This is a genomic window from Achromobacter veterisilvae, assembly GCF_900496975.1.
Taxonomy (GTDB): domain Bacteria; phylum Pseudomonadota; class Gammaproteobacteria; order Burkholderiales; family Burkholderiaceae_B; genus Achromobacter; species Achromobacter veterisilvae.
In genome coordinates this window covers 1-42,632 of record NZ_UFQC01000049.1, presented here as the reverse complement: position 1 = coordinate 42,632, position 42,632 = coordinate 1, and the positions used below count along the sequence as shown (strand labels likewise).

General features: G+C 68.3%; 39 protein-coding genes, 5 tRNA genes and 1 pseudogene. 31 read left to right on the top strand and 14 right to left on the bottom strand.

Annotation, left to right across the window (positions count from 1 at the left end):
- Together AVE30378_RS28830 and AVE30378_RS28825 are read right to left on the bottom strand one after the other, a co-directional pair.
- Positions 1 to 312, bottom strand: a pseudogene (locus AVE30378_RS28830) (NADP-dependent malic enzyme); the annotation flags it as partial.
- A 142-nt stretch (positions 313 to 454) separates the two neighbouring features.
- Positions 455 to 1,339: an FAD-binding protein gene (locus AVE30378_RS28825; protein WP_129246093.1), complete on the bottom strand. Its 885-nt coding sequence runs from the start codon at positions 1,337 to 1,339 to the stop codon at positions 455 to 457.
- Between the two features lie 43 nt (positions 1,340 to 1,382).
- On the opposite strand from AVE30378_RS28825, the gene AVE30378_RS28820 reads away from it, so the two are divergent.
- The gene (locus AVE30378_RS28820; protein WP_129246091.1) at positions 1,383 to 2,543 is read left to right on the top strand and encodes a pyridoxal phosphate-dependent aminotransferase; all 1,161 of its coding nucleotides are present in this window, start codon (positions 1,383 to 1,385) and stop codon (positions 2,541 to 2,543) included.
- A 58-nt stretch (positions 2,544 to 2,601) separates the two neighbouring features.
- Here AVE30378_RS28820 and AVE30378_RS28815 read toward each other — a convergent pair whose 3' ends face one another.
- Positions 2,602 to 3,420, bottom strand: a complete 819-nt coding sequence (locus tag AVE30378_RS28815; RefSeq protein WP_129246089.1) for a lytic transglycosylase domain-containing protein — start codon at positions 3,418 to 3,420, stop codon at positions 2,602 to 2,604.
- Positions 3,421 to 3,501: 81 nt separating this feature from the next.
- Between AVE30378_RS28815 and ubiD the strand changes: the two genes are divergently transcribed.
- Positions 3,502 to 5,046: a 4-hydroxy-3-polyprenylbenzoate decarboxylase gene (gene ubiD / locus AVE30378_RS28810; RefSeq protein WP_129246087.1), complete on the top strand. Its 1,545-nt coding sequence runs from the start codon at positions 3,502 to 3,504 to the stop codon at positions 5,044 to 5,046.
- Positions 5,047 to 5,133: 87 nt separating this feature from the next.
- On the opposite strand, the gene AVE30378_RS28805 is transcribed toward ubiD, so the two are convergent.
- The 4 genes from AVE30378_RS28805 to AVE30378_RS28790 form a co-directional block, all read right to left on the bottom strand.
- Complete coding sequence (locus tag AVE30378_RS28805; RefSeq protein ID WP_129246085.1) at positions 5,134 to 5,502, bottom strand: hypothetical protein; 369 nt, start codon at positions 5,500 to 5,502, stop codon at positions 5,134 to 5,136.
- 3 nt (positions 5,503 to 5,505) lie between these two features.
- Positions 5,506 to 5,922: a phage holin family protein gene (locus tag AVE30378_RS28800; RefSeq protein WP_129246083.1), complete on the bottom strand. Its 417-nt coding sequence runs from the start codon at positions 5,920 to 5,922 to the stop codon at positions 5,506 to 5,508.
- Positions 5,923 to 5,981: 59 nt separating this feature from the next.
- Positions 5,982 to 6,299, bottom strand: a complete 318-nt coding sequence (locus tag AVE30378_RS28795) for an ElaB/YgaM/YqjD family protein (protein WP_088148496.1) — start codon at positions 6,297 to 6,299, stop codon at positions 5,982 to 5,984.
- Between the two features lie 83 nt (positions 6,300 to 6,382).
- Positions 6,383 to 7,108 carry a hypothetical protein gene (locus AVE30378_RS28790; RefSeq protein ID WP_425265802.1) on the bottom strand — a complete coding sequence of 242 codons (726 nt, stop codon included), beginning with the start codon at positions 7,106 to 7,108 and terminating at the stop codon, positions 6,383 to 6,385.
- 258 nt (positions 7,109 to 7,366) lie between these two features.
- On the opposite strand from AVE30378_RS28790, the gene cysG reads away from it, so the two are divergent.
- Entirely contained in the window at positions 7,367 to 8,782 is a 1,416-nt protein-coding gene (gene cysG, locus AVE30378_RS28785) for a siroheme synthase CysG (protein WP_129246079.1), read from the top strand.
- A 15-nt stretch (positions 8,783 to 8,797) separates the two neighbouring features.
- Here the strand turns inward: cysG and upp are convergent, their stop codons facing one another.
- The 4 genes from upp to AVE30378_RS28765 all read right to left on the bottom strand — a co-directional run bounded on the left by upp (position 8,798) and on the right by AVE30378_RS28765 (position 13,397).
- Positions 8,798 to 9,436, bottom strand: a complete 639-nt coding sequence (gene upp / locus AVE30378_RS28780; protein ID WP_129246077.1) for a uracil phosphoribosyltransferase — start codon at positions 9,434 to 9,436, stop codon at positions 8,798 to 8,800.
- A 138-nt stretch (positions 9,437 to 9,574) separates the two neighbouring features.
- A complete protein-coding gene (gene dacB / locus AVE30378_RS28775; RefSeq protein ID WP_129246075.1) occupies positions 9,575 to 11,023 on the bottom strand; it encodes a D-alanyl-D-alanine carboxypeptidase/D-alanyl-D-alanine endopeptidase in 1,449 nt (482 codons plus the stop codon).
- A 123-nt stretch (positions 11,024 to 11,146) separates the two neighbouring features.
- Positions 11,147 to 12,304, bottom strand: coding sequence for an ABC transporter substrate-binding protein (locus AVE30378_RS28770; RefSeq protein ID WP_129246073.1), 1,158 nt, complete (start codon positions 12,302 to 12,304; stop codon positions 11,147 to 11,149).
- A 79-nt stretch (positions 12,305 to 12,383) separates the two neighbouring features.
- On the bottom strand, positions 12,384 to 13,397 hold the full coding sequence (locus AVE30378_RS28765) for an LLM class flavin-dependent oxidoreductase (protein ID WP_129246071.1): 1,014 nt from the start codon (positions 13,395 to 13,397) through the stop codon (positions 12,384 to 12,386).
- Between the two features lie 79 nt (positions 13,398 to 13,476).
- On the opposite strand from AVE30378_RS28765, the gene AVE30378_RS28760 reads away from it, so the two are divergent.
- From AVE30378_RS28760 to tgt, 3 genes are all read left to right on the top strand, one after another.
- Entirely contained in the window at positions 13,477 to 14,310 is an 834-nt protein-coding gene (locus tag AVE30378_RS28760; protein ID WP_129246069.1) for an IclR family transcriptional regulator, read from the top strand.
- Positions 14,311 to 14,412: 102 nt separating this feature from the next.
- A complete protein-coding gene (gene queA, locus AVE30378_RS28755) occupies positions 14,413 to 15,471 on the top strand; it encodes a tRNA preQ1(34) S-adenosylmethionine ribosyltransferase-isomerase QueA (RefSeq protein WP_129246067.1) in 1,059 nt (352 codons plus the stop codon).
- The gene (gene tgt, locus AVE30378_RS28750) at positions 15,468 to 16,604 is read left to right on the top strand and encodes a tRNA guanosine(34) transglycosylase Tgt (protein WP_129246065.1); all 1,137 of its coding nucleotides are present in this window, start codon (positions 15,468 to 15,470) and stop codon (positions 16,602 to 16,604) included. Before queA ends, tgt begins: the two co-directional genes overlap by 4 nt.
- Before the next feature lie 12 nt (positions 16,605 to 16,616).
- Here tgt and AVE30378_RS28745 read toward each other — a convergent pair whose 3' ends face one another.
- Entirely contained in the window at positions 16,617 to 17,357 is a 741-nt protein-coding gene (locus tag AVE30378_RS28745; RefSeq protein WP_244235175.1) for an IclR family transcriptional regulator, read from the bottom strand.
- Positions 17,358 to 17,583: 226 nt separating this feature from the next.
- Between AVE30378_RS28745 and AVE30378_RS28740 the strand changes: the two genes are divergently transcribed.
- From AVE30378_RS28740 to AVE30378_RS28670, 15 genes are all read left to right on the top strand, one after another.
- Positions 17,584 to 19,197: an acyl-CoA carboxylase subunit beta gene (locus tag AVE30378_RS28740; RefSeq protein ID WP_129246063.1), complete on the top strand. Its 1,614-nt coding sequence runs from the start codon at positions 17,584 to 17,586 to the stop codon at positions 19,195 to 19,197.
- Positions 19,198 to 19,238: 41 nt separating this feature from the next.
- Complete coding sequence (locus AVE30378_RS28735; protein ID WP_129246061.1) at positions 19,239 to 20,402, top strand: acyl-CoA dehydrogenase family protein; 1,164 nt, start codon at positions 19,239 to 19,241, stop codon at positions 20,400 to 20,402.
- An 8-nt stretch (positions 20,403 to 20,410) separates the two neighbouring features.
- Positions 20,411 to 21,262: an enoyl-CoA hydratase/isomerase family protein gene (locus tag AVE30378_RS28730; protein ID WP_129246058.1), complete on the top strand. Its 852-nt coding sequence runs from the start codon at positions 20,411 to 20,413 to the stop codon at positions 21,260 to 21,262.
- 8 nt (positions 21,263 to 21,270) lie between these two features.
- Complete coding sequence (locus AVE30378_RS28725; protein WP_129246056.1) at positions 21,271 to 23,307, top strand: acetyl/propionyl/methylcrotonyl-CoA carboxylase subunit alpha; 2,037 nt, start codon at positions 21,271 to 21,273, stop codon at positions 23,305 to 23,307.
- Positions 23,304 to 25,097 (top strand): acyclic terpene utilization AtuA family protein, encoded by a 1,794-nt coding sequence (locus AVE30378_RS28720; protein ID WP_129246054.1) that lies wholly within the window; start codon positions 23,304 to 23,306, stop codon positions 25,095 to 25,097. Before AVE30378_RS28725 ends, AVE30378_RS28720 begins: the two co-directional genes overlap by 4 nt.
- A gap of 101 nt (positions 25,098 to 25,198) precedes the next feature.
- The gene (locus AVE30378_RS28715; RefSeq protein WP_129246052.1) at positions 25,199 to 26,173 is read left to right on the top strand and encodes a Bug family tripartite tricarboxylate transporter substrate binding protein; all 975 of its coding nucleotides are present in this window, start codon (positions 25,199 to 25,201) and stop codon (positions 26,171 to 26,173) included.
- A gap of 3 nt (positions 26,174 to 26,176) precedes the next feature.
- Positions 26,177 to 27,397 (top strand): CaiB/BaiF CoA transferase family protein, encoded by a 1,221-nt coding sequence (locus AVE30378_RS28710; protein ID WP_129246050.1) that lies wholly within the window; start codon positions 26,177 to 26,179, stop codon positions 27,395 to 27,397.
- A gap of 246 nt (positions 27,398 to 27,643) precedes the next feature.
- The gene (gene yajC / locus AVE30378_RS28705) at positions 27,644 to 27,985 is read left to right on the top strand and encodes a preprotein translocase subunit YajC (RefSeq protein WP_013395762.1); all 342 of its coding nucleotides are present in this window, start codon (positions 27,644 to 27,646) and stop codon (positions 27,983 to 27,985) included.
- A 127-nt stretch (positions 27,986 to 28,112) separates the two neighbouring features.
- Positions 28,113 to 29,993, top strand: a complete 1,881-nt coding sequence (secD, locus tag AVE30378_RS28700) for a protein translocase subunit SecD (protein WP_129246048.1) — start codon at positions 28,113 to 28,115, stop codon at positions 29,991 to 29,993.
- A gap of 53 nt (positions 29,994 to 30,046) precedes the next feature.
- Positions 30,047 to 30,982: a protein translocase subunit SecF gene (gene secF / locus AVE30378_RS28695; RefSeq protein ID WP_129246046.1), complete on the top strand. Its 936-nt coding sequence runs from the start codon at positions 30,047 to 30,049 to the stop codon at positions 30,980 to 30,982.
- A 114-nt stretch (positions 30,983 to 31,096) separates the two neighbouring features.
- Complete coding sequence (locus AVE30378_RS28690; protein WP_129246043.1) at positions 31,097 to 31,411, top strand: ArsR/SmtB family transcription factor; 315 nt, start codon at positions 31,097 to 31,099, stop codon at positions 31,409 to 31,411.
- A complete protein-coding gene (locus AVE30378_RS28685; RefSeq protein WP_129246041.1) occupies positions 31,408 to 31,767 on the top strand; it encodes an SRPBCC family protein in 360 nt (119 codons plus the stop codon). Before AVE30378_RS28690 ends, AVE30378_RS28685 begins: the two co-directional genes overlap by 4 nt.
- Before the next feature lie 43 nt (positions 31,768 to 31,810).
- Positions 31,811 to 32,416, top strand: a complete 606-nt coding sequence (locus AVE30378_RS28680; protein ID WP_129246040.1) for an ATP-dependent Clp protease proteolytic subunit — start codon at positions 31,811 to 31,813, stop codon at positions 32,414 to 32,416.
- A gap of 30 nt (positions 32,417 to 32,446) precedes the next feature.
- Positions 32,447 to 33,124: a VOC family protein gene (locus tag AVE30378_RS28675; protein ID WP_129246038.1), complete on the top strand. Its 678-nt coding sequence runs from the start codon at positions 32,447 to 32,449 to the stop codon at positions 33,122 to 33,124.
- A 33-nt stretch (positions 33,125 to 33,157) separates the two neighbouring features.
- Complete coding sequence (locus AVE30378_RS28670; protein WP_129246036.1) at positions 33,158 to 33,847, top strand: alanyl-tRNA editing protein; 690 nt, start codon at positions 33,158 to 33,160, stop codon at positions 33,845 to 33,847.
- Between the two features lie 98 nt (positions 33,848 to 33,945).
- On the opposite strand, the gene AVE30378_RS28665 is transcribed toward AVE30378_RS28670, so the two are convergent.
- On the bottom strand, positions 33,946 to 34,737 hold the full coding sequence (locus AVE30378_RS28665; protein WP_129246034.1) for a phosphatase PAP2 family protein: 792 nt from the start codon (positions 34,735 to 34,737) through the stop codon (positions 33,946 to 33,948).
- A 170-nt stretch (positions 34,738 to 34,907) separates the two neighbouring features.
- Here AVE30378_RS28665 and miaB point away from each other — a divergent pair, with 170 nt between their 5' ends.
- The 5 genes from miaB to lnt all read left to right on the top strand — a co-directional run bounded on the left by miaB (position 34,908) and on the right by lnt (position 40,520).
- Positions 34,908 to 36,344, top strand: coding sequence for a tRNA (N6-isopentenyl adenosine(37)-C2)-methylthiotransferase MiaB (gene miaB, locus AVE30378_RS28660; RefSeq protein ID WP_129246032.1), 1,437 nt, complete (start codon positions 34,908 to 34,910; stop codon positions 36,342 to 36,344).
- Complete coding sequence (locus AVE30378_RS28655; RefSeq protein ID WP_129246030.1) at positions 36,341 to 37,360, top strand: PhoH family protein; 1,020 nt, start codon at positions 36,341 to 36,343, stop codon at positions 37,358 to 37,360. Before miaB ends, AVE30378_RS28655 begins: the two co-directional genes overlap by 4 nt.
- Positions 37,357 to 37,830: an rRNA maturation RNase YbeY gene (gene ybeY / locus AVE30378_RS28650; protein WP_129246028.1), complete on the top strand. Its 474-nt coding sequence runs from the start codon at positions 37,357 to 37,359 to the stop codon at positions 37,828 to 37,830. Before AVE30378_RS28655 ends, ybeY begins: the two co-directional genes overlap by 4 nt.
- A gap of 174 nt (positions 37,831 to 38,004) precedes the next feature.
- Complete coding sequence (locus AVE30378_RS28645) at positions 38,005 to 38,895, top strand: HlyC/CorC family transporter (RefSeq protein ID WP_129246026.1); 891 nt, start codon at positions 38,005 to 38,007, stop codon at positions 38,893 to 38,895.
- On the top strand, positions 38,892 to 40,520 hold the full coding sequence (gene lnt, locus AVE30378_RS28640; protein WP_129246024.1) for an apolipoprotein N-acyltransferase: 1,629 nt from the start codon (positions 38,892 to 38,894) through the stop codon (positions 40,518 to 40,520). Before AVE30378_RS28645 ends, lnt begins: the two co-directional genes overlap by 4 nt.
- 5 nt (positions 40,521 to 40,525) lie before the next feature.
- Here the strand turns inward: lnt and AVE30378_RS28635 are convergent, their stop codons facing one another.
- Entirely contained in the window at positions 40,526 to 41,581 is a 1,056-nt protein-coding gene (locus AVE30378_RS28635) for an aldo/keto reductase (RefSeq protein ID WP_129246022.1), read from the bottom strand.
- 400 nt (positions 41,582 to 41,981) lie between these two features.
- Between AVE30378_RS28635 and AVE30378_RS28630 the strand changes: the two genes are divergently transcribed.
- From AVE30378_RS28630 to AVE30378_RS28610, 5 genes are all read left to right on the top strand, one after another.
- Positions 41,982 to 42,057, top strand: a tRNA-Ala gene (locus AVE30378_RS28630).
- Positions 42,058 to 42,097: 40 nt separating this feature from the next.
- Positions 42,098 to 42,173: transfer RNA gene (locus AVE30378_RS28625), tRNA-Glu, on the top strand.
- Between the two features lie 82 nt (positions 42,174 to 42,255).
- Positions 42,256 to 42,332 (top strand) — tRNA-Asp (locus AVE30378_RS28620).
- Between the two features lie 105 nt (positions 42,333 to 42,437).
- Positions 42,438 to 42,513 (top strand) — tRNA-Ala (locus tag AVE30378_RS28615).
- Between the two features lie 33 nt (positions 42,514 to 42,546).
- Positions 42,547 to 42,622: transfer RNA gene (locus AVE30378_RS28610), tRNA-Glu, on the top strand.
- Positions 42,623 to 42,632 lie beyond the last annotated feature (10 nt).

The window sequence follows — 42,632 nt, the reverse complement described above, 5'->3', positions numbered from 1 at the left end:
CAGCCCGGCGAACTTCTTGAACAGCACCGCCTTGCCTTCCATCACCGGCTTGGAGGCCAGCGCGCCGATGTTGCCCAACCCCAGCACCGCCGTGCCGTTGGTGATCACCCCCACCAGATTGCCGCGCGCCGTGTAGCGGTACACATTGGACGGGTCGGCCACGATCTCTTCACAGGCCGCCGCCACGCCGGGGGAATACGCCAGCGCAAGGTCGCGCTGGGTGGTGAGCTGTTTGGTCGGCATGACCGAGATTTTGCCGGGGCGGCCGTGCTCGTGGTATTCAAGGGCGGCTTTGCGAAGATTGGCATCCATATGGGCGGCTACTTGCTAGAGAGTGGGACACGGAAAGGGGGGAATTCTATTCCGATGGCGGACGCCGCGATACCTCCGCGATGCGCCCCGCCCCCCTGGCCGGCATGTACTCGCCATCTTAGCGCTTGCTTACAAATTGTCGCTATTGTGCGGTGCGCAATGACGGAAACCGGCCGTCCGGATCGAACAGCGCCTTCACGCGCGAATCCAGCCTCGTCGTGGCCAGCCCCGGCGGCTCGGCCGCGGGCGCCGGCCGCGCCGCGGGGGGAACGTCGGCCAGGGTGACGCCCTGCACCCAGGCCAGCGTGCCGCCATGGCCCAGCAGCAGGTGCGCCAGGTTCACCGTGGCGGGCGCTTCGGGTTTCAGGGCGTCCAGCCGGTAGCGCCCCAGCCAGCGCTCCCCGTCCCGGGTGGCGAAGGCGTCGCCGCCCGATGCCAACTGGAACAGCGCCGGCACCAGGCGCTGCACGGTGACGGAACGCAGGGGCTGGACGTCCGCTTCGCCGAAGGGGCCCAGCGTTTCCTCCACGCCGTCCGCCAGCATCGCGTCCACCGTCAGCACGCCCGAGTCCGCGCACCGCCCGGCCGCCCAGCGGGCGGGAGCGGCCAGCCATTCGGCCAGCGTCATGGCGCCGGGCAGGCCGGCGAACTGCCGCAGGCCGGCCTGGGCCAGCGCCGCCAGCGGCACCCCCGGCTGGGCGCGCCAGCGCGGCGCGGCGCCAGACAGGCGGGCCAGGCCCGCCATCGCGGACGGATCCACCCGCAGGACGGGTCCGTGGGCGGTATCGAACGGCCCCTCGGCCCCGTCCAGCGCCAACACCACGCGATGCTCGGCGCATAGGGCCCGCGCGTGCGCCACGTCCGCGTCGCGCGCCGGGACCAGCAGGGCCCGGGGCCCCGCCCCGGCGCCCTCGCCCAGGTCGCGGACGGACCCCTGGCAGAGCAGGCCCAGGCGCTGCAGGAACGCCGCCCAGGGACTCTGGGCCGGCCGACGGCCGAGGAGGAAAGCGCGCCGGGATGGCTGCATGACTACAATTCCTTTTTCGCTACAAGACGCCTTCGAGAATCCAATGCCCCGCCTTGCCACTCGCACCAACGATTTCCTGACCTTCCAGGTAATGGAGCTTTTCAAGCAGGCGCAAGCGCTGCAGGCGGCGGGCAAGGACATTATCAGCCTGGGCATCGGCGAACCGGACTTTACCGCGCCGCCCCAGGTCGTGGAAGCGCTCGAGCGCGCCGCCCGCGCCGGATTGAGCGGCTACAGCCCGTCGGCCGGCCTGACGGCGCTGCGCGAGGCCATCGCCCGCTTCTACCACGAACAGTTCGGCGCCGACATCGATCCGTCCCGCGTCATCGTCACCGCGGGCGCCTCCGGCGCCCTGACGCTGGCCTGCGCGGCGCTGGTCAACAGCGGCGGCGAGGTGCTGATGCCCGACCCCTCCTACCCCGCCAACAGCAACTTCGTGCTGGCGGCGGGCGGCGTGCCCCGGCTGATCCCGAGCACGGCGGAAAAGCGCTTCCAACTGTCCGCCCAGGACGTGGCCCGGCACTGGACGCCCGCCACCCAGGGCGTGCTGGTGGCCTCGCCCAGCAATCCCACCGGCACCTCCATCGCCCATGGCGAACTGGCCGAACTGCTGGCGCAGGTCCGCGCCCGCGACGGCTTCGCCATCGTCGACGAAATCTACCTGGGCCTCTCCTACGAAGGCCAGCCGCGCTCGGCGCTGACCCTGGACGACGACGTCATCGTCATCAACAGCTTCTCGAAGTACTTCCACATGACGGGCTGGCGCCTGGGATGGATGATCGTTCCCCAGGACATGGTGGCCCCGGTGGAGAAGATCGCCGCCAGCCTGGCGATCTGCGCGCCGACGCTGGCCCAGCATGCCGCGCTGGCCTGCTTCACGCCCGCCGCGATGAAAACCTTCGAGCACCGCCGCGAAGCGTTCAAGCAGCGCCGCGACTACCTGCTGCCGGAATTCGAACGCCTGGGGATCCAGGTGCCGGTCAAGCCGGACGGCGCGTTCTATATCTATGCCGACATCGCCAGCCTGGGCATGGACAGCGCCGCGTTCTCGCAGCGCCTGCTGCTGGAGGCCGGCGTGGCCGCCGTGCCGGGCCTGGACTTTGGCCCGGCCCACGGCCGGCACACCATGCGCTTTTCCTACGCGACGGGGCTGGACCGGCTGGAAGAAGCCGTGGCCCGCATGGGGCGGCTGCTGCAAGGCTGAAGCCCGGGAAAGCAAAAGGCGCGCCCCGGGGCGCGCCTTTCGTCGGGGCCGCGGGGGATCAGTCGCGGGCCAGCGCGATCCCCGAGGCCAGCGCCAGGCGGCGGCGTTCCGCCTGCACCTTGGCGCCGTAGCCGTTGTCGTCCGGCCCGGTGGAACCGACGTAACAGGCCAGGCCGCCCTCCACGGAACCGCGGCGGTTGATGCAGTCGCGCAGGATCGTGGTGCCGACCCCGATATTGGTGGCGGGATCCAGCGCGGTCTTGCCGACCGCGTCGAACTTGTCCTGGTGCACGCTGGTCATCACCTGCATCAGGCCCTGCGCGCCCACGTGGCTTTCCGCCAGGGGGTTGTAGCGGGATTCGATGGCGATCACGGCCAGCACCAGCAGCGGATCCAGTTGCTTGTCGCGGCTGACCTTGTATACCGTGTTCAAGAGCGGGCCGGTCGCGTCATAGGCGACCTTGTACTTGCGCGAGATATAGTTGCGCAAGGCTTCCGCCTGGGGGCCGGTCGCCAAGGCGGCGACGGGTTTCCTGGGCGGCGGCGCGACGCGGGCGGGCCCCAGCATGCCGGTGGCGTTGCTGGCTGGAGCTTCGGGAATGGCCATAGCAATGGCCGACGACATGTCGGCACCCAGATCGGAACCCGTATCGAAATCGGTACCGGCTTGCATGGACGAAGGCGCGAGGGCGGTCAACAAGGCTTTGTGCACTTGCAATGCCTGGTCGCGCAAACCAGGCAGGGCGAATCCCATGCTTACCGTCACAATGACCGCAATGCCCAGATAGACGGAGCAGATGCGCAGGGACTCGGCAAGATATTGGTGCACTCCTTGGGCCATGCTTCTGAATAGGCTGGCCACTGACGCATCGGGCATAAAACCTCCTGCGTAAAAAAGAGGGAGTCAATGTTAACCTCTCTTTCTCCCCAAAATGTAACCAAATCGCCGGGATCTGTAGTGAAATACCGCGACCTTAGAGACTTCCTCGCCCAACTCGAACGCATGGGCGACCTCAAACGCATCGCCGTGCCGGTGTCCACCCGGCTGGAAATGACCGAGATCTCCGACCGCGTGCTGCGGGCGGAAGGCCCCGCGCTGCTGTTCGAAAACGCCCGGCACGACGGCCAGCCGGCGCAGATGCCGGTGCTGACCAACCTGTTCGGCACCCCCGCCCGCGTGGCCCGCGGCATGGGCGCCGACAACGTCAGCGCGCTGCGCGACATCGGCGAATTGCTCGCCTCGCTGCGCGAACCCGAGGCCCCCCGCGGCCTGCGCGACGCGCTGGCCAAGGTGTCGATGCTGAAGGCGGCGCTGTGGGACATGAGCCCGAAGAACGTCAAGAGCCCCGCCTGCCAGGAGATCGTCTGGGAGGGCAAGGACGTGGACCTGACGCGCCTGCCGATCCAGACCTGCTGGCCGGGCGACGTGGCGCCGCTCCTGACCTGGGGCCTGGTGATCACGCGCGGCCCCAACGCCCGCCGCCAGAACCTGGGCATCTACCGCCAACAACTGCTGGGACCCAACAAGCTGATCATGCGCTGGCTGTCGCACCGCGGCGGCGCGCTGGATTTCCGCGACCACGCGCTGGCCCATCCCGGCACGCCCTTCCCCGTCGCCGTCGCCCTGGGCGCGGACCCGGCCACCACGCTGGGCGCGGTCACGCCCGTGCCGGACAGCCTGTCCGAATACCAGTTCGCCGGCCTGCTGCGCGGTTCGCGCACCGAGGTCGCGCAGGCGCTGGGCAGCAACCTGTCCGTGCCCGCCTGGGCCGAAATCGTGCTGGAAGGCCACCTGCTGCCGTCCTCTGACCCGCGCGCCGTCGCGCCCGTCGTGCCCGAGGGCGTCAACCCGCCGCCCGACTCCGGCTACGAGATGGCGCTGGAAGGCCCCTACGGCGACCATACCGGCTACTACAACGAACAGGACTGGTTCCCCGTCTTTACGGTGGAGCGGATCACGATGCGGCGCAATCCCATCTACCACTCCACCTACACGGGCAAGCCGCCCGACGAACCGGCCGTGCTCGGCGTGGCGTTGAACGAGGTCTTCGTTCCCCTGCTGCGCCGCCAGCTACCCGAGATCGTGGACTTCTACCTGCCGCCCGAAGGCTGCAGCTACCGCCTGGCCGTCGTGTCCATCCGCAAGCAGTACGCCGGACACGCCAAGCGCGTCATGTTCGGCCTGTGGAGCATCCTGCGGCAGTTCATGTACACCAAGTTCATCGTGGTGGTGGACGAGGACATCGACCCGCGCGACTGGAAGGAAGTGGTGTGGGCGATGACCACCCGCATGGACCCGGTGCGCGACACCCTGCTGGTGGAGAACACCCCCATCGACTACCTGGACTTCGCCTCGCCGGTGTCCGGCCTGGGCGGCAAGATGGGCATGGACGCCACCAACAAATGGCCGGGCGAAACGAACCGCGAATGGGGCACCCCCATCGCGATGGACGCCGACGTCAAGCAGCGCGTGGACGCGCTGTGGGGGCAACTGGGCCTGTAGCGGCACGGGCGAACAGCCGGTGCGGCACCCGGGAAAGCCTGCCGCGGGCCGGGCCGGCACCCCGAGGGTGCCGGACACCTCGGCTTTTCAGCGGTCGCCGGCGTCCGGGGCGCTGTCCTGGCGGGCGCCCTGCCAGACCTTGAACAACTGCCAGCCGACGAACGCGCCGCCGGCGATCTTCAAGAGCTTGGACCGTTTGCCGCCGCGCATGAGCATGGCGGACAGGGACGAGCTGACGATGGGGTAGCGCCGCGCCAGGCTGATCGCCTGCAAGGCCCAGCGGGATGCGTTGCCCGACGCGAAGCCGGGCAGCAGGCCCTTGATGAGCGATGCCGGCTCCAGCCTGCGTCCCGCGGACGCGATGCCTTGCGCCAGCGATTCGCGCTCGATGGCGGCGCGGGCGCGCAGCAGTTCGATGCGCACGGCCCGGTCGACGGTGGGAGACCTTTTCGCCATGCTTCAGCCCTCCTCGCGCCGGCGCGCCGGCACCTCGTCTTCGCTTTGCGCGTCGCGGACCCGGTCCAGCAGTTCCGCGTCGCGCGCCAGTTCCTCGAGGGTGGCGGAAAACGGCGGCGCGCCGTAGACCAGGCCATGCCGGACCACCAGCAGCAATGCCACGCCGACGATGCCGTAGAAGGCCGCCAGCAGGCTCAGCGCCAGATAGCGGTCTTCGGTGGGCCAGAAGGCCACCGCCACGGTGATGGTGAAGACCAGCACGGCCAGCGTCAGGAAGAGCAAGGCGGCAAACGCCATGCCCAGGAGTTTGAGCAAGCGCGCCTTTTCATCCGCGGCTTCGAGGGCCAGGAGTTCCAGGCGCGTGCGCAGCAGCCCGACCAGGCTGGACGCGACGCCGAATACAGATTTGCGTAGACCCATGGCGCAATGGACGCCGGGCGGAAGACGGCTTGCGTCGTCCGCCCGCCTGTCCTGCCCAGTCAGCGGCGGCTGATCAGCAAGCCGAGCAGCAGGCCGGTCACGCCTGCAATACCGATGGCTTGCCAGGGATTGTCATGCACGTAGTCGTCGGTCGCGCGGGCGGCCTTGCGGCCGCGCTCCAGCACGGCATCCTGCGCTTCGTACAGGGCCTCGCGCGTGCGCTTCAGGGAAGTCAGGGCGCGGTCGCGCAGTTCGTTGGCCTTGTCGCCGGTGCTGCTGGCGGCTTCGCGCAGCAGGCTTTCGGCGTCGTTCAGGCTGGTCTTGACACTGTCGATGAGTTTTTCTTTTGCGACGTCTTCGGATTTTCTCGTGGCCATTTCTTGAGCTCCTGTTGTGTGTCCATGACGGAATCATCATACCAGCCGCCATTCTCGCGGCGCGGCGCGCTTGCTACCGGGTGCTACTTGATTTGCGTAATCTCAACGGCGGACTTGACGCCGCCCTGGTCGATGTCCTGCTTCATCACCAGATTGACCCCCGGACAGTACCAGTCGGTCACGGTGGTGTTCATGCCGGGAATGGGAAGGGTCAGGCCCTGGAACGTGGCCATGGTGGGATCGGAATTGCGCGTGTAGGTGATCGGATGGCAGGACTGCTTGCCCAGGGCGGTGTCCAGCGAGGCCTTCTGCCCCACCGTCTTTTCGCCGATGCGCACCGTCGTGCTCGGCTGTCCGCCCACCGGCGCCTCTTTGCCGATCTTCAGGCGGAACGACGAACCGGGCAGTTTCTGCCCGCTATTGAGTTTGCCGTCGTAGGCGAAGAGGCCCAGCATGCGCAGGTCGAACTGGCCCTCGGACGGCTGCGGCGCCTCGCCCGCGCTGGCGTAGCGCAGGAAGGAGGCCTGGCCGCTCTTGACGGTCATCAGGTAATCGAGTTTGGACTTGCCCGGCGGAAGGCCCGCGTAGCTGAACTTGGCGACGCCCTGGACGCGCGCGCGGCAATTGTCACCATTCGTCTTGGTCACCTCGGCGAAGGTCAGGTCCGCGCCCAGCGCCAGGTTGCCGGAGCCGGTCAGTTGCACCGCGCCGCCGTCGTGCATGAACTGGGCGTCGCACACGCCGGCCTGCGCCGCCGAGGCCGCGCCCAGCGCGCCCGCCGCCAAAACAAAAGATGCCATTTTTCGCATCGTCACTAGCCACTCCATGAATCCAGAAAAAACCGCCCGCTCCTGGCGGACGGCGGATGGTGGCTTGATACTACACCGGTTGGCGCCCCCGGCGTATGTCGGAACGTGTCGGCCGCGGCCCTGCCGGCGGACCCGCAAGACAGGGCCGGTTTAATAATTTCTGGATATATGGAATAAAGAAATCAAAAGTTGTGGGGATGAAAGCCCGTCCCTATGATCGAACGACACTTTGCCGGGTACGCCCGAGGCTGGCACTCAATGAAGCTTTTCCCGATTTTTGCCGATCTGAAAGACCGGCTCGTCCTGGTGGTGGGCGGCGGCGCGGTCGCCGAGCGCAAGACGCTGGCACTGCTGGAAGCCTCCGCCGACGTGGTCGTGGGCGCGCCGGAACTCACGCCGGCCCTGGCCGCCCTGGCCGCCGAAGGCCGCATCCGCCACCGCCCGGGCCGGTTCGATCCCGCCTGGCTGGACGAGGCCTGGCTGGCCGTGGCGGCCACCGACGACCGCGGCACCAACGCCGCGGTGTCCGAGGCCGCCCGCGCCCGTCGCATTTTCAGCAACGTGGTGGACGATCCCGAACTCTCGTCCTTCCAGGTGCCGTCCATCGTCGACCGCTCGCCGGTCATCGTCGCCATTTCGTCCTCGGGCGTCGCCCCCGTGCTGGCGCGGCGCGTCCGGGAGCGCATCGAATCCCTGTTCGACCACACCCTGGGCCAGTTGGCGGGGCTGGCCGCCCGCTATCGCAAGCCCATCCGGGCCAGCCACCCCGACCTGGGCGCGCGCCGCCGCTTCTACGACTGGCTGCTGGACGGGCCGGTGGCCGGTTTCCTGCGCCAGCAGCGGCCGGCCCAGGCCGAAGCGGCGCTGGCCGCCGCCCTGGCGGATCCGCTCGCGCCGGCCGCGGGAAGCGTGGTGCTGGTGGGCGCGGGCCCCGGCGACCCCGGGCTGCTGACGCTGAAGGCATTGCGCGCGCTGAACGAGGCCGACGTCATCCTGCATGACCGCCTGGTGAGCGACGAGGTCATGTCGCTGGCGCGCCGCGACGCCGAGCGCGTGCCGGTCGGCAAGCTGCCCGGCGAAAACCACCACGCCACCCAGGCGCGCATCCACGCGCTGCTGGTGGAGCACGCGCGCGCCGGCCGCCGAGTGGTGCGGCTAAAAGGCGGCGACGCCTTCATTTTCGGCCGGGGCGGCGAAGAACTGGAATACCTGCGCGAGCACGGCGTGCGCTATGAGGTGATCCCCGGCATTACCGCCGCGCTGGCCTGTGCGGCCTACGCCGGCGTCCCGCTGACGCACCGGGAACACGCCCAGTCCGTGCGCCTGATCACCGCGCACTGCCGCGAGGACGAAGACAATCTGGACTGGCCCGCCCTGGCGCGCGAAAAACAGACCCTGGCGTTCTATATGGGCGTGGGGCAGCTAGACCTGCTGACCCAGCGCCTGCTGCGCCACGGCCGCTCGCCGGGCACGCCTTTCGCGCTGGTCGAAAACGGCAGCCGGCCCGAACAGCGCGTGCTGTCCGGCACGCTGGAACGACTGCCGGCCCTGGCCGCCGGGCACGCCATCCGCTCCCCCGCCCTGCTGATCGTGGGCGAGGTCGCCGGGCTGGCGCCGCAACTGCGGTGGTTCGGCCAGCACATCGACGGGCTGGCGGAAAAAGTGGCGGCTTGACCGGCCGGGCCGGCGTTACTCGGTCTTCTGCGTCGTGCCGAAGATGCGGTCGCCGGCGTCGCCCAGGCCGGGCATGATGTAGCCGTGTTCGTTCAGGCCGTCGTCGATGGACGCGGTATAGATATGCACGTCCGGATGCTTGGCCAGCACGGCGTCGATGCCGACCGGGGCGGCCACCAGCACCAGCGCCCGGACTTCCTTGCAGCCGGCCCGCTTGAGCAGGTCGATCGCGGCCACCATCGAACCGCCGGTGGCCAGCATGGGGTCGACGATCAGCGCCAGGCGCTGGTCCAGTTCGCCCACCAGGCGCTCCAGGTAGGTGTGCGCCTCCAGCGTCTCTTCGTTGCGGGCCACGCCCACCACGCTGACCTTGGCGCCGGGAATCAGGCTGAGCACGCCGTCCAGCATGCCGATGCCCGCGCGCAGGATCGGCACCACGGTGACTTTCTTGCCGGCGATCTTCTCGACCTCCACGGGGCCGCACCAGCCTTCGACGGTGGCGGGCGCCAGCGGCAGGTCCTTGGACGCCTCATAGGTAAGCAGCGCGCCGACTTCCTGCGACAGTTCGCGGAAGCTCTTGGTGCTGAGGTCGGCGCGGCGCATGATCCCGAGCTTGTGGCGGATCAGCGGATGGCGGATTTCGTGCACGGGCATGTGCGTAACACTCCAGAATAGTGATGGACAGGGTTTTCGCCTCTGGCGGAACCGCAACGGCGCGGCGCATCCGCGCCGCCCGCCGTCGAGCCGTACCTGAGGATCGTAAACGGGTTTAAAGGGGAATGGGCGTTTCTTCTATTGTTCGGCGAGCCAGGCGATGAGCGCGTCGTCGAAGGCCCGGACGGCGCCGGCCTGTTCGTGGTTCACGATGCTGACCACCACGTAGCGCTTGCCGCTGGCGCCCAGCACGTATCCGGCGATCGAGCGCACGTCGCGCAGCGATCCGGTCTTCAGGTGGGCCATGCCCACGGTGCCGTTGCCCTTGAGGCGGCGGCGCACCGTGCCGTCCACCCCGGCGATCGCGAAGGACGAAATGTACTCCGGCATGACCGGAGAATTCCAGGCCAGGGTCAGCATCGAAGCCAGACTGTCGGCGGAGACCCGGGCGTCGCGCGACAGGCCGGCGCCGTTGTCGATGACCAGCTCGGGCATGTCCAGGCCTTGCTTGGCCAGCAGATCCTTGGCGACGGCCTCGCTGCTGGAAACCGTGGCCGGCCGCCGGCCGCGTTCGGCGCCCAGGGTCAAGAGCAGGGTCCGGGCCATGACGTTGTTGCTGCGCTTGTTGATCTGGCGGATCGCCTCGGCCAGGGTGGGCGAGTCGTGGGAAGCCAGCGCCACCGCGTCGGGCGGCACCATGCCGGACCGGACCTGCCCCTTGAACGTGCCGCCCAGTTCCTTCCAGAGCATGCGGAACACTTCGGTGGCGTAGTCGGGCTGCGACAGCGCCAGGCGGTACAGGCTGAACTCGCCGCAGGATCCGGCCACCTTGCCGTTCACGCGGATGGTCACGCCCTGCTGGGTGATCACGGGGTCGGTCGTCACCACCGGCGGGCCGGGGCAACGGACGTCGCTCCATTCGACCTGGCCTTCGATCTTCAGGCCCGGCAGCGGCGGATCGATCAGCGGCACCCATTTATTGGCGACGGGATCCGGCGTGAACAGCAGGCGAAGGGCGCCGAAACCCACCATCAGGGCGTCCGGGCTGGCGTTGTACGCGCGGTCCGGCGCGCCGTCGAAGGCGCCGGGGTCGGTCGCCACCTGGCCGAAGATACTGCGGTCGATGATCAGGTCGTTGATCTGCTTGACGCCCTTCAGGCGCAGTTCGCGCAGCAGCGCCCAGAGGTCCTGCAACAGGAACTGGGGGTCGCCGCCGGCCCTCAGGTACAGCGGGCCGGCCAGCACGCCCCTGGCGTCGGGCCGAGCGCCCGGCGCCGTCATGAATTCGGTGCGCCAGACGTAATTGGGCCCCAGCTCGGAAAGCGCGGCCCAGGTCGTCACCAGCTTCATGACCGAGGCGGGGTTGCGGGATTCCTTGGCGTTCAGCGCCGCCAGGCGCGGCCCGCCCACTTCCTGCACCACGAGGGACAAGGCGCTGTCGGGCAGTTTGGTGGCCTTCCAGGCGTTCACCACGCCGGGCGGCAGGCCGGGCACCTGGGCGCAGGCGGCCCCCGCGGCCAGGGCCAGCAGCCCGCCCGCCAGCCACCGCTTCAGCCCGCCCCTACGCTTGTTCGCTTGTCCCGTCATGCCACGCCCACCCGGTTGCTCGTCCAACAAAACCGAGAGCATACAAAACCTGGAACATTTGCGGGCGCGGCGCGGGGGCCTGCCCCACCGCCGTGCCGCCCCGCCAGGAGGTTCAGCCCCTACTTATTGTTGAAGTTTCCATTTGCCGGACGCCACGGTCGCCATCACCAGCGCGCGTTCGTCCAGCCCGTTGTGGTCGGTGGGGCTCATCGTGACCACGCCGGTCGCCGTGGGCAGGTTCTTGACGCTTTCCAGCGCGTCGCGCAGCGCCGCCCTGAATTCGGGCGTCCCGGGCTTGGCCTTCTTCAGCGCGGCCGGAATCGCCTGCTGCAACAGCAGCCCGACGTCCCAGGTATAGGCCGCGAACAGGGACACGCTGCCGGGACCGTTGGCGGCCTCGTACTTCTTGGCGAAGGCCTGGGCCGTGGCCTTGACGGGGTTGTCGTCGGGCAGCAGGTCCGCCACCATCACCGGCCCCACCGGCACCCAGGCGCCGTCGCAGGCGGCGCCGCAGACGCGCAGGAAGTCGTTGTTGGCCACGCCGTGGTTGAAGTAGATCCTGCCCTGGTAGCCGCGCTCGCGCAGCGCCCGGGCCGGCATGGCGGCGGGCGTGCCCGAGGCCCCGACCACCACCGCGTCCGGCGACGCGCCCACGAGTTTCAGGGTCTGGGCCACGGCCGAGGTATCCGTGGGCGCGAAGCTCTCCTTGCCCACCACCTCGATGCCGTGCTTCTTGGCCGCCTTCTCGATTTCCACCCAGAAAGTTTCGCCCAGCGCGTTGTTGAAGCCGATGAAGGCCAGTTTCTTCACGCCGTTGGCCGCCGCGTGGCGCGCGATGCCCTCGGCCATCAGCGAATCGGAGTGCGGGGTCTTGAAGACCCAGCGCCGCTTGTCGTCCACCGGATCGATCAGCCGGGCCGACGAGGCCAGCGTGATCACCGGCGTGGCGCCCGTGGCCACCGTATCCAGCATGGCCATGGTGTTGGGCGTGGTGGTGGACCCGACGATCAGGTCCACCTGGTTCTCCGAGATCAGCTTGTGGGAATTGCTGACGGCCCGGGTGGTGTCGGACGCGTCGTCCAGCACCACGTATTCGACCTTGACGCCCCCGATCTCGGTGGGCAGCAGGCTGATGGTGTTGCGTTCGGGAATGCCCAGGGACGCCTGGGGGCCGGTCGTGGACAGGGTGGCGCCTATCTTCACTTGGGCCAGCGCGGGCGAGGCGCCCGCGGCCAGCAAAGCCGCCAGCGCGGCGGCGGTCAGGGTGCGGCGAGGGGTCATGCGCGGTCTCCTTTGGTGGGCGGATATCGTTATGCGTTGCGCCGATCCGCCACGGCGTGGAACTCCGGTACTCAGTTATTTATACGGCGGGAACGCCTCCGCGGGCCACGCCCGACAGCGGCACCGCCTGCTCCATCAGGCGCCGCATGGAATCCAGCACCAGGTCCTGCGGCATGAGCCCGAAGTTGTGCAGGCTCATGACGTGGTCCAGGCCCATGGCGGCCAGCCGCTCCAGCTTGCCGGCCACCGTGCGGGGCGATCCGAACAGCGACAGGCCGCTGGCGATGATGTCGTCGTACACCTGCTTGCGGGCGTACAGGCGGGTGTCCACGTACAGGTCGAAGGCATGCGCCGCGCGCTCGCGGGCTGCTTCGTCGGTGGGGGCCACGTGCGTGTGCAGGGCCACCGCGGCCATGCCGGCGGCGTCCTCGATGCCCGCCTCGGCCAGCCCGCGGCGGTAGTCCTGCATCATCTGCCCGATTTCCTCGAAATCGTCCACCGCCGCATAGGGCACGAACAGCATGCGGCGGCCCTGGCGGCCGACGTGGTAGGCGGCCTCGCGGCGCAGGATGGCGACGTACAGGGGCACCGGATCCTGCACCGGCTGCACGTTCAGGCGCACTCCGCGGATCGTGTTGAACCTGCCCTCGTGCGTGACCCGTTCGCCTCGCAGCAGGCGTTCGACCAGCATCAGGTTTTCATCGAAGCGCTCGCGCTTGGCGGCGGGATCCACGCCATAGCCGTCGAATTCGTGCTTCAGGTAGCCGGACCCGACGCCCAGCGCCAGCCTGCCTTGTGAAAGCTGGTCCACCAGGGCATAGTTTTCCGCCACCGTCAGGGGATTGTGGAAAGTCAGGATGGAGATGGCGGTGCCCAGCCGCAGCCGGCTCGTCTGCTGCGACAGCGCCGCCAGGAAGACCGCCGGATTGGGCACCGCGCCGTATTCGTGGAAATGGTGCTCGGCCACCCAGAAGGTGTCGTAGCCCAGTTGCTCGGCCCGGCGCGCCTGCTCCAGCACTTGGCTGTAAAGCTGACCCAGCGTGCGCGGCTGGGACGGGTAGTGGTCCTGGACCGAGAAGATGGACATCTTCATGGCTTGTCTCCGGATTTGTCCGCGGCCCGCGGCTGATGTATTTTTTAGTGATACACGTATTCTAATAAGAGACGAATCGATGTCAACAAACAGCAGCACCGGAATCCAGTCCGCCGAAATCGCCCTGGACGTGCTGACGCGGCTGGCCGAGCTGGGCGGCGCCCTGTCCGTGTCCGAACTGGGGCGCAGCCTGGACATGCCGCGCGCCAAGGTGCACCGCTATCTGGTGTCGCTGGAGCGGCGCGGCTATGTCGAGCAGGATGCCGCCAGCGCCCGCTACCGGCTGGGCCCGCAGGCGCTCCACACCGGGCTGGCGGCCCTGGCCGACGTGGATTTCGTGAAGCTGGCGGCGGGCTGCCTGGACGGCCTGAGCGCCGCCATCGGCCAGACGGTGTTCATCTCGGTCTGGGGCCAGCACGGCCCCACCATCGTGCAGTGGCGCGACGCGCGGCTGCCGGTGACCGTCAACGTGCGGGTGGGTTCGGTGCTGCCGCTGCTCAACAGCGCCACCGGCCGGGTCTACGCCGCCTGGCTGCCCGAGGCCGTGGCCCTGCCGCGGGCGCTGTCCGAATGGGGCGCGCTGCTGGGCCAGGACCCCGACGCGGCCCGGCGCCAGGACGCGGCGCGCGCGCTGGACGTGGCCGAACCGCCCGGCGACCCGGCCGCCGCGCTGCGCCGGCAATGGCAGGCCACCCGCCAGCGCGGCTACGCCAGCGTCAGCGGCCATCTGCTGCACGGCATCGATTCGGCCGCGGTGCCCGTGCTGGACGCCCAGGGCCAGTTGGCGGGCGCCATCACCGGCCTGGGGCTGCACGGGGGTTTCGACCTGGCGCCCGAGGGCGAACCGGTGCGGTCGCTGATCGCGGCGGCGGCCGGCTGCTCCCGCCGCCTGGGGTGGAATCCAGCGGCTTGAACGGAAGGCGGCGGGCCGGCCGTTCTACAATAATGGGTTGTCCCGGGTCCGCCCGGCTCGCCTGTGCCTTCTTTTGCCGCCCTTTTCCGGACGGATATCCGCGTGACCCCATCCCTCACCGTTGCCGATTTCAACTACGACCTGCCGCCCGAGCTCATCGCCCAGGCGCCCGCCGCCGAACGCACGGGCAGCCGCCTGCTGCACCTGGACCGGGCCGGCCAACTGCATGACCGGCAGTTCGCCGACCTGGCCGCGCTGCTGCGTCCGCACGACCTGCTGGTCTTCAACGACACCCGCGTCATCAAGGCGCGCCTGAACGGCCACAAGATCACCGGCGGCAAGGTCGAGGTGCTGGTCGAACGCATCACCGAACCCGACCGCGTCCTGGCCCACGTGCGCGCCAGCAAGTCGCCCGGTCCAGGCATGGTGCTGCGCCTGGCCGACGCGTTCGAGGCCACGGTGCTGGGCCGCGAAGGCGAACTCTTCGACATCCGCTTTCCCGGCCCGGTGCTGGATCTGCTGGACGCCCATGGCGCGACGCCGCTGCCGCCCTACATCACGCACCAGGCCGACGCCGGCGACGATGAGCGCTACCAGACGGTCTACGCCCGCGAGCCCGGCGCCGTGGCGGCCCCCACCGCGGGCCTGCACTTCGACCAGCCCACCCTGGACCGCCTGGACGCGCTCGGCGTGGCGCGCGCCTTCGTCACGCTGCACGTGGGCGCGGGCACCTTCCAGCCCGTGCGCGTGGACAACCTGGCCGACCACGTCATGCACGCCGAATGGTTCACCGTGCCCCAGGCCGCGGTGGACGCGATCGCCGCCGCCCGCGGCCGCGGCGGCCGGGTCGTCGCCGTCGGCACGACCAGCGTGCGCGCCCTGGAATCCGCCGCCGCCCAGACCGAAGGGCTCGCCGCCCCCGGCCTGCCGCTGGCGGCCGCCCAGGGCGACACCCGCTTGTTCATCACCCCCGGCTACCGCTACCGCGTCATCGACGCCCTGGTAACCAACTTCCACCTGCCCCAGTCGACCCTGCTGATGCTGGTGTCGGCGCTGGCCGGCGTCGAACCGATACGCCGCGCCTACGCCCACGCCGTCGCCGAGCGCTACCGCTTCTTCAGCTATGGCGACGCCATGTTTATCGAGTCCCCCGCCCCATGACCGGACTGAACTTCGAACTGCTCGCCACCGACGGCGGCGCCCGCCGCGGCCGCATCACGCTGAACCACGGCGTGGTCGAGACGCCCATCTTCATGCCCGTGGGCACCTACGGCAGCGTGAAGGCCATGCTGCCGCACGAACTGAAGGAAATCGGCTCGCAGATCGTGCTGGGCAACACCTTCCACCTGTGGCTGCGCCCGGGCACTGAAATCATGGAAAAGCATGGCGGCCTGCACGGCTTCATGCAATGGGACAAGCCCATCCTGACCGACTCCGGCGGCTTCCAGGTGTTCAGCCTGCAAGGCATGCGCAAGATCACCGAGGAAGGCGTGAAGTTCGCCTCCCCGATCGACGGCGCGCGCCTGTTCCTGACGCCGGAAGAATCCATGCGCATCCAGCGTTCGCTGAATTCCGACATCGTCATGGTGTTCGACGAATGCACGCCCTATGAAATCGACGGGCGGCCCGCCACCGTCGAGGAAGCCGCCCGCTCGATGCGCATGTCGCTGCGCTGGGCGCGCCGCTCGCGCGAGGAATTCGACCGCCTGGGCAACCCGAACGCCCTCTTCGGCATCGTCCAGGGCGGCATGTACGAATCGCTGCGCGACGAATCCCTGGCCGGGCTGCAGGACATCGGCTTCCACGGCTACGCCATCGGCGGCCTGTCGGTCGGCGAACCCAAGGAAGACATGATGCGCATCCTGGCGCACGTGACGCCCAAGCTCCCGGCCCAGGCCCCCCGCTACCTGATGGGCGTGGGCACGCCGGAAGACCTGGTCGAGGGCGTCGCCCGCGGCGTGGACATGTTCGACTGCGTCATGCCGACCCGCAACGCCCGCAACGGCTGGCTGTTCACCCGGTTTGGCGACGTGAAGATCCGCAACGCCAAGTACCGCGACGACACCCGCCCGCTGGACCCGGGCTGCGGCTGCCACACCTGCGCGAATTTCTCGCGGGCGTACCTGCACCATTTGCAGCGCGCCAACGAAATCACCGGCGCGCGCCTGAACACCCTGCACAACCTGCATTTCTACCTGACCATCATGAAGGAAATGCGGGAAGCCATCGCCGAAGGCCGCTTCGACGCCTGGCGCGCGCAGTTCGCGGCCGACCGCAAGCGAGGGGTGGATTAGGCTGGCTCCGCGCTAACGGGGCGGACCGATCTCGAAACGCCGCAGTTCCTCTTCCATGGCCCGCGCCAATTCCGCCCCACGGCTGCGCGGCATACGATGGGCCGGGGCCACTATCCCCAGGGCCGCGGTGCCGATGGTGCCCACCGCGAACGCCAGTCCTACTCCCCCGGCGCCCTGGCCGCTCACCTGCGCATAGCCCTGCGCGCGCGCCTGCCGGATCCAGCGCAGGAGCTTCGGCAAGGAAAGGCCGCGCGCCTCGTACTGGCGCTGGTGCCGTGCGAAGTGACCGCCGATCCGCTCGTCGTCCCACTGCGCCAGCAACGCGAAACTGGGAATTCCCAGCCCCAGCAAGCGGGTGCCGCCCACATGGTCCGCGTAGGATCGTATCGGGCGCGGCCCCTCCTCCAGATGCAGGCAATGGCTGTAGTCGCCGCAGCGCGCCACCAGGAATACATGCTCGTCCGAGCGGCGCGCCAGCGCCTTCATGAGGGGCACGCAGACTTGCGTCAGCGGCGACTGGGCGAGCGCCGCCAGCCCCAGTCCCATCGCCTCCAATCCCAACCGGTAAGTCCCGCTGGCCAGATCGCGGTGGGCGAATCCCTCGGACACCAGCGTCGCGAGCATCCGGTACGCGGTCGTGCGGTCCAACCCGGATTGCGCCACCAGTTCGCGCAATTCCACGCCGGATTCCCGCTCCACGCCCAATAGGCGCAACAGGCCCAGCGCCCGGCCGATGCTCTGCCCTCCGCGCACGGGCCGTCGCGCGGAAACAGGCGAAGAAGGTCGTGGCACAGCGACGCGCAGCGGCATGGTCGGCACTCCTCGATCAACCGGGAAGGCCCGGTCGTAGTCCGATTGGCGGAAGGTTTGTGTACATGGTGCACAGCCGGGCAGATAGTCGTTGCGACGGAAGTGTCCCTGGCCTGGAATGTGCCTGCAACCGCCAGCGGCCGCAAGAACCCATGACAACATTCCAGCCATGACCCCCTACGAATCCCGCATCGCCACCGGCTCGGCCGGCTTCATCGAGCAACGCGCCGGCATGCTGGCCCTGATTGCCGAAATGCGTAGCCTGGAAGAGCGCGCCGCGCAAGCTTCGGCCGGCGCGGCCGCGACATTCGCGAGCCGCGGCGCCTTGTTGCCGCGCGAACGCGTCGACCGCCTGCTCGATCCGGGCCAGCCCTTCCTGCCCTTGGCCACGCTGGCCGGCTATGGCCTGGACGACTCCAATCTGGACACCTGCATCCCCGGGGGCTCGCAGATCGCCGGCATCGGCCATGTCAGCGGCGTCCGGTGCATGGTGGTGGCTACCGATTCCGCCATCGAGGCCGGCGCGCTCACCGAAGCCGGCAACCTGAAGCTGATGCGGTGCCAGGAAATCGCCCTGGAGAACAGGCTGCCGTTCGTGCACCTCGTGGAATCCGCCGGCGCCAACCTGCGCAAGTATCGGGTCGACAAGTTCATCCGGGGCGGCGGCATGTTCTACAACCTGGCCCGGCTTTCCGCCGCCGGGGTGCCCGTCATCACCATCGTCCATGGCTCGTCGACCGCGGGAGGCGCGTACATGCCCGGCCTGTCCGACTACGTCATCATGGTGCGCGGGCAAGCCAGGGCCTTTCTTGCCGGCCCGCCGCTGCTCAAGGCCGCGACGGGCGAAATCGCCACTGCCGAAGAACTGGGCGGCACGGACATGCACGCCCGAATCAGCGGCCTGGCCGAATACGTGGCCGATGACGACGCCCACGCGATCGCCATCGCCCGCGCCGTGGTCGGCGCCCTGCCCTGGCCGAGGGCGGAAGCCCCCGCGCGCGCCGCGCCGCCGCGATCGGACCCCGACGAACTGGCCGGCGCGATGGTGCTGGAACACCGCCGCCCCGTCGACATGCGCGAAATCATCGCCAGGATCGTGGACGGCTCGCTGTGGCTGGACTTCAAGCCCGACTACGGCGAGCACACGGTTTGCGGCCACGCCAGGATCGACGGACACGCCGTGGGGGTCATCACCAACAACGGGCCGATCGATCCCGCGGGAGCCACCAAGGCCGCCCAGTTCATTCATCTGTGCAACCAGTCGGGCACGCCCATCCTGTTCCTGCAGAACACCACCGGATTCATCGTCGGCCGCGCCTCCGAAGAGGCCGGAATGATCAAGCACGGGTCCAAGATGATCCAGGCCCTGTCCAACTCCCAGGTGCCCCAGATCACGATCCACTGCGGCGCTTCGTTCGGCGCGGGCAACTACGGCATGTGCGGCCGCGCCTTCCGGCCGCGCTTCTGCTTCTCGTGGCCCAATGCGCGCACCGCGGTCATGGGCGGCGAACAGGCCGCGGCCACCCTGGAGATCGTCGCGCGCCAACAGGCCGAGCGCACCGGCCGCCCTCTGGACGAAGCCCGGCTGGCGGCGCAAAAGGCCGACATCATCGCGAGCTTCGACCGTCAGGCCGGCGCGTTCTACACCAGCGGCCATTTGCTCGACGACGGCGTCATCGACCCGCGCGACACGCGCCCGGTGCTGGCCTTCGTGCTGGCCATCATCGCGCAGGCGCAATCGCATCCGTCGCGCCCCATACAGTTCGGGGTGCCCCGCTTCTGAATCCCCAGTGCCGGCCAAGCCCCTGCAAACAAGGAGAAGACATGCTTTACACGCAGCAGCACCGCGATCTGATGGACAGCCTGAGACGCTTCATCTCCGCCGAAATCGATCCCCACGTGGACGAATGGGAGGCTGCCGAGATCTTTCCCGCGCACGAACTGTTCAAGAAAATGGGCGCGCTGGGATTTCTGGGCATCACCAAACCCGAAGCCTATGGCGGCCTGGGGCTGGACTTTTCCTACGCCATGGCGGCATCCGAAGCCCTAGGATACGTCCGCGCGCAAGGCGTGGGAATGGGTATCGGCGTGCAGACCAACATGGCCACCCCCGCCTTGGCCGCTTTCGGCTCCGATGCGCTGCGCCGTGAATTTCTGGCCCCGGCCATCGCCGGCGACATGGTCGCGTCCATCGGCGTATCCGAACAAGGCGCCGGATCGGACGTCGCGTCCCTCAAGACCCGGGCCAGGCGCGACGGCGACGACTACGTCATCAGCGGCTCCAAGATGTGGATCACCAATGGCACCCAGGCGGACTGGATCTGCCTTCTGTGCAACACGTCCGATGGCAATCCGCACAAGAACAAATCGCTCATCGTGGTGCCGTTGCGCGAAAACGGCAAACGCGTCCGGGGCGTGGAAATCCAGAAAATCCGCAAGTTCGGCATGTGGAGTTCAGACACCGCCCAAATATTCCTGGACGAGGTGCGCGTACCGGCGCGCAACCGCATCGGGGAGGAAGGCATGGGCTTCATCTACCAGATGAAGCAATTCCAGGAAGAACGCCTGGACGGCGCCGCGCGCCGCCTTGCCGCCATCATGTGGATCCAGGAAACGGCGGACTATCTCGGGCAGCGCCAGGCCTTCGGCCGGCCGTTGCTGGACAATCAATACATACAGTTCAAGCTGGCCGAACTGAAAACCGAATTGGAGGCCTTGCGCGGGCTGATCTACCTCGCCACGCAAACCTATATCGAAGGCGGCGACGTGGTTGAACTGGCATCCATGGCCAAGCTGAAAGCGGGCCGGCTGTCTCGCGAAATCGCAGAATGGTGCATGCAGTTCCAGGGCGGCATGGGCTACACCTGGGACAACCCCGTGTCCCGCGCCTACCGCGACTACCGGCTGTGCTCCATCGGCGGCGGCGCCGACGAGGTCATGCTGATGGTGATCGCCCGCCATATGGGCCTGATGGCCAGGCGCGGCTGAGGCAGGCCATGGACAACGCCTACCGGCACCTCATCGTCGCCGATCGCCGCGGCCTGCGCTTCATCACGCTCAACCGCCCCGAAACCCGCAATGCGCTCGGCGCGGAGATGGTCGCCGAACTGGACCGCGCCATTACCGTCGAACCCGGCGAACCGCCGCCGCGGGCGCTGATCGTGCGCGGCAGTAACGGCTTTTTCTGTGCCGGCGGCAATGTCGGCGGCTTTGCCGCCAATCTGGCCGGCTCCGGGCGCCAGGACGAAGCCGCCGCGGCGCGCAATCTCGGATTCGGCAGTTTCATGGCGCGCCTGGCAACCCTGCCCATGCCCGTGCTCGCGGCGGTGGAAGGGGCGGCGATGGGCGGCGGCATGGGGCTGGCCTGCGCGGCCGACATCGTGCTGGCCACGGACGACGCTCGATTCGCCCTGAGCGAGACCAGGCTGGGACTGGTCCCCGCGCAGATCGCCCCATTCGTCGTTGCGCGCCTGGGGCTGCGCTTGGCGCGCCGGCTCGGCATCAGCGGCGAACACGTACGCGGCGCCGAGGCCGTGCGGCTGGGCATCGCGGACCAGCTTGCGCCGGACCGCAGCTCGCTCGACGGGCTGCTGGCGCACTGGCTGACGCTCATCTGCGCCTGCGCACCGCGGGCCAACGCCCTGATCAAGCCTTTGCTGGCCGAATGCGCCGCCGCGCCGCAGCCCGCGGGCGCCGAACCGGACCGCGCGGCCGCGCTGTTCGCGCGCTGCCTGCGCGATGAAGGCGTGGAAGGCATCGCCGCATTCCGCGAGCGCCGTCCCCCCAACTGGACCGAGACCATCACCGCCGACGACGTACGCCTGGCTTGCGGCGCCGCCTCTGCCTGAGACCTTCCATGACCGACAGAAAACTCGTCCGACCCTTCCACACCTTGTTGATCGCCAATCGCGGCGAGATCGCGCGCCGCATCGCGCGCAGCGCCCGGCGCCTGGGCTACCGCAGCGTCGCGGTGTACTCCGATGCGGACGCCGACGGCCTGCACGTGCGCGAGGCGGACCTCGCCGTGCGCATCGGCGGGCCGGCCGCCGGAGACTCGTATCTGAACATCGCGGCCATCCTGGAGGCCGCGCGCAGCGCCGGCGCGGACGCGGTGCATCCCGGCTATGGGTTCCTGGCGGAAAATGCGGAATTTGCCGCCGCAGTCGAACAAGCCGGCCTGGTCTTCGTCGGCCCGCCGGAGGCGGCTATCCGGATGATGGGCAACAAGGCCCGGGCCAAGGTGGCGATGGCCGAGGCGGACGTGCCTTGCATCCCCGGCTACCAGGACGGCGATCAGAGCGTCGAGGCCTATGCCCAGGCGGCGCGGCGCATCGGTTACCCGGTCATGATCAAGGCCGCGGCAGGAGGTGGCGGACGAGGCATGAGACAAGTCCGGAACCCGGAAGAACTGCCGCCGGCGCTGGCGTCCGCAGCGTCCGAAGCCGCGGCCGCATTCGGTTCGAACGAACTGATCCTCGAGAAGGCCATCGAGCGCGCGCGCCACATCGAAATCCAGGTGCTGGCGGATAGCCATGGCAATGTCATTCACCTGGGAGAGCGCGACTGCTCCATCCAGCGGCGCCACCAGAAGATCATCGAGGAAGCGCCGTCGCCGGCCGTGGACGATACGCTGCGCGCGCGCATGGGCCAGGCCGCGCTGCGCAGCGCGCGCGCCATCGGCTACCAGGGCGTGGGCACCATGGAGTTCCTGCTCGCCCCCGACGGCAATTTCTACTTCATGGAGATGAATACCCGTCTGCAGGTCGAACATGCGGTGACTGAAGCAATTACCGGGCTGGATCTGGTCGAATGGCAGTTGCGCGTCGCCGCGGGCGAACCGCTGGACTTGGAGCAGGACGCGCTGCAATTCCGGGGACACGCCATCGAGGTGCGCTTGACGGCCGAGGACGTGCCGGCGGGCTTCCTTCCGCAGACGGGAACGCTGCGGCGCTGGCGGCCGCCGCAGGAAACGCGCGCCCTGCGCATCGACCACGGACTCGCCGAAGGCGGTGCGATCTCGCCCTATTACGATTCCATGATCGCCAAGCTGATCGCCCATGGCCGCACCCGCGAAGAGGCGCGCCGCAAGCTGCGGCAAGCCCTGGAGCAATGCGTCGTGCTGGGCGTGCCCACCAACCAGTGGTTTCTGGCCGCCTGCCTGGAGGATCCCGTGTTCGCCGCGGGATCCGGCGTACACACGGGTTTCGTCGAGGAACGTTTCGGCGCACGCCTGAAAGCCCGCCCGGCCGCGTCCCCGCTGACAGTGGCGTGGGCCGCCTTCGCGGCCTATGCCTGCGCCATGGATGCGCCGGGTCCGGACATCTCGCCGCCGCGTCCCGCCGCCCGCCCGTGGCGCGCCAATCTGATGCAGGAAAACACCGCCTGGGACATCTGCGTGACGCCCGATGGGCAAGGCTGGCGCATCGAGGCGAATCTGGCCGAATCCACGATCGACACCGGGCCGCATCGGTTCGAACTGCGCAATGCCCGATGGCAGTCGCCCGATCGCAGCATTCTGGAGGCCGAGTTCGATGGCGCCCGCGAAAGCGTCTGCCTTGCTGCCGGCGAAGCCGGGCTGAGCCTGTTCCATCGGGGCCGCGCCTGGGAATTCCTGCAAGTCCCGGCTCACAAGCCGCGTAATGCCGCCATGGCGGACGGCACGGTCACGGCTCCTTTCACCGGCCGCATCCTGCTAGTTGCCGTGCAAGCCGACGATCAGGTCGGCGCTGGGGATCCCTTGCTCATCATGGAGGCGATGAAGATGGAGCACACTCTGTATGCCCCTGTCGCGGGCCGTATCGTGGAACTCGCGGCCCAGGCCGGCGGCCAGGCCTCCAAGGACAGGCTCTTGCTGCGCATCGAGCCGCCGGCATCCCGGGAGGCCGCATCATGAGCCCCGTCCGGATCGGCGGCGCCAGCGGCTTCTGGGGAGATTCCGCCACGGCCACCCCGCAACTGCTGGCGGTGCCGGGCCTGCAATACCTGGTTTACGACTACCTGGCCGAGACCACCATGTCGATACTGGCTCGCGCCCGCAGCAAGGACCCGTCGCTGGGATACGCCACGGACTTCATCCATGCCGCGATGGAGCCGCAACTGCGCCAGATCGTCGAGCGCGGCATACGCGTAGTGGCGAATGCCGGCGGGCTGAATCCCCAGGCCTGCCGCGACGCCCTCGCGCAGGCCGCGGCGCGCCAGGGCGTCGCGCCGCGCATCGCGATCGTCGTCGGCGACGACGTCCTGCCCCTGCTCCCCCGCTTGCGCGCGAAGGGTGTCGAAGGCCTGCCGGAAGCGCCCTATTCGGCCAATGCCTATACAGGCGCGCGCGGCATCGCGCTGGCGCTCGACCAGGGCGCGCAGATCGTCATTACGGGCCGCTGCGTCGACAGCGCCGCCGTGCTGGGGATCCTGGCGCATGAGCATGGGTGGCGCTGGGACGACTGGGACCGGCTGGCCGCCGGCACCCTGGCCGGGCACCTCATCGAATGCGGCGCGCAAGCGACCGGCGGCCTGTATACCGATTGGCAATCGGTGCCCGGCTGGGACAACATGGGCTATCCCGTCCTCGATTGTGCCGAGGATGGCAGCCTCGTGCTGTCCAAGCCCGCCGGCACCGGCGGCCTGATCGCAGCGGGCTGCGTCGCCGAGCAGGTGCTGTATGAGATCGGCGACCCGGCAAGCTATCTGATGCCGGACGTCATCTGCGATTTCCGCCATGTCGGCGTGACGCAGTTGGACGCGGACCGCGTCGCGGTGCGCGGCGCCCGAGGACGTCCGCCCACCGACAGTTACAAGGCCAACGCAACCTGGCGGGACGGCTACCAACTGGCAACGCTGTTGGCCATCCGCGGGCCGCAGGCGCAAGCCAAGGCCGAAAAGACCGCCGCCGCGCTGCTGGACCGCAGCCGCCGCATGATGCGCGAGCATGGCCTTGCGGATTACCGCGACACGCTGGTCGAAATGCTGGGCTGCGAGGCGCTGTACGGTCCGCAGGCTCGGCACTTCCCCACCCGCGAGGTCATCCTCCGCATCGCGGTCCGCCATGACCAGCCCCAGGCGCTGGGCTTCCTGCAACGCGAATGCGCCTCGGCAGGCACGTCCATGGGGCCGGGCACCCGCTCGTCCTTCTATGGCAGGGCCGACATCCAGCCCGTGATACGCGTCCAATCCTTCCTGCTGCCGAAGTCATGGGTAACGGAATACGTGCTGATCGACGAATCCCGCCACGCCGTTCCAGCGCCCGCCGCCGGCCCCGACACCGTTCCGCCGGCACCGGCGGACAGCGAGCCCGCCGCCGTCCGGCCAGGGGACAGCCCCGAGCGACTGCTCATCGTCCCCTTGCAGGCCGTGGCCTGGGCCCGCAGCGGCGACAAGGGCGACATCGAAAACATCGGCGTCATCGCGCGCCGCCCCGAATTCCTTCCCTGGATACGCGGCCAACTGGGCCCGGACCAGGTGCGCGCGTATTTCTCGCACCTGGTCAAGGGCCGGGTCGAGCGATACGACGTGCCGGGACTGCATGCCATGAACTTCCTGCTGCACGAAGCCCTGGGCGGCGGCGGCATGGCCAGCATGCGTTCGGACCCGCTGGGCAAATCCTACGCCCAGATGCTGTTGGACCACCCCCTGCAGGTGCCCGCCAGTTGGCTGGCGCAGGGCTGGATCGCCTTGCCGGAGACCTGACCCCGCCATCGACCCAGCCCGACCGCCATCCGCTGCGCGAATTTGCCGCTCCCGAGGAACGCCGTTTCCTGGGGTTGCCAAGACTAAAAGGAGACGACGACATGATGCGAACCATCACCAAAGGCATTGCCGCCCTGGCCGTTGCGGGCGTTCTTTCTTGCGCGGGCGCCGCCCGCGCCGAGTATCCGGAAAAACCGCTGCGCATCGTCGTGCCCTACACCACGGGCGGCGTTTCCGACGCCGTGACGCGGCTGATCGCCCGCAGGCTCAGCGACGAAGTCGGCCAGCCGATCGTGATCGAAAACCAGGGCGGAGCCAACGGCCAGATCGGCTCTTCGACGGTGGCGCGATCGGCCCCCGACGGCTATACCTTCGTCGTCGTGGTGATGGCGCACGCAATCAATCCCAGCCTGTACAAGCGCATGGCCTACGATCCCCTGCGCGACCTGCGGGGGATCAGCCTGTTCGGCCGCATTCCCATGCTGCTGGTGTCCAGCGGCAAACTGCCGCCGCGCAGCCTGGCCGAGTTCATCGCCTGGGCCAGGGCCAATCCCGACCGCGCCACCTTTGCTTCGAGCGGCGCGGGGTCGGGAGCGCAGCTCACGGCAGAGAAGTTCGCCCAGGAAAACGGGCTGCGCATCACGCACGTGCCGTACAAGGGCGTGGCGCCCGCCATGGGGGATCTCCTGTCCGGGCAGGTCGCCGCGATCTTCGATTCGGTGCAGACCATGATGCCCCAGGTCAAGGCGGGCAAGCTGCGCGCCCTGGCCATTACCAGTGCTGAACGCTGGCCGGCCGCTCCCGAGGTGCCGACCATGGAAGAAGCGGGCGTGCCGGGTTTCGCCCTGGGCAGTTGGATAGGGATGCTCGCGCCCTCGGGAGTGCCCGATGCCCTCGCTGCCCGCATGTCCACGGCCGTCCAGCGGGTCCTGGACCAGCCCGACCTGCGGGCGCAACTGATCGAGTACGGCGTGGATCCGGTCGGCGGCAAACCGGAGGAATTCGACCGCTTCATCGCCAGCGAGGCGCAGCGCTGGGCCAAGGTCATCGCCGAAGCCGGCATCCGCCTGGAGTAAACCATGTCTCCCCGCATCCTCGAAGGGGTCAAGGTCCTGGACCTGACCCGCGTGATCGCCGGTCCGCTGTGCACGCAGATCCTGGCCGACATGGGCGCCATCGTCTACAAGATAGAACGACCCGGCGAAGGCGACGACACCCGGCGCATGGGGCCTTTCCTGCCCGACGCCCATGGAGACGACAGCAACGACTCCGCCCTCTACCTGGCCTACAACCGAGGCAAGCGTTCCGTCACCATAGACATCTCCACGCCCGAAGGAGCCGCGTTGGCGCGCGACCTGGCCATGCGCTGCGACATCGTCATGGAAAACTACAAAGTCGGCACCCTGGCCAAGTATGGGCTGGACTACGCCACGTTGGCCGAACGCAAGCCCGGCCTGGTCTATTGCTCGCTGACCGGCTTCGGCCAGAACGGCCCCTACGCGCAGCGCGCGGCCTACGACTTCATCCTGCAAGGGCTGGCGGGGGTCATGAGCACCTGCGGCCACGCGGACGACGCCCCCGGCGGCGGTCCCATGCGCACGGCGATCCCCATCACGGATGTCGTCACCGGCCTGTATGCGGCCATCGCCATCCTGGGCGCCCTGCTGCACCAGCGCCGCACCGGCACGGGCCAGTACGTGGATACCTCCATGCTGGACGCCTCGGTCGCGCTGAGCGGCCATCTGGCGGTGGGCTATCTCATGACCGGACGGCTGCCGGCCAGGCAGGGCAACACCAATCCCATCGCGGCGCCGTCCGAAGTCTTCGCCTGTGTCGACGGCCGCATGATCCTGGCTGCCGGAAACAACGCGCAGTTCCACGCCCTGTGCGAAGTGCTGGACCGGCAGGATCTGGCAGCCGACCCGCGCTTCGCCAGCAATGCCTCTCGGGTCGCCCACCGCACCGAACTGCGCGACCTGCTGGCGCCGCTTCTGGCCGCGCGCCGGCGCGCCGATCTGTTTCCCCTGTTCGACCGGGCCGGCGTGCCCGCGGGGCCGATCAACGACCTGGCCCAGGTGTTCGAGGACCCACAGGCGCGGCATCGGCGGCTCGCCCTGTCCGTGCCCCACGGCCGCGGCTGCGGCACCCCCACCCTGCGCAGCCCCCTGGACTTTTCGGCCACCCCGGTGCGCTACGGCCCGGCCCCCATGCTGAGCCAGCACAGCACCGAAGTCCTCCGTGACGAACTGGGCCTGGAGCCGGCCCGCCTGGAGGAATTGCGCGCCCGCGCTATCATTTGAGCACTGAAGCCGAAAGCCGGGGCCCATCCCCGGTAGCGGCCCCCGGCGCCGCCATGCAACAATCCACCGGTTTCCCTCCCCGCCGCCCCAGGCGGCGCGAGCGTTGGCCGGCGCGCTTCCGGGGTTTCTTGCGTCGAGCATAACCTCGCTACAATAGTCGGCTTGCCCTATCCATGGCTCGCGCGGGGATGGGCGCATAAAAACATAGACATAAACACCCAAACAGACTAACCGCAGGAGAATTCAATGTCCGTTATCGATACCGCCAGCCTCGTCGTGGCCCAGGCCGCCCCTGAAGGCAACGCGCTGATGGGCATGCTGCCCATCATCCTGATGTTCGTGATCCTCTATTTCCTGATGATCCGTCCCCAGATGAAGCGCCAGAAGGAACACCGCAATCTGATCGCCGCCCTGGCCAAGGGCGACGAAGTGGTCACCGCCGGCGGCATGCTCGGCAAGGTCACCAAGGTCAACGACAGCTACGTCACCGTCGAAGTCTCCGAACTGGCCGACAAGCCCGTCGAAGTGATCATGCAGAAGTCCTCGGTCTCGACCGTGCTGCCCAAGGGAACCATCAAGGCCCTGTAAGCGTCCCACAGGAGCCCTATCGGGCTCTTCGTTCCTTTAGCGGGAACAGGCCCCAGGCACCTCCCGCCGCCCGCCGCGCTTGCCGCCCGGGCGGCCCTTTCATCACTCTCACATGAAGTAGCCGGCAATGAACCGCTATCCTCTCTGGAAGTACATTACGGTCCTGATCGCGGTCATCATTGGCCTGCTGTACACGCTTCCCAATTTCTACGGCGAATCCCCCGCCGTCCAGGTTTCCAGCGCCAAGGCCACCGTCAAGGTCGACAACGCCATGCTGGGCCGGGTCGACCAGGTCCTGGCGGACGCCAAGATCCCCAACGAGGGGGTCTATTACGAACAGAACGGCACGCTCGGCACCGTCCGCGTGCGCTTCGCGTCGACCGACCTGCAATTGCAGGCCCGCGACCTCATCGACAAATCCCTCAACACCGTCGCCGGCGACCCGCACTACACGGTCGCGCTGAACCTGCTGCCCGCTTCGCCCGCCTGGATGCGCGCGCTGGGCTGGTTCGCGCCCAAGCCCATGTACCTGGGCCTGGACCTGCGCGGCGGCGTGCACTTCCTGCTGCAGGTGGACATGCAGGGCGCCCTGACCGCCCGCTACGACTCCCTGGCCGCCGACGTGCGCTCGGTGCTGCGCGACCAGAAGATCAACGTGGCCGGCGTCGAACGCTCGGGCCTGGGCGTCGCCGCCACCTTCGCCAACACGGCCGACCGCGACCGCGCCATCTCCACCCTGCGCAGCCGCCTGCCCGACCTGGAGTTCACCGAACGCGAGGAAAACAGCAAGCCCGTGCTGATCGGCGCCCTGAACCCGGCCGCCGTCACCCGCGTGCAGGATTCCGCGCTGAAGCAGAACATCAATACGCTGCACAACCGCATCAACGAACTGGGCGTGGCCGAACCGGTCATCCAGCAGCAAGGCGGCGACCGCATCGTGGTCCAGTTGCCCGGCGTGCAGGACGTGGCCAAGGCCAAGGAACTGCTGGGCCGCACCGCCACGCTGGAAATCCGCATGGTCGACGACACCCCCGCCGCGCAGGCCGCGCTGCTGGGCGGCACCGTGCCCTTCGGCCTCGAACGCTACAACGACCGCGACGGCCGTCCGATCCTGGTGCGCCGCCAGGTCGTCCTGACCGGCGAAAACCTGCAGGACGCCCAGCCCGGCCGCGACTCGCAGACCCAGCAAGCCGCCGTCCACCTGACGCTGGACTCCAAGGGCGCCCGCATCTTCCGCGACGTGACCCGCGACAACATCGGCAAGCGCATGGCCATCCTGCTGTTCGAGAACGGCAAGGGCGAAGTGGTCACGGCCCCGGTCATCCGCAGCGAAATCGCGGGCGGGCAGGTGCAGATCTCCGGCAGCATGGGCCCCGAGGAAGCCGCCGACACCGCGCTGCTGCTGCGCGCGGGCGCGCTGGCCGCGCCGATGTCCATCATCGAAGAACGCACCATCGGCCCGAGCCTGGGCGCCGACAACATCTCGAAGGGCTTCCATTCGACGCTGTACGGCTTCCTGGCCATCGCCGTGTTCATCATTCTGTACTACCACCTGTTCGGCGTGTTCTCGACCATCGGCCTGACGCTCAACGTGCTGCTGCTGCTGGCGCTGCTGTCCATGCTGCAGGCCACGCTGACGCTGCCGGGCATCGCGGCCATCGCGCTGACGCTGGGCATGGCCATCGACTCGAACGTGCTGATCAACGAGCGCATCCGGGAAGAACTGCGCGCGGGGGCCTCGCCGCAGCAGGCCATCCACCATGGCTTCGAGCGCGCCTGGGGCACGATCCTGGACTCGAACCTGACGACGCTGATCGTGGGCCTGGCGCTGCTGGCCTTCGGCTCGGGCCCGATCCGGGGCTTCGCCGTGGTGCACTGCCTGGGCATCCTGACCTCGATGTTCTCGTCGGTGGTGGGCGTGCGCGCGCTGGCCAACCTGTACTACGGCCGCAAGAAGAAGCTCACGACTATCTCCATCGGTGAAGTCTGGAAGCCGAAGACCAACTGAACATCCGCGCGGGCGGCATGGCCGCCCGCCACCGATAAAGCCGAAGGCGAAAAATGGAATTTTTCCGTATTCACCGCACCATCCCGTTCATGCGCCACGCGCTGGTGCTGAACATCATCAGCCTCGTCACCTTCGTGGCGGCGGTCTTCTTCATCCTCACGCGCGGCTTCCACCTGTCGATCGAATTCACCGGCGGCACGGTCATGGAAGTCAACTACGCCCAGACGGCGCAGCTTGAAAACGTGCGCGGCGTCGTCTCGAAGCTGGGCTACACCGACTTCCAGGTGCAGAACTTCGGCACCTCGCACGACGTCATGATCCGCCTGCCCCTGCAGGAAGGCCAGACCTCGGCCACCCAGAGCGAAACCGTCATGGCCGCGCTCAAGGCCGCCGATTCCGGCGTCGAACTGCGCCGCGTGGAGTTCGTAGGCCCGCAGGTGGGCCAGGAACTGCTGCACAACGGCCTGATGGCGCTGCTCGTCGTGGTCATCGGCATCATGGTGTACCTGGGCTTCCGCTTCGAATGGAAGTTCGCCGTCGCCGGCGTGATCGCCAACCTGCACGACGTGGTGATCATCCTGGGCTTCTTCGCCTTCTTCCAGTGGGAGTTCTCGCTGTCGGTGCTGGCGGGGGTGCTGGCCGTGCTGGGCTACTCCGTGAACGAATCCGTGGTCATCATGGACCGTATCCGCGAAAACTTCCGCAAGTACCGCAAGGCGGACGTGCAGGAAGTCATCAACAGCGCCATCACGCAGACGATCTCGCGGACCATCATCACCCACGGCTCGACCCAGATGATGGTGCTGGCCATGCTGTTCTTCGGCGGCCCCACCCTGCATTACTTCGCCATGGCCCTGACCATCGGCATCTGGTTCGGCATCTATTCGTCGGTGTTCGTCGCCGCGGCGCTGGCCATGTGGATGGGCGTCAAGCGCGAAGACCTGGTCAAGCCCGTCAAGAAGGAAGGCGAGGAAGGCGAAGCCGCCTGACCCTGCTTCCGCCCCCCTCGAACCCGCCGCGAAAACGGCGGGTTTTTTCATGCGCGGCCGCGGCGCGCGGCGATGCCGCTTGCCTGACACATAAGTATGCGCTAATGTATCGGCATGATCGAAAACGACATCTTCAAGGCGCTGGCCGACCCGACCCGCCGCGCGATCTTCGAGAAGCTGGCCGCCGGCGGCATGAACGCCAGCGCCTTGCGCGCGGGCATGGAAATCAGCCAGCCGGCCATCTCCCAGCACCTTGCGGTGCTGCGCAAGGCCAGGCTGGTGCGGGAAACCCGGCAGGGCCGCTACGTCAACTACCAGGTCGATCCGGACGGCCTGGCGCTCATCGCCGGATGGCTGGCGAAATACCGCGCCTACTGGCCCGCCCGTATCGACGCCCTGAACGCCCTGCTCAAGGACATGGACCAATGAACGACACCGCCCCCGACGGCCAGCCGCAAGACATCGTGCTCGAGTACGAACTGGACGCGCCTCCCGACAAAGTCTGGCGCGCCATCAGCATTCCCGAGTTCCGCGAGCAGTGGCTGCCCGCCCGGGCGCTGGCCTGCGCCGACCCGGTGGACGCGACGCCCGCCCAGGAAGTCCGCTACCGCATGCGGGACGACGAGCCGCCCTTCCTCGAAAGCCTAGTGACGTTCCAGCTCCGGCCCGCCGAGGGCGGCGGCACCGTGCTCCGGATCATCCATGCGCTGGACGACGCGCGGCTGGAACGCCGCGGACGCGCCGCCGCGAACGACGCCGGCCCCTTCCTCATGCGCGCGGCCTAAACCCGGGCTCCGCGCGAAGCATCCGCAACACAGGAGATCGTCCATGCAGGACGTCATGCAATACGTGCCGATGGTGGTCGAGCAGTCGGGCCGGGGAGAACGGTCCTTCGACATCTATTCGCGGCTGCTGCGCGACCGCATCATTTTCCTCAACGGCGAAGTCAACGACGCCGTGTCGGCGCTGGTCTGCGCGCAGCTCCTGTTCCTGGAGTCCGAAAACCCCACCAAGCCGATCTATCTGTACATCAACTCGCCCGGCGGCGTCATCACCAGCGGCCTGGCGATGTACGACACCATGCAGTACATCACGTGTCCGGTGCACACGCTGTGCATGGGAACCGCCCGTTCCATGGGCTCGTTCCTGCTGATGGCGGGCGAACCCGGCGAACGGTGCGCGCTGGCGAACGCCAGCCTGCACGTCCACCAGCCGCTGGGCGGCTTCCAGGGCCAGGCGTCGGACATCCTCATCCACGCCGAGGAAATGCAGCGGACCAAGGACCGGGTGATCCGGGTCTACGCGCAGCACTGCGGGCGCAGCTACGAGGAGGTCGAGCGCACGCTGGACCGCGACCGCTACATGACCGCGGAAGAAGCGCTGGAGTGGGGGCTGATAGACCGGGTCCTGAAACGGCGCGATCTCGATGGCTGAGGCGGCCCGCTGGGCTACCATAGCCACACCATGAAACTCGTCATCGATCACCTCGTCATCGCCGCCGCCGACCTCGACAGCGGCACCGACTACGTCGCCGGGCTCCTCGGCATCGCGCCCGCCGGCGGCGGCGCCCATCCGCGCATGGGCACCCACAATCGGGTGCTGGGCCTGGCCGGCGGCATCTACCTGGAAGTCATCGCCATCGACCCGGACGCGGACGCGCCCGAGCGGCCGCGCTGGTTCGGGCTGGACCAGGGCGACGTGCGCGCCCGGCTGGAACAGGGCCCCTACCTGGCCCACTGGGCCGCCCGCGTGGAAGCGCCGCTGGACCTGACGCGCATGCAGGCCGAGCATCCGCAACGCCTCCCCCCCGCCATCCCCATGTCGCGCGGCGCGCTGCGCTGGCGGCTGACGGTGCCGGACGACGGCAGCCTGCCCGCCTGGCGCGAGGCCGGCCACGCCGCCGGCGACGGCCTGCTGCCCACGCTGATCCAGTGGGACGTGCCGGACTACCCCGGGGTACGCCTGCCGCGCCAGAACCTGACGCTCAAGGAGCTGTCCGGCAGCCATCCCCAGGCGGGGCTGCTGCGCCAGGGCCTGGCCTGGCTGGGCGCCGACCACCTGATCCGCCTGGAACAGGCCGACGGCCCGCCGCGCCTCGGCGCGCAGATAGAAACCGCGCAGGGCGTGAAGATCCTGGCCTGAACGGCCCGCCCCCCACGATCCGGAGACCCATCCATGCCCGCCCCCCGCAAGCGATTCGACGAAGACCCCTATCTGGACCGGTGCGACGCCACCGTGGTGGCCGTGGGCCCCGAAGGCATCGAACTGGACGAAACCGTCTGCTACGCGCGCAGCGGCGGACAGGCGGGCGACAGCGGCACGCTGACGCTGGCCGACGGACGCGTGCTGCCCCTGGCGGACACGCGGTACGCCGACGACCGCCAGCGCATCCTGCACGTGCCGGACGGCGACGCGCTACCCCAGGTGGGCGAGCGCGTATCGGTCGCCATCGACTGGCCGCGGCGCCATCGGCTCATGCGCCTGCACACCTGTCTGCACTTGCTGGGTTCGCTGGTGCCCGCGCCCGTGACCGGCTGCAATATCTCGCCCGACTCCGCGCGCATCGACTTCGACCTGCCCGAATCCACGCTGGACAAGGCCGACCTGACCGAACGCCTGAACGCGCTGATCGGCGCCGGCATCGGCGTCAGCATCGACTGCATCACGCCCGAACAACTGGCGGCGCAGCCCGACCTGGTGCGCACGGTGGGCGCCGCCCCGCCGGCCGGCACCGCCAGCATCCGCATCGTCGAGATCCCGGGCGTGGACCGCCAGCCCTGCGGCGGCACGGGGAACCCAACCTTCCGCGTGTCTGACACCCGAGGAGATGGACGCCGCCGTACTCGGGCGCTGGCGGGTGTCTGACACCGGCCGTATCTGTATCTGGACGGCCGTTCAAAGTCAGCCGGTGTCAGACACCCAGGAAGACTGTTTCGTGGTCGAAAGACCGTCTCATACGGGTGTCAGACACGCGGAAGGTTCGGAAGGTTGGGTTTACTCCACCACCTCCAAGGCGCCCGCAACGGCCACTGGTACTTGCCGTCCAGCACCCTCGGCGCCAGCACGTGGCCGACCAGCACCGCGATGCCGGCGGCCGTCATCACGTCGGAGAGGTAGTGGTCCAGGTTGACCAGCCGGCTGACGGCCACCAGCGCCGCCAGCAGCAGGAACACCCAGCGCCAGCGCGGCGCCAGGATGCCCAGCACCACCGCCACGGCGAATGCCGCGTAAGTATGGCTGGACGGGAAGGAATTGAAGAGCTGGGAACGCGAAAACGATTCGCCCAGCCCGTAGATGCCTTTTTCGAAGAAGAGCTCGGGCCGCGCCCGCGCCACCGAGCGCTTGAGCACCAGCACGATGAGCCCGCCCACCGCCATGGTGGCAAGCATCAGCAGGCTGCCCCGCGCCATGCTGGCATAGCTCATGCGCACGGGGTTGCGCCAGCCGCGCGCCAGTCCGACCAGCCCGATGACATAGAAGGCCAGCGCCATGACGATGTAGTGGCCGCTTTCGCCCATTTCGCCGACCCATTCGAACGAGGCGTCCACGGGCTCCGTCACCGACCGCTGGATCCAGACGGCCAGCGGCAGGTCTATCCACAACGCGCAGGCGCCGGCGGCCAGCGCCAGCGCGCATCCCAGCAGCAGCCAGACCAGCGGAGAAAAGGGGTTGCGGAAGCGCTCGGCGGCGAGCGCGCCCGGGGCGGCATCGACCGCGGGAGCGGCAACCGGAGGCGTCAAAGGGTTGGATGTCATCGGTGCCGCTTTCTGGGAAATGAGAAATATTACTGGAGTCTGATATCAGTGCGCCCGCTATCGTAACGGCCCCCGGGCGCCAGACCAAGAAACAAATTTCGCGCAAGGGTTAAAATTCGGCCTTTCCCATCTCTCTGCCCCCGGGATCTACACCCGTCACGGCGACCATCATGCAAGAAATCTCCCTCAAGCGCGCGGACGCTCCGCGCGACGGCGCGAACGCCGCCGCCACCCCGGCCGCCGGCACCGGCTCCCCTCGCAAACTCTACATCCGCACCTTCGGATGCCAGATGAACGAGTACGACTCGGACAAGATGGCCGACGTGCTGCGCGGCGACCAGGGGCTGGAACTGACCAACGACCCCGAAGAGGCCGACGTCATCCTGTTCAACACCTGTTCGGTGCGCGAGAAGGCGCAGGAAAAAGTCTTCTCCGACCTGGGCCGCGTACAGCACCTGAAGAAAACCAATCCCAACCTGGTGATCGGCGTGGGCGGCTGCGTGGCCAGCCAGGAAGGCGAGGCGATCGTCAAGCGCGCGCCCTACGTGGACGTGGTGTTCGGCCCGCAGACGCTGCACCGCCTGCCCGAGCTGATCCAGCGCCGCCGCGAAGAAGGCCGCTCGCAGGTGGACATCAGCTTCCCCGAGATCGAAAAATTCGACAACATGCCGCCCCCGCGCGTGGACGGCGCCACGGCCTTCGTCTCGATCATGGAAGGCTGCAGCAAGTACTGTAGCTTCTGTGTGGTGCCCTACACCCGCGGCGAGGAAGTCTCGCGCCCCTTCGACGACGTGCTGGTCGAGGTGGCCGACCTGGCCGACCAGGGCGTGAAGGAAGTGACGCTGCTGGGCCAGAACGTGAACGCCTACCGCGGCCGCATGAGCGACACGGACGAGATCGCCGACTTCGCCATGCTGCTGGAATACGTGCACGAAATCCCCGGCATCGAACGCATCCGCTACACCACCTCGCACCCCAAGGAAATGACCCAGCGCATGGTGGACGCCTACGCCCGCCTGCCCAAGCTGGTGTCGTTCCTGCACCTGCCGGTGCAGGCCGGCAGCGACCGGGTGCTGGCCGCCATGAAGCGCGGCTACACCACGCTGGAGTTCAAGTCCGTCGTGCGCCGCCTGCGCGCCGCCCGCCCCGACCTGACCCTGTCGTCCGACTTCATCGTCGGCTTCCCCGGCGAAACCGAGGAAGATTTCGAGAAAACGATGAAGCTGATCGAGGACGTCGGTTTCGACACCTCGTTCTCGTTCGTGTATTCGCGCCGTCCGGGCACGCCCGCGGCCGACCTGCACGACGACACGCCGCAGGACGTGAAGCTGCGCCGCCTGCAGCGCCTGCAGGCGCTGATCAACGAGCAGGCGGCCGTCATCGCCCGCAACATGATCGGCACGCGCCAGCGCCTGCTGGTCGAGGGCCCCTCGCGCCGCGACCCGAACGAACTGATGGGCCGCACCGAGAACAACCGCATCGTGAACTTCGCCGCGCCCGCGCGGCTCATCGGACAAATGGTCGACGTCATCATCACCGAAGCGCACACCAATTCGCTGCGCGCGCGGGTGGCCGGCGTGGACCGCGTTTCCCCAGAGGCCGAATGACCACATCCCGCTCCCGCGCCCGCCGCAGCATGCCCGCCATCGTCGTCCTGGACGGCGACAACACCCACCTGTCCAATCTCTGCGGCCCGCTGGACGAAAACCTGCGCCAGTTGGCCGACGGCATGAACGTCAAGCTGTCGCGACGCGGCAGCCGGGTCACCATCGAAGGCGAACTGGCCGAACTGGCCGCCCGGGTGCTGCGCCGCTTCCACGAACAGGCCGTGCACCGCGCCCTGTCGGTCGACGACATCCAGTTGGGGCTCGTCGAGATCGGCGTCGGCCGGCAGGAAGAGACACTGAAGGAAGAGCAGGCCCAGGAGATGGACCCGCTGCCGGCCCTGGACGACGAAAGCGACGGCATCGCCCTGCGCACCAAGCGCAGCGACCTGCGTCCGCGCACGCCCCGCCAGCGCGACTACCTGAACAACATCCTCAAGCACGACATCACGTTCGGCGTCGGCCCCGCCGGCACCGGCAAGACCTGGCTGGCCGTGGCCTGCGCCATCGACGCGATGGAGCGCGACACCGTGCAGCGCCTGGTGCTGACCCGTCCGGCGGTCGAGGCCGGCGAGCGCCTGGGCTTTTTGCCCGGCGACCTGGCGCAGAAGGTGGATCCGTACCTGCGGCCGCTGTACGACGCGCTGTACGACCTGATGGGCTTCGAGAAAGTGCAGCGCCTGTTCGAAAAACAGACGATCGAGATCGCGCCGCTGGCCTACATGCGCGGCCGCACGCTGAACCACGCCTTCGTCATCCTCGACGAAGCGCAGAACACCACCCCGGAACAGATGAAAATGTTCCTGACCCGGATCGGCTTCGGCAGCAAGGCCGTCATCACCGGCGACCCGTCCCAGGTGGACCTGCCGCGCGGCCAGGACAGCGGCCTGGCGCATGCGGTGAAGGTGCTGCACGACGTGCAGGGCATCGCCACCACCCGATTCACCAGCCGCGACGTGGTGCGCCATCCCCTGGTCGCCCGGATCGTCGACGCCTACGACCGCGCCGCCGAAGAATGAAGCCTGACCTGTCCCTGTCCGTCCAGTACGGGGTGGAAGAAGCCCGCCTGCCCCGCTGGCGCCTGCGCCGGTGGGCGGAACGCGCCCTGGCCGCGGCGGCGGAAGACGGCCTGGTCGGCTTCTCGGCCGCCGAACTCAGCCTGCGCCTGGTCGGCGCGGCCGAAGGCCGGCGCCTGAACCGCGATTTCCGCGGCCGCGACTACGCCACCAACGTGCTGACGTTCGAATACGGCGTGGACCCGCTGGGCGTGGCGCGCGGCGACATCGTGATGTGCGTGCCGGTGCTGGTGCGCGAGGCGCGCGAACAGCGCAAGGCGCTGCTGGACCATGCCGCGCACCTGACCATCCACGGCGTGCTGCACTCGCTGGGCTACGACCACATCAAGGCCCGCGACGCCCGCCGCATGGAAACGCTGGAGACCGCCACGCTGGCCGCCATGGGCATCGCGGACCCCTACGTGGCGCCCTGACAGCCCCTGCGCGGGGCGCTTTTGCCCTTGGCGTGGTCCGCCGGCAAAAAAGCCGAAAATTGACGCCCAGCAAGGCGCAGATAGCGGTAGTTTCCCTCATTTTGGCCCCTGCCGTTACAAACTGGAAGCCACTTTCGGTTATGCTGGCTCTTCCACAACTTGTCCTCCCGGACGATGTCTGACCCTTATCCCGCTCCCGAAGCGACGCCTGCTCGCTCGTCCAAACCCGCCACCAAATCCCTTCTAGACCGCCTGCTTTCCCTCGTGCGCCGCGAGCCCGAGGACCGCGAAGGCATCAAGGCCGTCCTGGAAGCCGCGCACGACCGCCATCTGCTCGACGCGGAGTCCTACAAAATGATCAAGGGCGCGCTCGCCGTGTCCGAGGGCACCGTGGGCGACATCATGGTGCCGCGCTCGCGCATGGACCTGCTGGACGTCACGCAGCCCATTCCGTATCTCGTGGCCTCGGTTATCGAGACCGCGCATTCGCGCTTCCCCGTCTACGAAGGCGACCGCGACAACATCATCGGCATCCTGCTGGCCAAGGATCTGCTGCGCTGCATGCTGGAACCCGGCATCGAGTTGCGCACCCTGGTCCGCCCGGCCGTGTTCATCCCCGAATCCAAGCGCCTGAACGTGCTGCTGCACGAGTTCCGCGCCAGCCGCAACCACCAGGCCATCGTCATCGATGAACACGGCGGCATTTCGGGCCTGGTCACGATGGAAGACGTGCTGGAACAGATCGTCGGCGACATCGAAGACGAATTCGACGAAACCGAGGAAGACTCGATCTTCCCCGAAGGCGAAAACCAGTGGCGCGTCCTGGCGGCCACCGATATCTCGCACTTCAACGATGTCTTCGGCTGCCAGTTGCCCGACGACGAATACGACAGCGTCGGCGGCTGGATGGGCGGCCAGTTGGGCCGCATTCCGCGCCGCGGCGACACCGCCGAGTTCGACGGCCTGCGCCTCGAAGTGGCCCGCGGCGACGCGCGCCGCGCCATCTGGCTGCGCGTCAAGCGCAACGCCTCGCCCCGCGCCTCCCAGTCCTCCGCCGACGCATGACGAGTTCTCCGCGCGGCCGTCTCCTGCGCGGCGCCGCCGGGCTGCTGCTGGCGGGCGCCGCGCATGCCCTGACCTTCTCGCCCGGCCCCTTGCCCGACTGGGCGCTGGCGGCAACCCAGGTCCTGATGCTGGCCATCGCCGCCCGCGCGACGCTGTACGCGCCCTCCGCCAGGCAGGCGTGGGCGCGCGGCTGGCTGTTCGGCTTCGCCACCTATGCGCTGGGCCTGTACTGGATCTTCATCAGCCTGCACCGCTACGGCGACCTGTCCGCGCCGCTGTCGGCCGCCGCCGTGCTGGCCCTGTCCGCGTTCCTGGCCCTGTTCCCGGCCACCGCGGCCGCGCTGGCGCGCCGCTATGCGCCGCTTTCGCCGGACTCGCCGCCTTCCCGCATCCTGTCGGGCACCCTGGCCTGGGCCGCGATGTGGGCCGCGTTCGAATGGCTGCGCGCCGTGCTGCTGACGGGATTCCCGTGGCTCAACATCGGCTATGCGCAGGTCGACGGCCCGATCGCGGGCTGGGCGCCGCTGCTGGGCGTGCACGGCATGGCGTTCCTGTCCGCCTTCGTCGCCGCCGCGGCCGCCAGCCTGTGGCAACCCTCGAAAAAGGCGGGGCCCGGCCCGCGCCACGCGCTGGCCGCCGGCATCGCGCTGGCGCTGGCCGCCGCCGGCTGGCCGCTGTCGCGCATCGACTGGTCCGCGCCCGCCGGCGATCCGCTGAACGTCCGGCTGGTCCAGGGCAACATCGAACAGTCCCAGAAATTCGACCCCGCCCTGCTCGAACAGAGCCTGATCCGGCACCTGGACCTGACGGCCATGCCGCCGGCGCCCGGCGTGCCGGCCCCGCAACTGATCATCCTGCCGGAAACCGTGCTGCCCCTCTTCCAGGACCAGCTCGATCCGCGCATCTGGAACACCTGGCGCGGCGTGGCCGCGCAGCGCAATACCGTCATCGCGATGGGCGTGCCGCTGCACGACCGCGTGGACGGGCGCGACCGCTACACCAACAGCGTCATGGGCTTCGACGGCGACACCCCGCTCGAACAGCTCCTGGCCGGCAACACCGCGATGCGCTACGACAAGCGCCACCTGGTGCCCTGGGGCGAATACGTGCCGCCGGGCTTCCACTGGTTCGTCGACATGCTGAACATTCCGCTGGGCGACTTCGACCGCGGCGCGCCGCGCCAGACGCCGTTCGCGGTGGGCGGCCAGCACCTCGCGTTCAACATCTGCTACGAAGACCTGTTCGGGCCGGACCTGCTGCCCGCGCTGCAACCGGGCCCCAATGGCGAACCGGGCGCGACGATCCTGGTGAACGTCAGCAACCTGGGCTGGTTCGGCGACTCCTGGGCCCTGCGCCAGCACTTGCAGATCGGCCGCTTGCGCACCATCGAAACCGCGCGGCCGATGCTGACCTCGACCAACACCGGCATCACCGCCGCCATCGACGCCCGCGGCCGCGTGGCGGCGCAGCTCGCGCCGCTGCGGGCCGGCGTGCTGCCGGTGGCCGTGCAGGGCATGACGGGCCTGACGCCCTATGCGCGCTTCGGCGACAAGACGGCCCTGGCCCTGATCGGCCTGGCGCTGATCGCGGCGGTCGGCAGCGGCCGCAAGACCCGCCGCCGCTGACGCCCTCAGGCGAACAGATTGGCCGGCAGCGCGCCGTTCTCTTTGGGCGGGCGCAACGGCCCCGTTCCCGCGCCCGTCCGCTCGATCGCCGCGGCGATGGCGTCCATGTCCTCGCCGTCCAGTTCCAGCGCCGCGGCGCCAAGCAGCCCGTTCACCTGGGCCGCGCTTCGCGCGCCCACGATGGCTCCCGTCACGCCGGACCATGCCAGCGTCCAGCCTGCCGCCACCGCGGCGACGGTCGTGCCGTGGCGCTCGGCGACCGGCTTGAAGGCCTCGGCCAGCGCCAGGTTGCGTTCCAGGTTCGGCGATGCGAATTCCGCGTTGCGCGCCCGCCAATCGTCCTTGGGCAAGGCGCGCGCGCGGTCCACGCTGAAGCGGCCGGTCAACAGGCCGGACTGCATCGGGCTGTAGACGATGACGCCCGTGCCGTTGCGGGCGCACCAGGGGATCAGGTCGCCGCCGGCCCCGCGCTGGACCGCCGAAAACGGCGGCTGCAGCGTATCCACGTGGCCCAGGGCTTCGGCGTCCTGCAACTGCGCCAGATTGTGGTTCGACAGGCCCACGGCCCTGACCTTGCCTTCGCGCTTCAGGTCCAGCAGTACCTGCCAGTAGGTTTCCAGCGGCGTGCCGTCGCCGGCGGGCCAGTGCATCTGGTAGAGATCGATGCGTTCCACTCCCAGGCGCCGCAACGAGCCGTCGATTTCCCGGCGGATGCTGGCCGGCGCGCCCGTGCGCCGGGGCATTGCGCCCGGCTGTTCGGCGGACCAGGTCAGGCCGCATTTGGTGAAGACGTAGGGCCGCTCGTCCAGCGGCATCTGCGCCAGCGCGCGGCGCACGATCTCCTCGGAATGCCCCAGCCCGTAGACGGCCGCGGTGTCTATCCAGTTGATGCCGCGCTCCACCGCCCGGCGGATCGCCTCGATGGAGTCGGTGTCGTCCTGGGGACCCCAGCCCACCGCCCAGCCGTTGCCGCCGATGGCCCAGGCGCCCAGGCCGATGCGGGTGATCGCCATGCCGGTGCGGCCCAGCGGGCGCGTGGGGAAAGAGGTGTTGCTGCTCATTGCGCTACGTCCATGTCTTGATGTCCGCCGCCGTCAGCCCCGCGGCGGGCTTCGCGGGCGCGCCACGCCGTCTTGGGACAACATCGCCGGACGCGGCGGATTTTTTTGGATCACGATAGCATTCTCGCAAATCCTTGATTTTCCTGGGCTTGGCGCCGGCAAGGGTTTTCCGCCCTGCGCAAGAAACGCGCAAAACCGGGCTTGCGGGCATTCCCTGGCCCCTTTTTTTCGCAACTTTTTTGTTTTTTGCCGCAAAGCGACTTGCACACCCTATTTAGTTCGTGCATAATCTCGTTTCTTCGCCAACGGCACTAAACAAAACCGGCAACGACAGACGAAAATTTCGTGAAAACCTCTCGAAAAGTTCGTAAAAACGTTGAACGGAATTGATTAGAGAAACGGGGGTATAGCTCAGCTGGGAGAGCGCTTGCATGGCATGCAAGAGGTCAGCGGTTCGATCCCGCTTACCTCCACCAGTCCAAAGCGAAGAATGCAGTACGAGTTTTGCAGGTCCAGGTCCCCTTCGTCTAGAGGCCTAGGACATCACCCTTTCACGGTGAGTACAGGGGTTCGAATCCCCTAGGGGACGCCAGTTCGCTGGCAGCAGTAAGCAAGTAGTTTGATGCAGTACCTAGATGCAGTTGAAGTGACCAAGTAGTTGAGTAAGCCGCTGCGGAGCGGTAGTTCAGTTGGTTAGAATACCGGCCTGTCACGCCGGGGGTCGCGGGTTCGAGCCCCGTCCGCTCCGCCAAAAGCTCTCTCGCCCAGGGTCTTTCAAGAGCTCCGTATTCGGGGCTTTTTGCTTTTTAGGGTGTAAGGCCTGGTTGCCGGCAGTCTGTGGCAACGAGGATTCCTGGGGGGTATAGCTCAGCTGGGAGAGCGCTTGCATGGCATGCAAGAGGTCAGCGGTTCGATCCCGCTTACCTCCACCAGTAAGCAGTACGGTAGTAAAGTTGTTTGTTCAGGTCCCCTTCGTCTAGAGGCCTAGGACATCACCCTTTCACGGTGAGTACAGGGGTTCGAATCCCCTAGGGGACGCCAGTTCGCTGGC

Excerpts from the sequence above, each read along its gene's own strand:
- AVE30378_RS28690 (WP_129246043.1), top strand. The coding sequence starts at position 31,097 with ATGATCGAAAACGACATCTTCAAGGCGCTGGCCGACCCGACCCGCCGC.
- AVE30378_RS28815 (WP_129246089.1), bottom strand. The coding sequence starts at position 3,420 with ATGCCCGATGCGTCAGTGGCCAGCCTATTCAGAAGCATGGCCCAAGGA.
- AVE30378_RS28655 (WP_129246030.1), top strand. The coding sequence starts at position 36,341 with ATGACCACATCCCGCTCCCGCGCCCGCCGCAGCATGCCCGCCATCGTC.
- upp (WP_129246077.1), bottom strand. The coding sequence starts at position 9,436 with ATGCCCGTGCACGAAATCCGCCATCCGCTGATCCGCCACAAGCTCGGG.
- lnt (WP_129246024.1), top strand. The coding sequence starts at position 38,892 with ATGACGAGTTCTCCGCGCGGCCGTCTCCTGCGCGGCGCCGCCGGGCTG.
- AVE30378_RS28770 (WP_129246073.1), bottom strand. The coding sequence starts at position 12,304 with ATGACCCCTCGCCGCACCCTGACCGCCGCCGCGCTGGCGGCTTTGCTG.
- AVE30378_RS28680 (WP_129246040.1), top strand. The coding sequence starts at position 31,811 with ATGCAGGACGTCATGCAATACGTGCCGATGGTGGTCGAGCAGTCGGGC.
- cysG (WP_129246079.1), top strand. The coding sequence starts at position 7,367 with ATGAAGCTTTTCCCGATTTTTGCCGATCTGAAAGACCGGCTCGTCCTG.
- AVE30378_RS28800 (WP_129246083.1), bottom strand. The coding sequence starts at position 5,922 with ATGGGTCTACGCAAATCTGTATTCGGCGTCGCGTCCAGCCTGGTCGGG.
- secD (WP_129246048.1), top strand. The coding sequence starts at position 28,113 with ATGAACCGCTATCCTCTCTGGAAGTACATTACGGTCCTGATCGCGGTC.
- AVE30378_RS28795 (WP_088148496.1), bottom strand. The coding sequence starts at position 6,299 with ATGGCCACGAGAAAATCCGAAGACGTCGCAAAAGAAAAACTCATCGAC.
- AVE30378_RS28760 (WP_129246069.1), top strand. The coding sequence starts at position 13,477 with ATGTCAACAAACAGCAGCACCGGAATCCAGTCCGCCGAAATCGCCCTG.
- AVE30378_RS28685 (WP_129246041.1), top strand. The coding sequence starts at position 31,408 with ATGAACGACACCGCCCCCGACGGCCAGCCGCAAGACATCGTGCTCGAG.
- tgt (WP_129246065.1), top strand. The coding sequence starts at position 15,468 with ATGACCGGACTGAACTTCGAACTGCTCGCCACCGACGGCGGCGCCCGC.
- AVE30378_RS28725 (WP_129246056.1), top strand. The coding sequence starts at position 21,271 with ATGACCGACAGAAAACTCGTCCGACCCTTCCACACCTTGTTGATCGCC.
- AVE30378_RS28710 (WP_129246050.1), top strand. The coding sequence starts at position 26,177 with ATGTCTCCCCGCATCCTCGAAGGGGTCAAGGTCCTGGACCTGACCCGC.
- AVE30378_RS28665 (WP_129246034.1), bottom strand. The coding sequence starts at position 34,737 with ATGACATCCAACCCTTTGACGCCTCCGGTTGCCGCTCCCGCGGTCGAT.
- AVE30378_RS28715 (WP_129246052.1), top strand. The coding sequence starts at position 25,199 with ATGATGCGAACCATCACCAAAGGCATTGCCGCCCTGGCCGTTGCGGGC.
- AVE30378_RS28735 (WP_129246061.1), top strand. The coding sequence starts at position 19,239 with ATGCTTTACACGCAGCAGCACCGCGATCTGATGGACAGCCTGAGACGC.
- AVE30378_RS28765 (WP_129246071.1), bottom strand. The coding sequence starts at position 13,397 with ATGAAGATGTCCATCTTCTCGGTCCAGGACCACTACCCGTCCCAGCCG.
- AVE30378_RS28805 (WP_129246085.1), bottom strand. The coding sequence starts at position 5,502 with ATGGCGAAAAGGTCTCCCACCGTCGACCGGGCCGTGCGCATCGAACTG.
- AVE30378_RS28820 (WP_129246091.1), top strand. The coding sequence starts at position 1,383 with ATGCCCCGCCTTGCCACTCGCACCAACGATTTCCTGACCTTCCAGGTA.
- AVE30378_RS28790 (WP_425265802.1), bottom strand. The coding sequence starts at position 7,108 with ATGCGAAAAATGGCATCTTTTGTTTTGGCGGCGGGCGCGCTGGGCGCG.
- AVE30378_RS28645 (WP_129246026.1), top strand. The coding sequence starts at position 38,005 with ATGTCTGACCCTTATCCCGCTCCCGAAGCGACGCCTGCTCGCTCGTCC.
- AVE30378_RS28825 (WP_129246093.1), bottom strand. The coding sequence starts at position 1,339 with ATGCAGCCATCCCGGCGCGCTTTCCTCCTCGGCCGTCGGCCGGCCCAG.
- dacB (WP_129246075.1), bottom strand. The coding sequence starts at position 11,023 with ATGACGGGACAAGCGAACAAGCGTAGGGGCGGGCTGAAGCGGTGGCTG.
- ybeY (WP_129246028.1), top strand. The coding sequence starts at position 37,357 with ATGAAGCCTGACCTGTCCCTGTCCGTCCAGTACGGGGTGGAAGAAGCC.
- AVE30378_RS28740 (WP_129246063.1), top strand. The coding sequence starts at position 17,584 with ATGACCCCCTACGAATCCCGCATCGCCACCGGCTCGGCCGGCTTCATC.
- AVE30378_RS28730 (WP_129246058.1), top strand. The coding sequence starts at position 20,411 with ATGGACAACGCCTACCGGCACCTCATCGTCGCCGATCGCCGCGGCCTG.
- miaB (WP_129246032.1), top strand. The coding sequence starts at position 34,908 with ATGCAAGAAATCTCCCTCAAGCGCGCGGACGCTCCGCGCGACGGCGCG.
- AVE30378_RS28720 (WP_129246054.1), top strand. The coding sequence starts at position 23,304 with ATGAGCCCCGTCCGGATCGGCGGCGCCAGCGGCTTCTGGGGAGATTCC.
- AVE30378_RS28635 (WP_129246022.1), bottom strand. The coding sequence starts at position 41,581 with ATGAGCAGCAACACCTCTTTCCCCACGCGCCCGCTGGGCCGCACCGGC.
- AVE30378_RS28675 (WP_129246038.1), top strand. The coding sequence starts at position 32,447 with ATGAAACTCGTCATCGATCACCTCGTCATCGCCGCCGCCGACCTCGAC.
- yajC (WP_013395762.1), top strand. The coding sequence starts at position 27,644 with ATGTCCGTTATCGATACCGCCAGCCTCGTCGTGGCCCAGGCCGCCCCT.
- AVE30378_RS28670 (WP_129246036.1), top strand. The coding sequence starts at position 33,158 with ATGCCCGCCCCCCGCAAGCGATTCGACGAAGACCCCTATCTGGACCGG.
- secF (WP_129246046.1), top strand. The coding sequence starts at position 30,047 with ATGGAATTTTTCCGTATTCACCGCACCATCCCGTTCATGCGCCACGCG.